Source organism: Longitalea arenae (assembly GCF_016924755.1).
In the GTDB taxonomy this organism is placed as follows: domain Bacteria; phylum Bacteroidota; class Bacteroidia; order Chitinophagales; family Chitinophagaceae; genus Niastella; species Niastella arenae.
Genome location: NZ_JAFFJX010000027.1, coordinates 1 through 53,463 on the forward strand (window position 1 = coordinate 1; position 53,463 = coordinate 53,463).

Genomic DNA, 53,463 nt, shown 5'->3' on the forward strand with positions numbered 1-53,463 from the left:
CACAATGCGGGAGAGTAGGTAGTTGCCATATTTATTAAAAAGCCTTTCAGATTTGTGTCTGAGAGGCTTTTTGCTTTTATACACCTGCTGAATCTACAGGCCGCTGAATGCGGTACGCTAGCCGAACGCCTGCTCCTACAAAAAAACAAGTCTACTCTATCCCACCCAGCAGTATAATCCCCTGCAACCTGAAACCTGTAACCGGTACCGCTGTAAGCCGGTAACTGGTAACTGGCCAACCGGCAACCGGCAACTGGTAACTGGCAATCAGCGAACTAGGTATAAGCTAAACACCTTAGTTTTACCGCAAATTTTTGCAATATGAAAAGGCGGACCTTTATACAGCAATCAACATTAGCCGGTGCCGGGTTACTACTGCACAACATGCGCGGCTTCGCAGCGCCCAGCCAGGACTTCCCCGTGGTTAGAACCCCGGCCGATAAAAGAAACTTCACCAGCCAGGCAGTAGAAAAAGCCATCCAGGAATTCCGGTCAAAAGTGAAGAACCCCGAATTAGGCTGGTTATTTGAAAATTGCTTTCCCAATACACTCGATACCACCGTACACCATACCACGCAAAACGGCCGGCCCGATACCTACGTCATCACCGGCGATATAGATGCCATGTGGCTGCGCGACAGCAGCGCCCAGGTATGGCCTTACCTCGCCTTCATTGGGCAGGATAAACCCCTGCAGCAATTGATCGCCGGGGTCATTAACAAACAAACCGCCTTCATCCTGAAAGATCCCTATGCCAATGCATTCTATAATGATCCCCAGCAAAAAAGCGAATGGGAGAAAGACCATACCGACATGAAACCCGGGGTGCATGAACGCAAATGGGAGATCGATTCGCTTTGTTATCCCATCCGGCTGGCTTACCGCTACTGGAAGCTCAGCGGCGATACCAGTCCTTTCGATACCCAATGGCAGCAGGCTATAAAAAATATCCATACCGTTTTCCGCGATCAGCAGCGTAAGAATGGCAATGGCCCATACAAATTCCAGCGCACCACACCGCATGCAACAGATACATTACCCATGGGCGGTTATGGCTACCCGGTAAAGCCGGTTGGACTGATCTGCTCCGCCTTCCGCCCCAGCGATGATGCAACCGTATACTCTTTCCTTATACCTTCTAATTTCTTTGCGGTGACCAGCCTTCGCCAGGCCGCAGAAATGTTAACTACTATTGCCAAAGACACGGCTACCGCCGCTCAGTTAACTGCGCTGGCTACGGAAGTGGAAAAAGCATTACAACAATATGCCATCGTTGATCATAAAAAGTTCGGCAAGGTATACGCCTATGAGGTAAATGGCTTCGGTAGTTATAACCTGATGGATGACGCCAATGTGCCGAGTCTGCTCGCCCTGCCTTACCTGGGAGCCATGAAGAATACAGATCCCATTTATCAGAATACCCGCAAACTGGTTCTGTCAGCTGATAATCCTTTCTTCTTTGCCGGTTCAGCGGGTGAAGGTATTGGCGGACCCCATGTTGGTCAGGATATGATCTGGCCAATGGCGATCACCATGCGCGGACTCACCAGCTCCAGCGATGCAGAGATCAAAAGCTGTATTCAATTACTACAAAAGACACATGGCGGCACCGGCTTCATGCATGAAGCCTTCCATAAAGATGATCCCAAAAACTTCACCCGCAAATGGTTCGCCTGGGCGAATACCCTTTTCGGTGAGTTTATCTGGAAAACCTATAAAGAGAAACCCCAATTGCTAATAGGTTAATTAGCCAATGGGCTAATATGCTAATGAAACCTGCCGGCCCAGCCGGCAGGTTTCACTGTTTAATACTATCCATGCATTCCTAATTAAGGAGCTATCTCGTTAATTAGCACATCAGCAGATTATTGCATTACTAATGCGTGCACTCATGAAATGCATCACCTGCCGGATAACTAAAGGAATTGATCAATTTCCAGCGGGCTTTGTACATGCCGTAACTGGTATTCCTGAAAACAATAGCGCCATTCAGATCGGTGATCACATCGGTGCGCCAGGTTTCTCCACCCATGCCATTGGCCGCATCGATGATCGTGGCATAACCACTGGGACCACTACTGATCGATTTTACCTTCGCAATATTGGCGCCGGCGGAATTTTTTATAAGTGTAAAGGCGCCGGTAGTAATATTGAATTTATAAACATGATTGCTGTTAGATAACCAAAGTTCATTGGTACTGCCATACACCGGGAACAGATCATGCGCATTGCCCTGCGGCATGGTATAGGTCTTTTTCAGGGTGAGCGCCGGACTGCCGCAACTGTTATTATAACTGAACGCTTTTATTTTGTCTTTACCCGCAGCCCATAACAATTTGTTCACGCGGTCCCACACCACATTGTGCACATCGGCAAAGACCACTTTACCGCCTTGTTTGCTTTCGTCATTGATATAAGAATCCACGGTGAAGATCAGCAGGTAACCGCCGGTGGAAGATGCTGTTACAATATTACCGTTCGGCAGCAGTTCTGCAGAATGCGGATTACCGCCCGCATAATCGAACCAGATGGCTTTTTTAGAAGATACATTGATCAGTGCTACGCCACCACCAGATGCGGTGGCCAGGATATAATTTCCACCGTACACCAGTTTGGCTTCGCTGAGGTTGGTGAACCAGCCCTGGGCGCCGGAACGGATCATGGCATAGGCCGCGGTCGGTTTCCATTCCCAGGTAACTTTATTGCCATTGGCCACATCTACCATTACTATGCGGCCATTCTTCTGATCGCAAATGATCATTTCTTTAGGCGTGGCTTCTGTGGTTACAGCTTCTGTGTTGTAGGGTTCACTGGTATCATCAGTGGCAGCCGGCTGCGACACTTCCCGCGTACAGCCTAATGCAAGGAACAGCGAGATAAAGAGCGATAAGGAGATCGTTTTTCTCATGGATGGTTTATTTAGTATTTAATAAGGTTACAGATCGCATACTATCTAAAATAGCAGAACAGGAAGCGAAAATTCATGCCAAAGATATACACATGTGGAATGTCGTTATACCTGGCGGATTTATGCAGTAGTGAATATTCTAATAACAGTGATTTTACGCATGCCACGGTTCAAAACCGCGGCCCGCTTCACCCGCAGAAAACCGTATGCTTTATTTTATCTCAAACCGATACTTGCCTGCCACCAGGCTGGCGATATACGTGTTGTTTGTATGTTTTTGCAGCGCTTTATTCCTGAACAACTTTTTATTGGCAGGTATGGTCAACTGCAAACTGGCGGTGCTATTAGGTGGAACCACAACATGGTATTCGATGGTTTTACCAACTCTTTTCCACGAGGAAATAATAGCGCCATAGGGCGATTGATGCATGGCCTCGCATTCATTCAATCCGTTCACAAAATGCGGTTGCAGCAGGATGTTCTTAAAGCCGGGCTGTTCCGCATCGGGTTTTATACCGCCCAATGCTTTGTATAACCAGGCGCCCACTTCGCCAAACATGATATGGTTCATCGAAATATCATTGGCTGCCTTTATGTTCCAGTTCTCATACAAGGTTGTGGCGCCATTAACGATCCACCAGCCCCAGGAGGGATACTTTTCCCGCGATGCCAGTTGATAGGCCAGATCAGCATAGCCGTTCTCAGTTAATGCATTCAATATGCTCTTGGTGCCCAGAAGGCCTACATCGAGGTGAGTGCTATCGGCCTGAACCCGTTTGGCCAGGTTGGCCGCTACTTTCGGTACCAATGAGTCAGGTACAATGCCCCAGTAAAGCGGAAAGCTCAGTTCCGTTTGCACGCCGTTGCCATAGATGCCGGTGCTGCTATTGAGGTATTTGTCGTTGATGGCGTTTTTGATCTTTGTGGCCAACGCACTGTAGCGCGTGGCATCATCGGTGCGCCCGAACAGGGCTGCTGCTTTGGCTAATATAGTGGCGTCAACATAATAGTAAATGGAAGAAGTGAGCTCTACCGGTGATTTGGACTTTACCGGTACCCAGTCACCCAGTCCCCAGCTGGTTAAGCCGCCAGGATAAAGCTGGTCAATATGATCTACATAGCGTTGGATATTATCATAACAGCGCGACAATAAGGTGGTGTCGCCATAGAAAAGATAAATATCCCAGGGAATGATCGCAATAGTGCTGGTCCAGTCGGGACCATTGGCCCATTCATAGCCCCAGCCGCTGGTAGGGATAATGGCTGGCAATACGCCATTGTTTTGTTGTTCATCCTTGTGATCGTTCAGCCATTTTTCATAAATGGTGATGCCGTCAAAATTATACAGCCCTGTTTCAATGGCAATATGCGCGTCGCCCGTCCAGCCGTTCTTTTCGCGTTGCGGACAATCGGTCGGATACCCGAACAGGTTGGAGAGATAGGAATTATTGGTGGCCCACCAGAGTTTATTAATCGTAGGGTTGGAGGTCTTGAATTGTCCGGCCGCGGGCACATCGCTGTGCATAAAATAAGCGCTTAGATTTTCCTTGCTCAGGCTAACCGGTGCACTGCTGGTCACTTCGATGTATTGGAACCCTTTGTAATTGAAGCGCGGCATAAAACTTTCTTCGCCCTGGCCGCTGGTGATGAAGATATCCGTACCAAAGGGATCTGCATTTCCTATAGGCCGGTAGTGTACGTCCAGGTTAGACAGATCGACATGGCCATTGGCCAGCAGGCGTTCACCATGCTTTAATCGCAATACGGTGCCTGCCGCCGCTTTCACAGTAATGCGGCTTACGCCGGAAATATTTCTACCCAGGTCAAACACATAATTGGTATCATTGAACACCTGTACCGATTTCGCAGGGACCGTATCTACCAGGCGTATCGGCTGCATGATCTGTGCCGTGATATTGGTGGAGGGCGCAGCACGGTAGATCACTTCTTTCCATTGGGAGTCATCAAAGGAGGGTAAATGCCAACCGCTTTGTTCAAGGCGGGCGTCATAATGTTCACCGGTATAAATACTGTTGAAGATGACCGGGCTCAGGGCCGTCTTCCAGTCCTTACCCGTACTGATGGTTTCTACACGGCCATCTTCGTACGTAATGCGAAGATCCATACAAAATGTTGGTCGGTTGCGCCAGGGCGCTTCGTGAAAGAACCATACGGCGGTGGACTGGTGATTGTACCAGCCATTGCCCAGCAAAACGCCAATGGCGTTTTTGCCGTTTTGCAGCTGAGCGGTAATATCATGCGTTACATACAAAGTGCGCCGGTCGAACCGCGTATACATGGGATCGAGGTGGTGATCACCGATCCTCTTGCCATTGAGATATAATTCATACAATCCACCTGCGGCAATATAAGCGCGGGCCGAGCGGATCTTTTTTCCGAGCGTAAATGTCTTTCTGAAGTATGGGGCAGGTTTCAGATTGATGTCGCGGCTGTCGCTGATCCAGGCGCCCTGCCAGTTCTTTGCCTGCATCATACCTGTTTCAAAGTGATGCACCGCCGCCAGGGGAGAAGGGTTTTTGTCTTTATCCCATACCTGTACGGTATAATAATATTTTGTAAAAGGCTGTAATGGCTGGCCCTGGTAGGTGACCAGTTGCGCCGCCGATGCAACCTGGCCGCTTTGCCAGCAATTGCCTTTGCCCTGGCTCACCGCCAGCGAGTCGGTGCCTACGATCAATTGATAAGCGGTTTGTACAGCACCGCTGCGGTCATCCTGCAATTGCCAGCTGATCCTTGGGTGCATGGCATCTATACCCAAAGGGTTCCTGATGTATTCGCATTGAAGTTGTACCGGTGCGTTCATGGTTTGGGCAAGGGAGGAAGAAGCTGTCAGCACTAACAGGAAACTGAGCCGAATGGCCATACACATCATGGTTGGTTATTTGTTCGGGAATTTACGCATTCTTATGTTTCGACAAGGCATAATCGCTTGGGGTAACGCCAAATTGTTTATGAAAGTTGCGGGCGAAATTGCTTTGCGAGCTGAAGCCCGTCATGGCGGCGATCTCATACATCTTGTAATCACCCGAAGCCAGCAGCTCCGCCGCCTTCTTTAACCGTGTCAGATTGATCAGCTCGATCGGCGTAAGGTCAGAGATGGCCTTTATCTTCCGGTACAGCGTCACCCGGCTCATATTCATGTACCGCGCCAGCTGCTCCACATCCAGCTCCACTTCTTCAATGTGTTCAATGATGATGTCGTGCAGCGAAGCCAGGAAATGCTCATCGGCTTTCGTATGCGCCATACTATTGATATGCACCAGCGGCGAGTTCGCGAAATATTCCCGCAGGTTATTGCGGTTGTTCAGCAGGCTGGCCATCTGCGCCAGCAAATGTTCCTTGGAAAAAGGCTTTTCAATATACGCGTCTGCCCCCAGTTCCAGCCCCTGGACCTTCGCCTGGATGGTATTCTTGGCCGTGAGCAGAATAACCGGGATATGGGAATATTCTACATTCGATTTGATCCGCGCACACAATTCAAATCCATCCATATCGGGCATCATCACATCACTGATGATGAGCTGCACGGCATTTGATTCCAGCGCCTGCAGCGCTTCCCGTCCATCCAGTGTTTTCAGCACGGCGTATTTGCCTTGCAGGATCCTTTCGAGGAAATCGAGGATCTCTTCTTCGTCATCTACAAGTAAGATCAGTGGCAACATAGACATAAGGTTATTTCTTTTTTATGGTTGGTTGTAATGGTAAACTAAGCACAAAACTGTTCATTCCACTTTCTTTTACATATAATTTCCCCTGGTGTAACTGGGTCAGCGAACGGGCAAGCGTTAAGCCGATACCGGTGCCTTTTTGTTTGGGATTCTCCCTGATGCGATAGAAGGGTTCAAAGATCCGTTCCCGCATCGAAGCCGGGATCAGGGTTCCGTCATTCGAGATCTCCAGCGTGAAATGTTCATCCTCCTTCTGCACCGGGAATAATTGTACGGTGATCTGCGAGTCGGCATATTTTACCGCATTGCTGAACAGGTTGCTGACGATCTTGTTCAGTGCATCCTCATCTACCATGGCAACCACAGCAGCATCTGGTAATTGCAGGCTGTAATGCAGGTTCCGCTTTTTAGCCAGGGGTTGAAAGCTGGTGTATACGTCCTGCACCAGGGCGGAGACATTCACTTTGGTAAAATCAAGGCTGAAGCCTTTGGCTTCCGTTTGGCGGAAATCGAGGATCTGCGTGATCAGGGTCATGAGCCGGTTGGTATTGCGCTCCATCATGGTCACATCTTCCCGGATGGCAGGCAGCTCATCCAGTTTTTCGATCAGGTTCTCTACGGGGCCTTTTATCAGGGTGAGCGGCGTTCTTATCTCATGCGCCACATTGGTAAAGAATTCAAACTTCGCCTCATAGATCTCTTTTTCCTTTTTTTCCTGCGACCGCTTATGATAGTTCTGAATAAGCGCATACACAAACGCGATGGCAACGGCGGTATACAGCAGTCGGGCCCACCAGGTATTCCAGAAGGGTGGGCTAATGATGATCTGCAGTTCCTGTTCCCGGCTCCAGCGGCCATTGATGGCAGCTGTTAGCCGGAAGCGGTATTGCCCCGGCGCCAGGTTGGTGAAATACACCTTGCGGTTGGTGGGCAGGCAGGTCCAGCTTTTATCGAGCCCTTCCATCATGTATTTGTATTCCGTGATCTCCGGACTGGTATAACTCAACGCAGCAAAATCAATACTGAATGAGGACTGGTCATAGGGCAGGGTGATCTTTTTGGTGTACAGGATGGATTGCTGCAAAGGCGATTGGTTCCTGTTGATCAGCAATTCTTTATTATGCACCTGGAAGCCGGTTATATAAACGGGCGGAACAAACTGGCTGGCAACAAAGTCGCGGGGGCGAAATGAGATCATGCCTTTGATGGAACCGAAATATAATTTTCCGCTGGCGTCTTTATATCCGCTGTTATAATTGAACTGATCATACAACAAACCGTTGGCCTTGGTGTACACGGTCATTTGCTGCGTGGCGGGGTTTAGCCGCACGAGACCTTTGGAAGTGGTGATCCATAACATGAGATCATTGTCTTCTACCACCTTGAATACAAAATTGCTGGGCATACCCTGCTGCGTCGTATACCGCGTAATGCGTTTGCGATCGGCATCCAGTTTACAAAGCCCGCCGCCTTCCGTAGCGATCCAGATATTATGGTGGCTGTCTTCTTCCACGGCATTGATATCATTAATAGATAAACTATTGGTATCCGCCGGATTGTTCTGCAGCCGGCCCCGGTGCCGCGTGAGCGGATCATAGTATAAGAGGCCCTGGGTATGCGTGCCGATCAGGATGACGCCCGCATGATCTTCTTTGAGGCAACTGATGAATTCACCATGCGGGGTTTCATGCAGCCATTCAAAATCGGCTGTTGCAGGGCGATAGCGATAGAGGCCGGCGCCGCTGCCTACATACACTTCGCCGCGGCGGGTCTCCAGCATGGTCACAATGAAATTATTCCGGAAGGTCCAGTCCTTTATGTCGCTGCCATAGTGTTTGAGCACCTTGCCGCTACGCCGGTCCAGGATGTCGAGCCCATGATCCAATGTGCCGATCCAGACCTGGTTGCCACGGATCAGCAGTCCATGAATATTGTGATAGGCGATGCCGCTGCGGGTACCCGTAGGTTTAAAATGCGTAAAGGCGCCGGTACGCAGGTTCAGCTTGTTGAGCCCGGCATCTTCAGTGCCGATCCACAGATTGCCATCCGGGTCTTCGCAGATCTCGCGCACCGCATTGCCGCTGATGGTTTGGGCACTCTGGCCGGGATAATATTTGGTGATGGGCGTATATGGTTTGGGATAATAGTTCACGCCGCCAAAAAAAGTACCCGCCCACACGCCTCCTTCCTGGTCTTTGCACAAGGTATAAACCGCATTATCCGACAAAGAATAAGGATCTGAGAATTGTTTTTTCAGGTTGGTGAAACTGCGGGTTTGCGTATTATAAATAAAGATCCCTGATTCCGTGGCAAACCAGTACTCAGTGTCGGAATACCGGGTAATATCGCGCACATACACCGTTGTCTTATCAGCGCTGTAGATGAGCAGGTCCTCGTAGGTATTTGTCGGAATATTATAGCGCTTGATGCCCTGGCAGGTGGTGCCAATAAAGATCGCGTCTTTTCCGGCGGGATAAATCTTTTTAATAAAGCAGGTAGGCATCTTGGGGGAATGGGCAAATACATCGTGCCCCCGGAAGGATTGGGTGAGTGAATCAAAGCGGTGCAGGCGGCCATCCGTACCACCAAACCACATTTCACCCGTACCACTCATACAAAGCGCCGTGGCATGTATGGTTTTATCGGGCGGAAATGTTTTCAGGGTCCGCATAGTAAAATTATACCGGCAGATCATCGTATAGGAGCGGAACCAGAGCTGGCCCTGGCGGTCCATCTGCACATCGTTTATCTCCGGCAGCGAGTCGAGGAAACGCACTAAACGTTCTTTAGCATAATCGAAACGGTACAATCCATTCTGCGTGCCTACCCAAAGATTATCTTTATCATCGGCAAACAAACAATAGATGAAATCTTTTTTCAGCAGGTTATTATCCTCGTTGTCTGACTTGAACAATTTGAACCGGTAGCCGTCGAAGCGGTTCAGTCCTTCTTTTGTTCCGAACCAGAGAAATCCTTTTTTATCCTGGATACTGCAATACACCGTGTTATTCGATAACCCGTTCTCCACCTGGTAATGTTTGAAATAATAAGGCTGGCCACTGGCTCTGTGAACAGCAAGCCATAGGATGCACAATGGCAGCCATCGCAATTGTCGTAATAAGCAGTTCATCTGGTTTTATATTATCGGTGCCCCGTTGAGCAGACCTGTCAGGTTCGATACATCACTCTCATTTTTCAAAACCCGGTGACGAACCTTACAGGTCATGCCCTGGTAATTTAAGCAAGAAAGATCACGAAAAAACAAAATGTAACAAATTGAACAAATTCTGAAACGCAGGGAATAAGCAGAGTGCGCGATAAGATTTTATTTCATTGTGTGATTCAACATTGCTGTTAACCAATAATTGATTGCTACATGAAAAAATCTACCAAACACTTTCTGCGTGGCAGGGTTCGTATTGTACCAGGTGCCTGCCGCTCCATCAGCTTCCTTATTTCGCTGCTATTGATCTGTATTATTTCCATGCCGGCATGGGCGCAGCCGAAAGCCGGTTTCGAGGTGTCGGGACTGGTAAAAGACAGCACGGGCTCGCCGGTGGCCAATGCAACGGTGCTTGAAAGAGGCACCAAGAATGCAGTTACCACCAATATCGATGGCGCATTTCACATCAAAGTAGCCAGCGAGTCGGCGGTGCTCGTCATTTCTTCTGTAGGTTTTGCCAACCAGGAAATGCCGGTTAACAGCCAGAGCTCTTTTACCATTATCTTACAAAAGTTGCGGCATGACCTCGGTGAAGTGATCGTCGTGGGTTATGGCACTACCAAGCGGGCATCGGTGATCGGCGCCATTGCGGCGGTGACCGATAAAGATATCGGTATGGTGCACGGAGGCTCCACTGTTAGCACCAGTCTAGCAGGTAAGATCCCGGGTGTGTCGTTCCGGATGACCGATGGCCGGCCTGGGGCCAGCGCCAATATCCAGGTGCGCAATATGGGTGATGCCCTGTTCGTCATTGACGGTATTCAACAGGATGCCGGTCAGTTCAATAACCTGGCGCCGAACGATATTGAAAGCATTACAGTGCTGAAAGATGCATCTGCAGCGGTCTATGGCGTGCGCGCCGCCAACGGCGTAATTGTCGTTACCACCAAACGCGGCAAACTGGGCACCAAAAATACCGTGAACGTAGATGCTTATTCCGGTTACCAGAACTGGACCCGCTTTGCCGACGTGCTCACCAACTCATATGATTATATGCGCTACCGCGCCGAAGCAGAGATCAACCGCAATGGCAGCACCACTATAACTCCCGAAGAGCTGGAGAAATACAGAATAGGCACGGAAAGGGGCTACCAGAGTTTTGACTGGAAAAGCTTTATCATTAAAAAGAATGCGCCCCAGCATTCGGTAAATGTGAATGTAACCGGCGGGTCCGACAAGATCAATTATTATTTATCGGGCACACACCTCTACCAAAATTCTGTGCTGGGCCGCGAATTCAAATTCAAGCGTACCAATATTCAGGCGAATGTAAGCGCCAAAATTGCTGACCGCCTGAAAGTGGGGGTGAATATCAACGGCCGTATTGAGACCCGCGACAATCCCGGCGTGCCATACGGCGATGATTACTGGCTGGCCCGATTTGCGATTCTGCGTAATACGCCGCTTGAAAGGCCCTATGCCAATGATAATCCCGCTTATCTCAACGATATCAAACACAACGAGACCAACTGGGCATACCTGAATACAAAACATGCCGGTAAATACCATAACGACTGGCGGGTGCTGCAAACCAATTTCAATGCAGAGTACCAGGTGCCTTTTGTAGAAGGCCTGACCCTGGGTGGCGTTTACTCTTATTACCTGGCAGATTATCTGCTGAATAATCACGAATACACCTACAATACCTATACGTACAACCCGGCCGACGATACGTATAAAGCAACAGGCGGCAGCACCAATCCCTGGCGCGAACGGGAGCAGCGTAAGGTCATCAATATTACCCAACAACTAAAGATAAACTACAACCGCACCTTCGGCCTGCATACCGTTGGCGCCATCTTTGTGAACGAACGTATCAAGAACCAGCGGCTGCGCAACTGGATCCATTCCGTGCCCAGCACCAATGTGCTTTCCCTTATCTATTTCAATACGGCCGACAGATACGAAGACAGCGAAGACAATGAAGCCCGGATCGGTTATATTGGCCGCCTTACTTATAACTACGATAACAAATATTTCCTGGAACTGTCGGCCCGGCGCGATGCATCTTATTTGTTCGCGCCCGATAAACGGGTAGGCTATTTCCCCTCGGTATTTGCCGGCTGGCGGATCATGGAAGAACCCTTTATGCAAAAATGGCTGGGGGCTAACAATCCATTAACTGATTTTAAGATCCGCGGTTCCTATGGCGTATTGGGTGATGACGGCACGCAGCTGGATCTGCCCGCTTTCGCGTATGTGGAAGGTTATAACTACAACGAGGGTATCGCCATTTTAAGCGGCGTGCCGATTGTGGGATCGAGAGACCGTGGAGTGCCCATTACCAATATCTCCTGGTTAAAGAGCCGCATGACCGATATAGGATTCGACTTCAGCCTCTGGAATGGAAAACTCACCGGTACCTTCGATTATTTCTATCGCAAGCGTACAGGCTTACGCGGCCGCAAGACCGATGTATTGGTGCCTTTGGAAATTGGCTATACTCTGCCTGATGAGAATATCAACAGCGATGCGCAGTATGGCCAGGAAGGCTCGCTTACCTATAACGGCCACGTCAGAAAACTCCGTTTCGTGGTCAGCGGTAACCTGTCCTATTCCCGATCCAAATTCCTTTCCTCTTACAACCCGGTGTTCTTTAACAGCTGGGACCAATACCGGAATTCCAATGAACGTCGCTTTACGCGCATCAACTGGGGCTATGATGTGATCGGCCAGTTCACCTCGCAGGAACAGATCAATAACTATCCCGTGAATATCGATGGCCAGGGCAATCGTACTTTGTTACCGGGCGATCTTATTTATAAAGACATAAATGGGGATCTGAAGATCGACATGTACGACGAAAGGCCGATCGGTTATGGCGCCGGTGAACGCACTCCTCCCAATATCAACTATGGCATCAGCCTTACGCTCATGTATGAGAATTTTGATTTCAGGGCCGACTTCTCCGGTGCTGCCGGCTACACCTGGTTTCAGAACTGGGAAACGCGCTGGGCATTTCAGAACGACGGCAACCTGAACACCATGTTCCTCGATCGCTGGCGCCGCGAAAATCCATTCGATCCGAAGAGTCAATGGATCCCTGGTAGATATCCTGCATTGCGCTTTAACGACCGGGATCATAGCAACAATACCCGCACGTCTACTTTCTGGGCGCATAACGTAAAATATCTGCGGGCACGTACGCTGGAACTTGGTTACTCGCTGCCCAAAAAGATCCTCAGCAAAGTAAAGATGGAAAAAGCGCGGTTCTATATTAATGCCTATAACCTCTTCTCCATCGACAACGTGAGGGAATTTGGCATCGACCCGGAGATCAATGACGATAATGGACTGCAATTCCCGCAAAGCAAATTCCTGAACGCCGGTTTAAACCTTACTTTTTAACTGTTGCTGAACTCAACTATTATGAAAAAGATATTTCCCATCATATTGGCTGGCATACTATTGAACGCAGCCGCTTGCAAAAAAGACAGTGCTTTCCTCGATGTACAACCCACTTCCATCCTTACCAATCAACAGGCATTCTCTGATCCGGCACAGGTATTGTCGATCCTCGCCGACCTGTATAACCGCCAGCAGGATTTTTCGGGGCTCGACAATGGCTGGGCGTCATTTGCGGATTTTAGCGAAAGCTTTCCCTCTGAGAATGGCAGCGCCAGTATTGTGCAACGCAATGAATGGGGTTTTAAAGAATGGGAAACCTGGGATTATGGTTATATCCGTGATCTGAACTTATTTATTGAACGGGCTACCGAAGCCAACACGCTGGCCGAAACAGACAAAAAACGTTTCCTGGCGGAAGCCCGCTTCCTGCGCGCCAACTATTATTTTGAAATGGTAAAACGTATGGGTGGTGTGCCCCTGATCTTACAGTCACTCAGATATGATTTCAGTGGAGATCCCACGTATTTACAATATCCGCGGGCCAAAGAATCGGAGATCTATGATTTTGTGATCAGTGAGGCGGAAGCCATCAAAAATGACCTGCCGGTGAACCCCAATGAAAAAAGCCGTGCTACGAAAGGGGCGGCCCTCGCTATGGAAAGCCGGGCAGCCTTGTATGCCGGATCCATTGCCCGCTACGGCGTTAATACGCCGCAGGTCAGCCTGCCCGGACTGGAAGTAAGCATTCCGGCCTCCATGGCGAATGGCTATTATACAAAAGCGTTGAATGCTGCCAAAGAAATTATCAGCGGCAGCGCCGGCGCCTATGCATTGTATAAGAATAAACCAGACCTCGGCGAGAACTTTGCTTCTATTTTTCTCGATAAAGGCAATAATCCCGAAAGCATTTGGGTAGAAGATTATAAACTACGGAGCGGCCGGGTGAATGGTTTTACCGTGTCTACCCAGCCACGGTATGGAGCGGAAGAAGAAGAGGGCGGCCGCATCAATCCTTCGCTGAACCTGGTGCAATCATTTGAAAAGCTGGACAATAGTTTTGCGCCCATCCCCCATACAGATGGTTCAGGCAACCCGGTATACTATAATAATCTGTCCGACATTTTTGCCGGCCGTGATGCCCGGCTGTACGGAACAGTTATATTACCCGGTTCTTCATTCAAAGGAAGGCCGGTTGACATCTGGGCCGGTTACCAGCTGGCCGATGGCAGCATTGTTACCGGCGATGACCGCGGCGCACAAAAGACCCTGCCCGGCCAATCGGGGCCTGTACAGGTTGTCGGTTTCGACGGCCCGGTAAGCGCCAAAGAGTTCACGGCACAAACCGGATTTTATTTACGCAAGTATGTTGATCCCACGCCCGGCGCAGGATCGCGCGGCACCAACAGCGAGATCCCCTTCATCCGCTATCGTTATGCCGAAGTAATGCTGAATGCCGCAGAAGCAGCTTTTGAATTAGGGCAGGCCGATGAAGCGGCCGGGTATATGAACCAGGTACGCGCCCGTGCAGGCCTCACCATTCCGCTAACGGCTACGGACATCAGCTTCGACCGCATCGTGCATGAGCGCCGCGTAGAGCTGGCATTTGAAGGCCATATTCTGTTCGATAAGAAACGCTGGCGGATAGCACATCTCGTGTGGGATGGCAATAAAATGACGGCGGCCGATCTGCTCAGTAATATCGGCTCGGCCACGAAACGCAGTACGCAGCCCTTTGGCTTATGGCCATACCGTCTGCATAATCCCGGCAATGCCAATCACGGTAAATGGAGCTTCCGGATCGTTTTGCCGGTGACCGTTACCGGGGCGAACCGCTTCCGCCTGGGTAATTATTATTCATTCATCGATGATAACATCAGGGCGAATAATCCGAAGATCGTGCGCCAGCCCAATCAATAGGCCACAGCAAATGCGCCCATTTGAAAAAGTGCAAATGAAAATCAAATCAAAAACCGGCATTATGAAATTACAGACACAATATATAATCATGCTCGCAACCATCGCGACCATGATGTCTTGCAGAAAAGACAATTACGACGAACCCGGTGTATTGCTCCAGGGGCATATCGTGTATAAGGGAGAGCCCATCCAGGTGGAATACAACCAGGTGCCTTTTGAATTGTATCAACACGGCTTTGGTAAAACGGGACCCATTAACGCGGTATTCGCCCAGGACGGTTCCTATTCCGTATTGTTATTCAGTGGTGAATATAGATTCATCATTCCGAATGGACAGGGCCCTTTTAAATGGAAGCAAACCGCTGCCGGCGCACCTGACACCACCATCGTTGCCCTTAATGGCAGCCAGGAACTGGATATAGAAGTAATGCCCTATTACATGATCCGCAATCCCCGGTTCAGCAAAACGGGCGGCAATATTGCAGGCTCGTTTACCATCGAGAAGATCATTACCGATGCATCAGCCAGGGATATTGAAAGCGTTAGCCTCTATCTCAATAAAACACAATTTGTTTCAGGGGCCGATAATGTGGCCTTAAAAACTATGAACGGAAGCGATATTACCGATCCCAATAACGTAAATTTAAGCGTAGCCGTGCCCACCTTAAACCCCGCCCAGTCCTATGTATTTGCCCGGATCGGCCTGAAAATAGCGGGTGTCGAAGACAGGATCTTTTCACCGGTGATGAAGATAGACCTGTAAAATCCGCACTGCATCGCGAATGATCAGTTGGATGTCACGCTGCTGACAGGTGATCATAAAGCAGAGGACCTGTCAGGTCCACCCAACAACCTGCTTATCAAAACAGCTGCCCCGGACCTTACAGGTCCTGCGCAGTTTGCATTTCCTTATAAAATAAACATAACAGAATATGATGAGACCTTCTTTATTTCTTGTAGCAGTGACGGTAATTGTGAGCAGTGTAACACAGGCCCAATGGAAGCCAGCCGGTGACCGCATCATGACCAGCTGGGCTGCCAAAATAGATCCGCAGCAACCCCTGCCCGAATATCCGCGGCCCCAAATGGTGCGCAACACCTGGCTCAACCTGAACGGACAATGGCAATACAGCGCCCTGCCTGCTTCGGAACAAAACATTCCCACCGCGTATGCAGGCAAAATACTCGTGCCTTTTGCTATTGAAAGCGCGTTGAGCGGTGTTGGCAAAACAGTGGGTAAGGACAGTGCCCTCTGGTACCAGCGCACGGTATCCGTGCCGGCCGCTTTTAAAAACAAACGCGTGCTCCTGCATTTCGGCGCGGTAGACTGGTTATGCGATGTATATGTAAATGGAAAGAAAGTAGGGACCCATCAGGGAGGTTATGATCCCTTCTCAATGGATATAACAACAGCTCTTACCAAATCGGGTAACCAGCAGATCGCTGTGCGTGTGTGGGACCCTACGGATGAAGGCCCGCAGCCCCGCGGCAAACAGGTGAACAAACCCAATGGCATCTGGTATACACCTGTCACTGGTATCTGGCAAACGGTGTGGCTGGAAGCTGTTCCGCAAACCTATATCAGCAATATCAAACAAACGCCGGATATCGACAAAAGCGTCGTACGCGTAATGGCCGAGGTAGCGCATGCCCAACCCGGCGACCAGGTGGTGATCACCGCGTTAAAAGGAAGCGAGAAGATCGCCGAACAAACGGTAGCGCCCGGAACCGAAGTGACATTGTCAATTCCCAATGCAGAATTATGGTCGCCCAAAAAACCTTTCCTCTATGACCTGAAAGTATCGCTGCAGCAGAAAAATAAAAAGACCGATGAAGTAAGCAGTTATTTCGCCATGCGCAAGATCTCCGTGGGAACCGATAACAAGGGCATCCAGCGGATGTTGCTGAACAATGAATTCGTATTCCAGTACGGTCCGCTCGACCAGGGCTGGTGGCCCGATGGATTGTATACTGCGCCTACCGATGAAGCACTGAAATTTGACATCGAACAAACCAAAGCGATGGGCTTTAATATGATCCGTAAACACGTGAAAGTAGAGCCTGCCCGTTGGTACAATTACTGCGATCGCTTAGGCATCCTGGTATGGCAGGATATGCCCAGCGGCGACCTCGGCAATCGCTGGGAATCCCGGCCCGGGGTCTATGGGCGCGCTTCTGATAAAGACCGCACCCCGGAATCAGAGACGATCTTCCGCAATGAATGGCGGGCCATCATGGAAAAACTCCATCATTTCCCGAGCATCGTAGTATGGGTGCCTTTCAATGAAGGGTGGGGACAATTCAAAACAAAAGAGATCGTGGAGTTCACCCAACAGCTCGATCCTTCGCGGCTGGTGAACAGCGCCAGCGGCGGCAATTTTGAACCGGTTGGCCATATGATCGATCTGCATAATTATCCCGAGCCGCTGATGCCCGATCCCGCTTTATTTGGCGCCAGGCAGGTGCTGGTATTGGGTGAGTTTGGCGGATTGGGTTTGCCCATTGAAGACCATACCTGGCAGCAAAAGAACAACTGGGGTTACCAGAGTTTCAAGAGTAAGGAAGAATTGTTGAAACGCTATGAAGAATTTATCGGCCGCATCCCGGAGTTCATTAAGGCCGGACTGTCGGCCGCCGTGTATACCCAAACCACCGATGTGGAAGTAGAGACCAATGGTCTTATGACCTATGACCGCAAGATCATCAAGATGCCGGTGGAACGCCTGAACCAGATCCATAGCAAGTTGTATGAGCCGAATGAGGTGGTGATCCGAAAATAGCTGATCAGTTGACCGTGTCATGGTTGCAACCGTGGCACGGTTTCCTATAAAAGATGTTACCAGTTACCGGTGACTGGTGACTGGTAACTGGTAACTGGTAACCGGTAACTGGTAACTGGTACCCGGTAACCGGCAACTGGTACCCGGTACCCGGCGACTGCTAACCTTAACATGAAACCTGTAACCTGTAACGTGAAACAACTAGTATTAACAATCCTCATCATAAGCAGTACTGTATTGGTGACTGCTCAACAACAGCACAGGGGTCTTACAAACAGTTATTACGTAAGCAACAGATCACCGCTGCGCCCATCGTCCTTCATCCGGCTGCCGGTGAACAGCTTCAAACCCAAAGGCTGGCTGCTGCATTTTCTGAAGCTGCAACGGGATGGGTTAACCGGGCATCTGGGGGAGATCAGCGCCTGGTTGACCAAGACCGATAACGCCTGGCTGGCAAAAGACGGCCAGGGCAAATGGGGCTGGGAAGAATTGCCCTATTGGTTAAAAGGCTATGCGCATCTTGGCTACCTGCTGCAGGATCAGCAAATGATCAATGAAAGTAATTTCTGGATCAATGCCGTGCTCAATAACCAGCGGCCGGATGGCGATTTCGGTCCGGTCGTATTACGCAACGGCAAACGCGACCTCTGGACCAATATGCCCATGTTATGGTGTTTGCAGTCCTATTATGAGTATTCCAACGATGCACGGGTTCTGACCTTTATGAGCAAGTATTTTAAATGGGAGCTTGCCCTGCCCGATGATCAGTTCCTGGAAGATTACTGGGAGAACAGCCGCGGCGGCGATAATTTGTACAGTGTGTATTGGTTGTACAATCGCACCGGCGAACCCTGGCTGTTGGAGCTGGCCACGAAAATTGACCGCAATACCGCCAACTGGCGACAAAAGGACAATTTGCCGAACTGGCACAATGTAAACATCGTGCAGTGTTACCGCGAGCCCGCCACTTATTATATGCAATCGAATAATCCTGCCGATCTTGAAGCAACTTATAACGTTTTCAAACTGGTGCGTGAGCTGTACGGACAGGTACCTGGTGGTTTATTCGGCGCCGATGAAAATGCGCGTAAGGGCTATGACGATCCGCGCCAGGCGGTGGAGACCTGCGGGATGGTAGAGCAAATGACCAGTGATCAGTTATTGTTGCAGTTTACCGGTGATGCCATGTGGGCGGACAATTGTGAAGATGTGGCTTTTAATACTTTTCCGGCGGCATTCATGCCTGATTACCGCAGCCTGCGCTATTTGACTGCGCCCAATATGATCGTGAGCGACAGCATGAACCATGCGCCGGGAATTGCCAATGAAGGCCCTTTCCTGATGATGAACCCGTTCAGCAGCCGCTGTTGCCAGCACAATCATTCCGCCGGCTGGGCCTATTATGCAGCCAATAGCTGGATGGCCACCCCCGATAACGGACTGGCAGCCCAGTTATATATAGCAGGAGATGTGACGGCCAAAGTGGGTGACGGAACAAACCTGACATTAACGACAGAAACGCATTATCCCTTTGAAGAAGCTATTGCTATTACGGTAAAAACGCCCAAGGCTGTGTCTTTTCCGCTTTACCTGCGGATTCCCGCCTGGTGTACCAATGCAGCGATAAGTATCAACGGCAAACCGGCAGCAGTAAAAACGACACCCGGCACTTATGTTTCGCTGTCCCGTAACTGGAAGAATGGCGATAAGATCGTACTGACACTGCCCATGCAGTTGCAACTGCGCACATGGGTGAAAAATAAGAACAGTGTAAGCATCAATTACGGGCCGCTGACTTTTTCATTATTAATAAAAGAAGACTACAAAAAGCAGGACAGTAAAGCGACGGCGCTTTATGATTCGCGCTGGCAGGAGCATGCCGATGTAACCGCCTGGCCATCGTACGAGATCTTTGCTGCATCGCCCTGGAATTATGGCTTGCAGTTAAATGCCGATAACCTCAATAAATCATTTACGATAAAGAAGCGGCCATGGCCCAAAGATGACAATCCATTTACCAATGCAACAGCGCCGATCCAACTGATCGCGAGCGGCAAAACCATTCCCGGCTGGACGGTAGATCAATATGGCTTGTGCGGGGTATTGCCACAGAGTCCGGTCACCGGCACAGGCCCTTTGCAGCAACTGACCTTAGTGCCGATGGGCGGGGCGAGGTTGCGGATCAGTGCGTTTCCTGTATTGAAAAGATTGTGAAGTAGACCTGTAAGGTGCGCTTTTTGATGGCTGTTTAACCGGCAGATGCATGTTACGGTGACCGGTATCCGGTAACCGGCGACGATTCCAGATCAATCTTAAAAGCAACAGCAAACCTCGAAGTATTGACATTTGGATAAGTAATGGTCAATCCCTCCGGCACCTGCTCCCATTGCAACTGCTCTTTACTACCCAAAAGGCTAACCGAACGGATCTTTCTCTCCAGTAACTTAGCTGCTGATCCAAACGATTTGATGGTGATCACTTCACCCGGTTGCGGAACGGTAAGGCAATACGCATAGATGGCGCCGTTTTTGCCCTGGGTAAACCGGAAATCCTTTGTGCTGAAGGTAAAGTCCGCATGCTGTTTTCCCAGCTTTCCACCCGGAAGGGTCTTCAGTTTCGATTCCTTCGTTTTGCTGTTTATGACCTGTTCGCCTTCACCCAGTATTTTCCAGGCTTTACTGCCATAGATACCCTCACCATTTATTTTCATCCAGGCGCCGATGGCTTTCAGCATAGCGGCGCTGCCCTCATCCATCGCGCCTTCCGGCGTGAGCGAAACGCAAAGCGTTAAATTGCCATCGCGTGATACGTGTTCCAGCAGGGCACGCACCACCATGCCGGCGTCATAATAAAAGCCAGGTTGATAGAACCAGTCACCCACGGCCATATCGGCCATCCAGGGCTGATCGGTCTTTATCGTTGGCGAATACCTGCCTTCGAACGTAGTACCGGCCCCGCGATTGGTGGGCAGGAACTTTACGATGCTGAGTTTATCGAAAGGTTTATGCTTATTGGCCATGGCCTTGTTATAGAAATGCGCTACCACGCGGGGGCCGGCATCACATTTAATACCAGAGCCGCTTTTATAACCGCTGAAAGGCTGGGTGCTGTTGCCATCGGTATAAATAAAATCCGGATCATATTGATCGATCACATCCTCGATGCGCATCGCCCATTGGGTGGCATACCATTTCGCGTAATCGAGATGGTTACCAAAAATGCCCTGGTAGCCATGGGCGATCAGGTGCAGCTTATAGGGTTTGCCGGTAGAATCAACCGGTTTATAGCCCAGGGGGATCGTATACAATAATTTCGGATCGAGGCCCTGCCACCATTTGCCTTTACCATCGGCCAGGGTCAGGTTGCCATCGTAAGGCACACCCGCTTTGGGTCCGGCGCTATCGCTGCCAAAAGCGGTTTGATACCACCACCAGGTATATTCGTGATGGAAGGCAACGCCGAAGCGCATATTATGTTTGTTCAATTCCTTTTTCCAGCGGGCCAGGAAATCTTTTTTAGGCCCTACTTGAACGGAGTTCCAGGGATGATAGCGGGAATTCCACAAGTCGTAATTGTCGTGGTGAACACCTACCACCAGGGCATAGCGAAAACCCGCATCATAGTAGGCCTGCACCAGTTTGGCCGGATCCCATTGCGAAGGGTTCCATTGGTGCAGCACATCTTTGTAACCGAATTCACTCGGATGGCCAAAGCTTTTCACATGATTCTTATACGCATCGAGGTCCTGTTCATATAAACGGCGGGCATACCAGTCGCCGCTTTTACCGGCGGCCTGCGGGCCCCAATGAATGAACACGCCGAATTTGGCATCCCGCCACCAGGCCGGTTCACCCGGATAATTTTTATCAATGGATTGCCAGTTGGGTTCAAAAGGACCGGGAGCCATGGGGAAATCCATTTTTACTTCGGGAAACGTAGAGGGATCGCTTATAAAACCCAATTGTTTGGTCTCTTTTACCGGCATGGGCGGTAAGGTATAAGCAGGGGATCTTTTTTGCGCAGAACAACTATTCGTCAAAAGAAGCAGGGGCAGGAAGAACAAATTGGCAGAAATCCTTCGCATACGATCAAAATATTCACTCATCGCTATGGCGCTTTTATCGTTATTATTAGCGGCTGGAAATTACGCCTTGAAGGGCTAGGGGTTATCCTGTACCGTCCTGAATTCATCGAAGGCAAAAGCCAAGCGCCAGGTAGGTTACCTACAACTTGCTATAATATTTCTAAATCGGGCTATTATCATGATTAATAAAGATAATTTCAGTGACTCAATTAATTGGTTTGAGCATTTGTCGGATAGATTGACAGGTTCCCTGCCGTAGACTCATTTAAGAAGTCAGAATAAACAAATCTTACTAAATCTACTAACCTATTAGGCACAAGCTTGTTTTTAACTAATTCAATACTTTTCCTAATCGCACTATATGGTTTATCGTTTTTACTGCCATTCCAAAGGTCTTCTAATGTGTCTTCACATATAAAAATGTTTTCTGAAGGAACAATTATAGAGATTCTAGAGTTGGCTTTAAAAGGATGAATAGCTGGTAAATCAGCTAATTCCCTATCAGTCTTGCCAAGACGATCAAGGTCGTGTACAACTTTAAATGCAATTCCGAATTTAGATAACAACCTGCCAACTGCTGGAATCGTCCACTTTCCTCCGCAGGATACAATAGTACAATCTAGAGAGCTTACTACATTTACTCCGCAATACTCAAGTAAGGATGGGCAATGTTTAAATATAGCCATTTCTGTGTCACCTTCAACTAAAATCACCTTACTGGCAAAAAAGGCTTCACAAACAGTGGGATGAAAGTCCAAGGCTGCACGTAGTGCGTCTCTTTCAATTTTTCCTACCTCCGAGCTGTCGAACGGATTTTCTGTAAGTTGTTTTAACGAAATATTGCCAATTGTTGTACGAGAAAGGATTACTAAGGACTTGGGTACATCTGCGACATTAATAAAAACCGGCGAATGACTTGTACATATTACCTGCCAGTTCTCAGATATAGAAATTATGTTGAAAATTTCTTTTAACTTCCTTAGCATTTGGGGATGAAGGTAGAGTTCTGGTTCTTCGTACAAAATAATTGTAGTCCTTGAATTTTCATCGTTTATCGCCGCTTCATTTTCTCCCACCATTTCCAATAATGAAAAAATGAGGGTTCGTTGAAGACCATGTCCTTGTAAACCAATAGGTGTATCATGTACTCCATCAACTATTCTAAGTCCTACACTAGAGCTTATAACTGTATCAATTTCTGGATTATCAAACTTTACATTTGCCTTTGCGTCTATTAACCTACTTAATCTTTCTGAAAGTTTATTATTGATATCGTTAATCCCTTTAAATCCATCTTCGCTATGTATTCTATCACTTAATGCGGATATAGCTTTAATTATGTTTTCATACTCTTTTTCGCCTTGTATTTGCGGAAGTATTAATCTTCTCATCAATTCTCCAAAAGCAGACTTGCCTGTTTTGGAATACTTCGACTCGTCTGAAGCATCCTTTACTGCTGGAATAATTATTATTTTAGGCAGAGCTTGCTGAAGCGAATTATTAAAGGGTATTGATTCTCCAGACCAAGTTGCATTACCTTTTACAATCTTATCTGGATACTTATCTCTAATTATCTGTTTAACTTTTTCCTTATTGGCCTTGGTTTTAAATTGAGTAGCAGTTTTAATGTTCATTTCTTGGGCAATTGCCTTCAATTCTGTACCTAGTTCATTCCATTCGTCTTGCCAACCATTTATTTGTTCTTCCTCCTTAAATGCGAAATATTCAATTGTGATTTTCTTTTTTTCATCTTCTTCAGTAGAGATTGTTGCAACATATTTTAACCTAAGTTCGTTGTTATAGACCAAAGCACTAATAGCAGGCGAGCTTCTTTCCCATTCTTTCAATTCATGAAATGTTCCTTCAATTTCTATAATCGTTTCAGTTCTTAAATAAAATTCTTCCATGTCTGGCTTAACTCCCGTGCATAACAATTCTATTCCTCTTAATACTGATGATTTTCCGCAATTATTTTTTCCGATAATTGTAGTTAAATTGTAAGTATCAAATTCAATGTTTTGTAGTCCTCGAAGATTTCGAATTGAAATTTTTTTAAGCTTCATAAATATAACGTAATGAATAATATGTAGGAAAGCCCCTTTTATATCATTTTCCGATACCCTAAGGAGATGTACAATGCTGGTAGGTTGGGATATGATTCTGAAATCCGGGGTGTAAATTATATAATAACTAACAACTTAAATACTGGTTGCACATGATATAAATCAAGTTTTGCTTGAATTATTCAACATATGGGTTTGAATGATGGCAACCGATTCAGGTTTAGTCGCTGCAAAAGTCTTCGAACAGTTATTGGTGTATTATTATTTCTGTCTTAGTTATTTCTATAAGAGAGTTTGAAATAAGTGAATCGGTAATGTAAGTAAGGTGGGTTTGAAAAATGAGAAGCAGGTTGGTGTTTGTAATATTGCCGGTTTTTATAAGTAATAATTTGGCAGGAATATTTCTAACCAGGAAAGATTCCAAAAAATCGGCATCTTTTGAAATTACGATCTTATCCTCTTTTATGGAAAGATCATTTATAAAATTGTCGTTCGTTTTATTTTTTTCCGAAAGCTCCTGGTATGAATAGAGTCATGCCCTTTTGAGCACAAAAAGTCAGACAAAGATTTGGGAAGTTGTGCCTCAACTATAAATTTCACGAGGTTATTCTATATATGCTTTTAACTTGTGTCAATCTTGCAGCATATTCAATACAGGCAAGAAAATCTTCTCTTTCTAAATCCGGGTAATCTGTTAGTAATTCTTCAATGCTCATTCCTGATGCCAACAACTCAAGCATCGAATCTACCGGATACCGCAAGCCACGAATTACAGGCTTACCGTGGCAAATTTGGGGTCAATGGTGATTCTATCAGTAAGATATTCAGGCATTTAATAATTTTATACTGAAAATTAAGGACTATTTTCCATTTTTTATTCAGCTAATGTTTTCGGTTGCTAACTGACAAAATAGCTCAATAACAGGCTAATAGGTCAAGCTTCAACGATAAACGCCAGCATTAATTTGCCTGCCAAAGGATCAGCTGTGAGAGCGTTTCCCATTAAAGCGTTTGTATTCAGCGCCGGCGTTCAGGCGCCTATCCGCCTTTGGCGGATCAAGCGTTTTGCCTTTTCACACAATATTATCTTTGTCAAATTGTTATAATAGTATAGGTAAAATACCCTGCATGAAAAAATTTTTACGCCCCCTGCGTTTGGCCGCCTGCCTCCTCGTACTGGTTAGTGCCGGCACAACAACAGCTTCCGCAAAAATCATTGTTGTGAAATTCATCGGCGGCTTTCAGAAAGCCGTGAACGAAGCAAACCCCGGCGACACAGTCCTGGTGACGAATGGTCAGTACACGACCGGAACAGATATTGTGATCAGCCGCGCCGGAACGGCAGACAAGCCGATTCTCGTAATGGCTGAAACGGTTGGACAAGTGGAGATGACCGGGCTCGGCGGCATCAGTCTGGCGAGTGGCGCCAAATACGTCATCATCAGCGGATTCAAATTCACTCATTCCGCATCCCGTGCCCGCTCCTTACCCGGCAGCAGCTTTTGCCGCTGGACACGCAATATCTTCGAGAATGAAGGCGCCGGTGAGGATCTGTCCATTGCCGGCAGCGATCATGAAATAGATCACAATACTTTTCAGAATAAAAAAAGCATGGGCCGTTACCTGGCCATTCGCGGCGAGGGCAAACAGATTGCCGAGCGTTTATGGATCCATCACAATTATTTTTACAATTTCGAATTCCAGGGTGGGCCCAATGGCGCGGAGGCTTTTCAGTTTGGACTGAGTGGATTCAGCATGTCGAAAAGCAATAGTATCGTAGAATACAACCTCTTTGAAGAATGCCATGGTGAAAATGAGCTGATCTCCGTAAAGGCTTCTGCAGTGACCCTGCGTTACAATACCATCCGCAATTGCAAGGCGCAGTTCACCCTGCGGCATGGTAACTTCTGCCAGGTATATGGAAATTATTTTCACAACACGCCCGGACTGCGCATATTCGGTGACGATCACCTGGTGCACAGCAACTATTTTGAGGTGTGCCCGATCGGTATCAATATTGGAAACGGCGATGGGGAAGTAGCGGATGGCGCAGCTTTGACCTGTCACGACCGGCCCGACCGCGTAATGATCGCATTCAATACGATCATCAGCGCCAAAGCGCCGATCGCATTGCCTGCCCGCAACAACGGACTGGGCGCCACGGCCATCACGGTGGCGTATAATATCATCAGAGGCGGTGGACCGGCAGCAAGCATTGCCGGACCCTATACCAACCCGGTTTGGGAAGGAAATATCGTCTTCAATGCAGAGAGCAAAGGCGATATGCCGGATGGTACATTTACAATGAACGACCCGAAGCTGGGGCGTGGACAAAGCGCTACCATTCACTTATTGCCTGGCAGTGCGGCCATCGATGCCCTGCCTGCGCCCAAGGGCAAAAAAGCGGTGAACAAGTATGCTGCCATCGCGACTGACATGGATGGCCAGCCGAGAACCCTGCCGCTCGATGCAGGTGCCGATGAAGTGAGTAAGGCGCCGGTAACGGCAAAGATCCTGGATCCAAAAGATGTTGGGGTAGGGGCTCCTTAATGGCGTGTTGGCAAGTTGATAGCGTTGACAGTGTTGATAGATGTGGTAAGTTGATAAAGTTGCGGGTTGACAGCGTAGATAGAGGAACAAGCTGACAATGACAAGTTGATAGCATTGACAGCATCGATAACCATAAAATAATAAAGTCCGGAAGCGCATACCATGTATGACTTCCGGACTTTTTGTTTAAGCCTTTTGTGAACGCCAGGCTTTAGGACTTGTTTCGTTTTTTAGTGCTTCGTTAGCAACAAGCGTGTTAAAAACGGGAATAAGCGTGCAGTGAATTTGATAGGAACTGCGCAAAGGAGGAGAAAAAAATATTTTGCAGTCTACTATAATTATAGTAGATTTGAATTAAACATAGTAGTTAATGGAAGAGATCACCAAAGCCCAGGAAGAGATCCTGGCCGTTCTATGGGAAATAAATGAAGGCGCCGTAGCTGATGTGGTGGAGCGCTTGCCGAAGCCCAAACCGGCGTACACGACGGTGGCTACCGTAATAAAGGTGCTGGAGAAAAAAGGGTATGTATCGCACCGGAAATTCGGGAATATCCATGTGTATTATCCGCTCGTGAGCAAAAAGGCCTATGCAAAGCATATTTTGAAAGATGCGTATAAAGGTCTTTTCAATAATTCCCTTAACCAGCTGGTCTCTTTTTTTGTAAAAGAAAAAGATGTGTCTGTTACTGAGCTGGAAGAATTGAAAAAACTGATTGACCAGGAGATCAAAAAGCAAAAGTCCTGAACATGCAAACATTTATTCAATATATCCTGCTGTCCACCGCTTGTTTAAGCGTCGCATGGTTATTATATAAAGCATTGGTGGAGAAAGGAACGATTGTCAAGACCCGGCGGATCTACTTGATCATCGCTATCGTTCTAAGTTTAGCGGCGCCTGTAAGTCCGCTCACCATAAACACGCCCGTCTTTTACAGCGAATGGGATAACAGCAGTATAACGGAAGTCGGTAATAATTCAACAGGAGAAGCGACCGGCATGCAGGCCGCAGATACGAAGGTCTTACCAACAAATAAGCAGTCGCGAACCGAATGGGATGCCAAGGGCATACTCTTTAGCATTTACCTGGCGGTAACGGCTTTTTTTATGATCCGCATTGGCAGGGAACTGTATATTATAATGGCCTGTTACAGGCGGTCGACGAAGCAGCGGTTTGGACAATTACAAATAGTATGGAACGACCGGTTCAAAGCATCCTTTTCTTTTTTCCACCTGGTGTTCCTGAATAAAAAATACCTGCAGGAAAATGAGTTTGATAAAGTGGTGGCGCATGAAAAAGTACATGTTTTACAATATCACTCCATCGATCTTTTGCTTGTGCAATTGCTGACGGCGCTGATGTGGTTCAATCCATTTGTGTGGAAGATGCGGAATGCGCTGCAACTGGTGCATGAATACCTGGCGGATGAAGGGGTTTTGCAGAGTGGGATCGACATTGTGGAATACCAGCAGTCGCTGCTTGACCATATCGCCGAATCACAGGTTTTTACTATATCATCTACCTATAAACATTCATTAATTAAAAAACGCTTTCTTATGATGTCAGCAAATAAAGCAGCAGCAGTTACGAAGTACCGCGTCTTGTATTTGATCCCGGCCACGGCCATCATGTTATTGGGGGTGGCCTGTGTGAACGGACAGGCGGTGTCTGAAGCGCCGAAAGTAGTGACCGCAGTAGCGCTTACCAAGGCAAACGTGGTGTATATCGGTATCGAGAACCCGGTGAACATTTCTGTGTCTGGTTACCGGCCCAACGATATTGAAGTAGCAATCGATAATGGAACAATCAGCGGCGACAGCGGCGAATATATTATCAAACCTGCCCGGCCGGGTAAGGCGCAGATAACGGTGAAAGCAAAGGGAAGGGTGGTGCAGGAAACTGCATTCAAAGCGAAATTTTTGCCGGCGCCGGTGGTAGCGCTAACGCCGGCTACGGGCGCCGCGACATTGATCAAAGGCGGACACATCACCAAAGAAGCCTTGCTCACAGCAGGCGGCATTATAGCAACCGTTGAAAATGCAGATATTGATATTCCCATCAAAGTAGCGTCATTTACGCTAAGTCTGCTTACAAACGGCAATACCGAAAGCAAGTCGGCCGCTGCGCAAACAAGCAGTTTTTCCGCAGAGCAGGTAAAACTGATCCAGTCGCTGCAGGATGGCCAGCGGATCATTATAGATGATATCGCTGCTACGGGACCCGATGGCAAAGCGCGCAAAGTACCTGCTTCGATGGTGTTTACGATTGGGAAGTAAGCCTTTGTTTGTCAATTATAATAGAGAAGGGGCTGCTTTCGTGCAGCCCCTTGGTTTTGACCTTTTATGTCGCATAAAACAATAAAGTAGATCTGTCATCTGCTGTAGCGAAGTGTTTACAATTTTTACCTTAAGTGATATATAAAGCCCCCGTATAAGTGCTGTCAGAGATCAGTTTGCCGTCAGCCGATCTAAATGCGATCCATGTTTGAACGTGCTGACCATGAAATTTAGCTACAGGAAGGGCGGCAATACAGGTTCGCCGGTCTGCCCCGTTCACACTAAAGATGCATTGATTCAAAGCTTCACAATATACTACCAGTACCGCTTTATCATTTTCCCGGGCATTGCCATGGTAGTTGTTGTTTTCCCAGCTAAATATTACATTTTGTGATGCTGTAGTTGCTTTTTCAGAGCGAACCGGTTCTAACTTACCATGGCATACAGGTATCAGGCTATAATTAATATAAAAATCAGGGAAGCTGCCATATATGGCGTTTTTGACGGTGTGCGACATTACAAAGTTTGAGTAGGTCAATTTCTTATTCGCCACTGCGCTTAATGAGAGCAGCGCTGAAAGGCTGCCGACGAATTTTTGCGCCAGCCCAAACTTTTGCTGATGTGCCATTTGTGCAATGGAAGCGGGTTTGTTTTTACGAACCGGAGCGCTGCGTAAGCAATATTTCCCTTTATAATAGTAACCAACTACATTACCTAGTTTACCTGTAAAATGAAATACATTTATTTGGCGTGCCATAAAATAAGTTTTAGGATGTTTAATGAATAATTTTTGTTTAGTCTTTTTTAAAATGCCACCCCGGGGCCCTCGGGGTAACATTTTAAATGGTGTGTTGGCGTTTTTTGCCTTCCCGATACGCATCGGGATCAGTAGCCGGTGATTGGCCGGCATGTAATTGTTTCATAGGTGCCGGGGATCTGCGCTGTTTACGTCACCGTTACCTCCCCGGTGTAAATACTGGGGGCGAGTAACTTGCCATTGGCTGACATAAAGCTGATCCAGGTATGCACGACTTTGCCGCTAAATTCCGACACATCGAGTGTGGCTGTTCCTGCTTCGCGGGTTGAATTGATGAGAAAATTGCACTCATTCAATTCGGGGCAATAAGCGGCCAGGATAGCCTGGTCATTCGCTTTTGCGAGCCTGACACCGGCGTTGCTGGTCCAGGTGAACTTGATAATGCCCGTAGCATCCGGCGCTACAGCAGGTGTCTTCGCTTTAGGCAATCTGCCCTTGCTAACCGGCACTTTGCTGTAGTCGATCTTGAAATCGGGATAATTGCCAGTGATTGCCTCTTTGAGGATGAGTGACTGGGCATAGTTGGTGCCAGTCATTCTGATGGCCTGATCCCTGAAGCCAAGCTCGAACAGATCATGCATACTTTGTGTAAAGGAAGTGGCTATTTTAAATTTAGCCTGTTGTTCTTCCTGTTCGGGTGATAGGTTTTTGCTGCGCTTTGTTCCTATGCTGCGTATGTAGGTAACGCCACGCCATTTGCTGCCTATTACCTTTCCGACTTTTCCTGAAATGTCATCCAGGATTCCTTTTTGTAACCTTGCCATTGTTTTAAATTTTAATGATGAATAAATGATTGTTTATGCACTCGGCGCATGGTCATAACCGGTACTCGATCATTGCCTTGTGCGATACAAATGTAGAAGCGATTTTCATTCGATGTATCACTGATGGATACACGAGTTCCGCATTGGGCGCATTTTAGCCGTTGCGGGTCATAATGCGCCGAAATATGTACAAAATGGCCGTTTTGGGTCATTTTGGGATGCAGGAACGTTGGTAATCAGTGTGATGTGGGGTGATTTAAAAGCCCGTTGCAGAAGACGATGTGAAAAGAATTTCTTATGGCAATAAAGCGCTTTCCCAATGAAAGCAGTTTAATTTCTTCGGGATTTCTTCGGGACTCTCCAATGAGAATACCGGGTTTTCCTTGGGATATCCCGAAGAAGACCCGAAGCCGCCCTGGAGCAGGGTGGGCGTTGAGTGGGAGAAAAGACAGTTTTATATTTGAAGGCTCAAATTGTAGAACCTTTGGTGTTGAAATGTTTTTGAAAATACAGAACACTTCTTGATGTTTCCCTCTCCACGCTACTGTTTAATACGTCAATCATTTCCTTGTGATCAAACTTAATTCCAAGTATAATTCCAAAAAACAGGGCGGTGATCCTGTCAAAATCGTTTGCGGGCTTATTGTACCGGTCTTCAATCGCTTTTTCTAATTGGGGAATTGCAGATATGAGTGATTTCGGTGTTGTTGGCCGTAGAATATTTGATAAAACCCAGGAGTTAAATCGCCGCACATTGGGTTGTTCTGAGTTAACCCATAACTTAGCCAAAAGATGAATAAGTTTGTTATTTTGCTTTCGTGGGAAGAGATTGGCTTTAATAGACCACAAAAGGCACCAACAAATTGAGAGATTATATTGTGGATCATCCTGTTTAACCAGCTCCATCATACTGTCAAATATCTCATGAATTATTTCACTACGGCGAAGCGTATTCTCTTTTTTGTCATAGGTATATTTGAAAGCAAAACTCATCATCCCTAAAATGGCCATGCACCTTTTTTCTTTCTGACCATCCTTTAGATCGGATAAGATTTTGACCATCAACATTTCATGATTTTCCGCATGCTTGAGCTCAATCATGTAAATATCTGAAATTAATGAACCTACCTTAGTGGCATGTGCGTCCTCATAATTGTCGAAGAAACATTCATTTACTTTCCTTTTAAAAGTCGTCGCAAACTTGTTTCTTAAAATTATTTCCACATTGTGCCTTTGTCGTGATAAATAGCATTTCGCATACCATTCTATGGCAGTGGCCAAAGTTTCCGGATTAATTTGAATTTCATTGGCCAGGCAGCTTCCCAGTAATGCTGTCAGCAATTGCCGTCTTAATAGTCTGCCTGTACGATTTAATGCATTGGCTTTCGATTCCGCTATCAAAAAATCGATCAGCTCTTTGCATTCCCTTTCCTGCAATACCGCCATTAAAGGGATAACCTCTTTCCAGCTTTGCCGGTAAATATGTGGTTTAATAATATCAATAACATTTTTTGAATAATCCTTTTGAGGGATAAACTTTTTCACAATTGCTTTTGCTGTCAAATACTCCTGGAAGCTTAAGTGTAAAAATTCATACACAGGTGTAGTGTTGCCAGAATCGAGGCGTTTATGCCCGGCCATAATCAATAAACTGCTGCGGGATTCCACCCTCTTAATAAATTCGGAAGGATTTATTTTGGTATAACCCAAAATTTCAGGCAGTTGCGTCCTTGCCTCAATAAGGCAATTGCTGAGTTCATCTGCAGTAATGGATTGTTTCCCCTCTGTGGTCATCCAATAGGCGACAAAAGCGAGTTGAGGTTCTGTTTCATCAATGTCTAAAATACCATGGCCTTCCACGTTCCAGGTAACCAATAGTAGCTTGATCATTTCCTGGTATAAGACGCTTCTTTTTGTAGGAAGGTAGCCTGCCCATCTTTTTACGAAAAGCAGGGTCGTGAGCAAAAGCGGATTCTCGGCAAGCGCTTTTATCCGGGCATCATTTAGGATTATTTCGTTCAGCTTATTGGCCTCCCTGATTGTGTTTTCTGATTCATCGATGATGGCTTTGTGCCATTTTAAACTTAATTCTTTTATTTCTTCGCCATTCAGATTCGAGACGGTATAATTTTGGCAATAGGAAGCGAGCGAACCGGCAATAGCCCGGAAGCCGGATTCTCGGGAAGTAACAATAATGTTTAAAGATGGATATGTAGCAATAAAGGTCCTAAGCTGATTTGCAAAGGCGATCCTGTTTCTATCCTCGGAAATTTCATCTAACCCATCAACCAGAAATAAGGCAGTGCCATTTTGTAAAGCTTGAGATACTAATTTTGAGAAACCATCACTACAGGCAGGGATTTCTGCCCTTGCAGGAATACTGTTAATGATGTCTGTAATACTTTGAGTTACTTTTTCACCCAAATCTCTGCATCGTAAGAAAATGGGGAACCAATTTTTTTCCGGCAGCGCATCATTTATCTTATCTCTTCTATCTGGAAAAGCATACGCAATGGCAATACGCTTTATTAATGTTGATTTGCCGCCGCCGGGTTTTGCGAGAATAGCAAGTCTAGATTCATTACTCAATATGTTTCCAATTCCCTTCCTCTCTACGAATTCATCGTCGTCTTCTTCATCGTTTGAAACCATTTGAATTGGGGATTTGATGAAATGCAAGGGAATGAAAATGTTTTCCAGTTTAACTTTTACTGAACCTGCCTCTTTATCGGTTGGCAATCCTTCAAATTGAATTTCACCCAGTTCATTTTCAAGATATTTGAAGTATTTCTTCCTGGCGTCTGCAATGTGTTGTTTCAGCAATTCAGTAGAAACATCTTTATTAATGATCCTTAATCCATCGAATATCTTATTAGTGGTTTTGTCTCTTGATAAAATACCATCCGCCAAACTCTTTATTAGTGGTTTTCCCTCCGCATGAATCAGGGCAAAATGGGATGTTTCCTGGCCGTTTGAATCCGAATAATAAAGTGTCCAGATCCATCCGTTATCACAGGCCAGCAAGTCATAATAGTTTTGCAACGCTAAGCCTTTGCTTAAATCAGCAAGAGAAGCAACAGCTTTTTCAATGGGGACCAATATTCTGCCACTGATAAGTTCTTCAACCAGCTTGTCTGGCTTAATTAGGATGACCCTTTTGTTCTCACAATCGTTTTCCTGTTCAATGGCCGTTTCTTTAAAACCGGACAGGGAAATAAAATACCCATTGACATCGTTTTTCCTGTTCAGTTTATTTTTCTTTAGCTTCTTTTTTTCTGCATCTAGAACACCTATAAATTTGTTGATATCTGCGCCGCCAATGGCTTCTGCCTGTGCTTTGCATTCAGCAATCGCCATTTTGTTTTCGGTCCTATGTGCTGCTGTAAGGTCAATCTCCCTTCCGGATTTGTTAATGTTAAACCTTGGTTGGTCATACCCTAAAACATGGAATAGATCAGCCATTAACCGGCCGAATAGATCGCCTTTTTTGTTTTGATTATCCTCGAGAATTTCAATCTTTCTTAGTTTCATGCTACTAATTATGGCTGCTGATTGTATTTTATTTGACCTGAATTGAGAGCTTAACTGGTGTGACTAAATACGTATCCGACCGCTAATGCAGTAGTATCGGGGAGCTCTATATTTTGGTTGGGAGGATGGCAAGATACAAAAGTTCTCTGTATGGCGTACAAATACGGCTGTTTTGGAAACGTACGAAGCCAAAATTACCCGATCAGGTGAGTGTATTGTTACAGGTAAGGAATGATATCTTCTTTTGGAATGTTTTTGTGTCTGCAATATTCATCAACGGTGACAAGGTGCTCTCTTTTTTTGCCCATATCTTTTTTCATGATATTGAAGATCTTGCGGGCGTTGCGTGGTGTTGTGCCCAGAAATCTTTGCAGCACGCTGGTATCTATAATGCCTTTATGCCTGGGTGCCGGCTTGCTGGCCCTGGGTTCACCAAATGGGTATTCTAACTTGTACAACCTGGCTGCTTCTTTTTTGCGTGCACCGCGCAGCTTCTTTTTTTTCTCCTGTACCCTTTTATCTTTTTTCTTCAGCCATATTTTAAATGGCATGAACTCCATGACATGGCCCTTCGGCATGTTTTCTTTTCCGAAATACAGTCCGTCAGGCAACTTTGCTTTCACCCGTTCTTTAGCCGGCGCCGGTTTCTTTTTTTTGCGAAGATATTTTTTGAGCTGTTTTTTGCAATCAGCAGTAGTTAATGGAATAAGCTTTCCGCTTCCAGGCGCTGACGACGTTACAGCGGCGGTTGATGGCATTCTCATTGGCAAAGCAGTTTAGGTAGTAAATGAATGAGGCTGGGTTTTCATGCAATGATCTTGCTCCGTTGGGCTAACAACTGCGCGCGCCGGCGGCGTTTTTGTCGCATCCGGTGAATAGAGATCTTGCGGCCTTTCTTTTTCTTGCCTGAGCGCATCAGGACTTTCTTTTTGTTAAAGCTTTTCAGCATATGAATAGATTATGGTGATGGCAGTAAGAACTGGGTTAGTGTTTACTTATTCTTCCGATGCCTTTCCCGCATTTCATAATACTCATACATCATGCAGCTGTAGAAATAATGCTGTACCCGCCACTGATTTACTTTCAGGTAGGTGGCTACATCTTTTACGGTGATAAAAGGGTATTTTGACTTGCTGCGCATGGCATTGATCTCCGTCATCACTTTTCGCGCTTCCTCATCGTTCAGGGCCAGGATGCCGGCGATATCCTGCTGGGTGACACTCAAGCGCGGGCGATAGGGCTTATGCGGGTAGAAATATTTCATCAGATCCGGGATGGGTCTTGCAAAAACGCCCCGGGAGATCAGGGGAGTAATGGCGCGCTTCGATGAGAGATATTGTTTTAACGTAGGACAGTGTAATGGTCGTCTTTGCCTTTTCATATGGCTTCATTTAATAGGTCTTTTTCCAATGCTTTTACATTGGGAAAAAGGCGATGAGGTGGTAGAGCAAACGATAACCTACTAATCAAGCAAAAAAACGAATGCGGATTCTATAGGGCGGGTATAACGGAAACAAGACAGTGTTGCAAGCTACAATAATTTTATTGGGAAGACAATGAAGGACATGAAACTTTCCTTCCCGTAATGGGACTTCCATTATTTTTTGATTTCAGTCATTTTTTAGCGAGTGATTAGTAAAACCGCTAAGGCATCCTTAGCTGAAAGATATAAGGCCATAGTTTCCCGGTAATATACATATGACCAGTAGCCGAATCCCAGGCAATGCCGTTGGGTTCACCGCAATCCTGTTTGGCGAGTGCTGCTTTAAAGGCCAGCGGACTGATATCGAGTTTACCGGTCACCTGTCCATCCGCGGGGTTGATCTTGACAATGTTATTCGTGAGCCAGATATTAGCGTAAATATGCCCTTTAATATATTCCAGTTCGTTCAGACTGTCGCGTTTGGCGCCATTCTCTTTTATGGGAAGCGTTTTCACCGGTTGCAGGGTGGCAGGATCCAGGTAGGTTAAGGTATCAGTGCCGTCGCTCATGATGAGATGACGGCCGTCGGTGGTGAGGCCCCAGCCCTCTTTGTTTTTATACGTGAATGAGTCGAGTAACTTGAAGGAGTTGGCATCGTAGATAAATCCGCGCTGGGTTTTATAGGTAAGTTGGTAGAGCCTGTTATTAAAAAAGCTGATGCCTTCCCCAAAGAGTTTTTTATTGGTAAAGACCGTCTTTTTCTCAAAGCGGCCGGTCTTGAGATCGTTGATACCGATCAATGATTTTCTGAAAGTATCCGGCGATCCGGTGCTTTCGAAGAGTTGTCCGTTATGAACCAGCAGGCCTTCTGTATAGAGCGAAGTGTCGTGAAAGAAATAGTTTGTCTGCTCGTAGGAGATGGTAGGCGTAACGGGGGCATCATCTTCCCCGGTGTCTTTACAGTTGGCGAGGAGGGCGATCAGGGTGAGGAGGTATAGGATCTGTTTCATTGGTGGACAGGAAAAGTTGGGTTGTGGTATATAGGAGTGAAAGTATGAAAATAGTTGATTATGGTCAAATAGTATATAGATACGCTTTAGGGTAATGGCATCTGACTAGTTTTGCGGGGCCGTATTAGTTACCTTATGAGCAATATTACCCATAGATATGACATTACAGAAACTGCAGATCTGCAATCAACTAATTTTTTATTCTTTAGTGAAGGAAAAAGCGGGAAGGAAGATGTATTGAAAATTGTTCAGTTTGCTTATGTTAGGGATTTCAGTAACAAACCAATATTTAACCTTGGGTTTGGCGATTTTGATATGGATACAGGGGAGATAAACGATGAGTCGATGACTGACAACGGCGATGTTTACAAAATTTTCAATACGGTATTAAGTACAATTCCACTTTTCTTTAGCCGAAATCCGCAGGCCGCTATTTTGGTTCGAGGTAGTGACGGACGCGCAGAGTTTGAATATAAATGCAAGCAAAATTGTCCGAGGCGGTGCACCGCTTCATGCCATAATTTTAATCGTAGGATGAAGCTTTACTGCAATTATGTGTCTAGGAAACATAGTATTTTTCAGGCTGATTATCAGTTTCTTGGTGGAATCGTTAATAGTGAGCATTGGCTTGATCTTACAGAGTTCAATCCAGGCACGCTTTACGATGGCATAATAGTATCAAAAAAAATGTGTAAATTTGAGTTATGAAGCACAAAAAAAATAAAACACCTGATCTGGTAAAAGTCTCGAAGGCGAGTCTTATATCCATGGTGGCTTCACAGATAAAAGGGAAAATCCTGTTTCCCAAAAAAATGGAAGAGGCGAAGAAAATGCTTGATCATGCCCGGCTTGTGAAGAAATAAGTACAGTTTGAACTATAAATTGAAGGCGCTCCATTGGGGCGCCTTTTGTGTTTTGATTTGAATTGTTAATGAATATTAATTAACATCGAATATTGATTGAACTTCTTTTATAGAAAAACTAATTGCATCTTGCCTCCTAAATATAAAATTCTCGTCGGCATTTTTAATATTCATGGATTTAAACCATTCTGTCCACCATTTTTTTAATCCCTTAAAATCAATTCCCTGGCCACTTTTTCTTTCGTTAACTTCAAGTAGATAAACTTCTAAATCGGGAAATGTGAGGTCTATGGTTTGTCGGGGATATTGAAAAGACGAACTATTTCCTTTGAGGGAATACTCAATTAAGGCGTCATGGGCTGGTGAAATGGAAGTCTTGCCACCATCTTTTCGGGATAGCTCGAGGTAGCCGTCTGTTATGATAATTAGGATATTTCTATAATCATCTGTAAGAGTGGATTTTTTAATCCGGCTTGGTAACTTCTCTGAAAAGTAATATGCATAATTGGCACCCGTTGTTCTTTTCTTGGCTAAATCGTAAAGCTGTTTAATATTACATTCAAATTTATTTCGAGCTGATCCAAAATATAAGCGATTGCTTTTATTTTTGAAGTCTGATAGATCAAAAAGTAAACTATCTGCTATAGTTTTGAACTGGCCTTGCCCTTGCTCGGGATCTGCAATATCTACCAAGAGCCTATCTTTGGAGTTCATTTTGTACCGTAATTCTTTTCGAATACTGCCCATATGCTGTTTAATAATGCAGTATCATTTTTGGTTTGCTCAGGATTATTTTTGTCATCATTAATACGATTTGATAAGTCTGGGACGAGGATAATATTAAGATTATGAGTTTTAGCAGGAAGCCAGTTTTTTATTTCTTTTATTTCAGATTGTTTTAAATTAAAAGTGCCCAACTTATCTCGTACAGCTTGGTTGTAATCTTCATCTTCCGCAAGTTCAAGGTGATATTTTTCCCATACTGTCCTGACATCACTTGGAGTAACGCATCTTTCGATTTCTTTAGATGCCTTGGTGGATGTTGAAGGGCGAAGCAGCGCGTATATGAATAAGGAAAAGATAACAAAAGCGACGATCAGATAGAGGAGGGGCTTCATAAATGCTTTCATATATTATTTTTCTTCGTCTAGTTCTAAAATTTTTTTGTTTAACCATTCGTCTTTAAACACGGTCGTTTTTGTCACTAATGTTTCAGCGTCTTCCCTTCGCATTAAGTTTATCCAGGCCACCCAACCACCAATGAATTCACCAATCAAAGCTTTTAATTTGGTTACGTTGATCGTTACTTTTCCAATTTCATAATCATGAATGTTCTTTTTCCTTTTCAAAATATTGTTTTCGCAACTTTTGATCTCCGCAATAGTTTGTTGCATATCTGTCTTTAGTTCAGTGATCTTTCTTTTAAGTTTTCGTATTCTGGAGTCAGGTTGAATTTCCTTTTGCTTTATTAAGGTATAGTTCAGTAGAAACCCCCACATAACATAGCATACAAAACCAGAGGCCAAGACAAGATAAAAGTTAATGTCTTTAAATACATGTGAAAATTGCCAAGCAACATCTGTTTCACCCGCATTGTATTCATTAGTGTATATATGTTTGGAAATTTGATAACCAATGATAGCGTCAAAACATAGTGTGAAAACTAATAATATGGCGATCATGCCATATTTTCGCCTTTCAAGGGCATCATTGATCAAAAAGCCCAGCCCCAAGAAAATTATAGGGAACAGCACAGTCAAGACAACTACAAACCCGCCCTTATTAAAAGCATCTGATAATGCAGCGAATATTCCTGAGAAGCCTGATTTTCCTGATTTCACTCCATTTAATGCTGCATAGCCGCTTGCTGCATAAAATGCCCATAGATAAAAAGTTAAAAAAAGTGTTATAAAAGCCGCTATTATAAATTGAAGTATTTCAGTACTGCCTTTATTGTTCTCGATATCATCTATCTGCTTTTCACAGAGTTCTATCTCATCGCTAAGCGATGTTTCTTTGCCTTGAAGGCTGTGAATTCTATTCTCAAAATCGGCTATTTCATTATTAAGAATTTCCATTTTTTTGTGTACACCATCCTTATCCAGTTTGGCCTCTTCTACAATTTTGTTATAAATTATAGGTAGTGCTTCTTTAAGTTGCTCAGGATTTCCCTGTGCCTTTTCAGCCGCTTTTAAGCCAAATTGTTCGTAGGTCATTTTCCTATCCTGCTCGGTAAGAATGACGTTAGTTACTGTAATATTTTCCGTCATAATTATTTAGTATTGCTTTAGAGATTGTTCAGTTTTGGCTAATTTGTCTTTTTGTGGTCGGATTACCTTTTTAATTTTTTATAAATGTTGACCAATCATATGCTATTGTTAGGATGGTTGAAAAAAGGCTACATAGTCTAGGCACCATGTTTGTCTTCGAAACGAAATTTTTTCAATCGGGTTGTAAATGATTGCAGCCGCGATAGAAGAAATAAATAGCCCTGTTTGCATTTGTTCATACGAATTGCAACCAAAGTAAATAAATGTGGTCATTACCAGCCATCGCAGAAGAGAATAACAGCTATCCTCTTGCCTTATAGTTGCTGCACCTATAAGCGCTATTAAGACAACTCGTTTTATTGAACTTTGTATAATAATTGAAAATTTGTTTCCCTTCATGGCAGTGCATTGTTGTAGTGATAAATCCTTAAGCAAGTTAGATTGTCTAGTTAAGTGATTAAGAACCTTGAGAAGTGGAAATTAAAGGTTATTTGCAGTTGAATTGGTAAGAGTGTCATTGGTTCGAGGCTTTTTCTACAAGAAAGTTAAAATAAACAGTTTTATCTTTTGCTTAGTATACTCACGCCGTTGCCAAACAAAAATATTAAAATAAATAATTAATAGTTTAAGTTTTTAGTAAGTGCTTCTTTGTACTAACCATAACCGATACTGAGCACACGAATTGATGTAGATCAATTGTGCTTACCAAGGTACTCGTCATTTGTTCCGGTATGTTAAAGTGGCGGAAACCGCACATTTCGACTTCAGATATTTCCTGTTGGGAGCGGTAGCGACGATAACTGTTGGTAAGCTTTGCCGCTGGTTTTCGATAAAGCTGACGTGTTCAGTTAAATCATCTCTCTTAAGTATACTTTTCATGTAATCCTTTAGTCATTTCTAAGTGTTATCTGTTTTAATAGTAGAACATTGCCGTTACTACATCCGAAACAACTTCTATTTATTAGCCACTTTTGCCTAGAGAAACCTGCAAAAGCTGGCTAAGTTTTGCATTTTTACCAACAATCATTATTTTGAGTGCTGGTATGAATGGTGACACGCTCGCCTGATATGTAATCAATTACCTTATCACCTTGTCCACAGTTCCCAATAAATTTAGATTCGAGTAATATCTTCACCCGGAACGAAATTACGCTTGCCAGCCATACCATTGGCAGGTGCGGTTTCGTGCAGGGTGAAGCCCGACAAATAAGGCTCTAAGCATCCCGCCATTGGGGTGCCGGTAAGTTGTACGACCATTGAGATTCCCGAACCAACTACAACTTACTTTCAGTGGCAACATTCGAGACCAGGGGTCAGGATCGTTGACGGAGCCGTTTTGTGAGTACCCACCAGAAACAGTGTATAGAATAAGTGTAATAACAGCTAAGAGCACAAACCGGCGTTCCCGATGAATCAACTCTCTGATGAGCTCCTTATTGAATTTAGCCAGGGCAGTCCACATGCGTTTAAAGCTATTTTTGATAGTTTCAGGATGCGTATTTTTTATTTCGTAAAGAATCTTATCGATGACCGACTCGCTGCAGAAGAAATTACCTCGGATACTTTTGTAAAATTGCACCGCTTGCATGACAGGTTCAGCACCTATAATAATATACAGGCATTCCTGTTTATTACCGCAAGGAACGCATCGCTCGACTATATAAAACACCGGCAACGGGAGCGGGAGCACCGGACCGACCTGCAGCACCATGAAGAAATAGAACAGCATGAAGCGGAAATTCCACTCTTCGCCAAAACAGACATCGAAGCTGATGTATTGCAGTTCATCTATAGCGAGATTGAAAAGCTTCCCCAGCGCAGCCGGCTTATTTTTAAACTGTTTTATATCGACGGACTGAATGTTCATGAAATAGCCGAACGGATGGGGATCAGTGTACAAACCGTGGCCAATCAAAAGACAACGGCGCTTAAAACGCTGCGAATGAAAGTATTGGACAGGCCCGGTTTACTACTTTGGCTGCTGTTCCTGCTTGGGGAAAAGCGGTATTAGAAAAAACAAAATATCGCTATGTAAAATTTTTATTAATTCTTCTTAGTATAACCGGTATAGTTCGTCGTTTTAAATACATAGACTGGCACCAAATGGACACCGCCCGGCTGAATGCAGCGCATATGCCGGAATTGTCAGGGCAACAGTTTATTCTAATCAATACCATTTAACCCAATGCCTGTAAACAATCATATAGCACAGCTGATCATAAAACACCTGCAGGATAATATCACTGTCGAAGAAGAGCTGGACCTGCAGCGATGGATAGCGTCGGATCCACAGCATCGCGAACTATTCGATCGATTTACGCAGCATGAAGTATTGCAGCGGGAGATGGCAGCATTCAGCGAAAGCAATAACCGGATCCAGGATCAGGTATATGCCCAGCTGCCCGAAGTGCAGGAGGCTATCGGGAACACTTCAACGGCAGCGCCCAAAAGAAACTGGATGCGATGGGCATCCATAGCAGCAGCTGTGTTGATTCTCGGAGTTCTTGGGTTGTGGTATATGTTACCGAAACGAACGGCGTCGACAACAGTACCGGAACAACAGGCCCCTGTAGCGAACATAATACCGGCCGGTGGAAACAAAGCTACCCTGACCTTGGCCGATGGAACTGTAATAGACCTTGACAAGGCTGGGAATGGCGAGATTGCCAAACAGGGTAAAACCTCGGTCAATAAAAAGGAAGACGGACAGCTCGAATATAGATCGGCAAAAGGCAATGGACAGCATGCGATCGCTTACAACCTTTTAAGCACACCGCGGGGCGGACAATACCAGCTCTTGTTGCCCGATGGAAGTAAGGTTTGGTTGAACGCTGCGTCCTCTATCAGGTATCCGACCGCCTTTGCCGGCAATGAACGCAGGGTAGAAGTAACCGGCGAAACGTATTTCGAGATTGTAAAAAATGCCAGCAAACCATTTAAAGTAACGATCGTTCCCGCCAGCGGGGCAGCCGATGGCACCAACGCCGGCCGTGGGGGAGAAGTAGAAGTTTTAGGCACTCATTTTAATATCAATGCGTATGGAGATGAGCAGCCGATCGTAACCACCTTACTGGAAGGAAAAATAAAAGTCACGCCGGTGGAACTGGTGAGTAAACCGGCGGCAAGTACGAGTCCTTCCACAACGCATAGAACGTATAAAACGCTTTCACCAGGGGAAGAAGCCAGGATCAACGACAAAGCCGACGTAGTTGTACGGAAGAATGTAGACACAGAATCAGCCGTTGCCTGGATGAAAGGATTCTTTGATTTTCACCAGGCCAATATAAAGACTGTGATGAAACAGATCAGTCGATGGTATAATGTAGACGTACAATATACCGCTGCTGTACCAGCACAGACCTTTGAAGGTTCGTTAGACCGGAATATACCGCTGAATGAATTACTGGCTTTGTTGCAGCAGATGGGAACTACAAAATTTCAGATTGAAGGACGGACCATTATGGTAAAATAGCCTTTGATAAACTACTACTGAATCTTATCTATTATATACCGCGCTCTCGATAGATACCAGGTTATTTCTTGCATTAATCAACCATAGATCATTAAACCCACATCTCTTTCATTCATAAACCTGATTCCAGGTTAACCGGCTTATGCAGTTCATGGTAGCAGGTATAGTGCACTACATGGAGGCAAGCCAGGGCTGGACTTGTAGACTTTACAGAAATAACCGGATTCTGGTTACGACAGAACCCGGTTGTTATGAAGGTTAACTGTTGAATGTGCGAAACATTTTTATTAACCAACAACTGACCAAAGGTATGAAATTAACTGCTAAACCGGCTTCAGGGTCTTTGTCAGCCCATAAGAAGGATGGGGGTTTTGGGGCCAAACTCTTGCGCGTTATGAAGTTGACCACTATCATAATATTGACTGTCTGTTTACACAGCAGTGCAAATGGACTGGCACAGCAAACGGTAACATTTTCCGGCAAGGAAGTGAGCCTGGAGAATATATTCAATGCGATCAAGAAGCAAACCAGTTACCGTTTTTTCTTCAATACCAACATGCTGCAGCAGGCAACGAGGGTTTCTATCGAAGTAAAGAATGCCCCCATCGACCAGGTGATGACCCTGGCGCTGAAAGATCAACCGCTTACCTATACTATAAAGGGCAGAACGATATTTATTATGAAGAAGCCGGAGGAGATCAAGAGCAGTACGAATATGGCGCCGCAGACGGGAGATCCGATTACGGTGAGTGGAAAAGTTACGGATGACAAAGGACAACCGTTGGTTGGAGCGAATGTAAAAGTGAAGGGCTCGAATAATGGCGTTGTTACCGATAACCAGGGCCGGTTTAGTTTATCCGATGTTGATCCCAATGCAACATTGGAAATTTCATTTGTAGGCCATGAGACGCAGTTATTGGCGGTGAAGGGGAAGAGTATGTTTAGTGTGACGTTGGGGCAGAAGCTATCTGTATTGGATGAGACTGTGGTTATAGCTTACGGGACGACGACGAAGCGATTTAATACAGGGAATGTGAGTAGTGTGAAGGCGAGTGATATTGAGAAGCAACCCATAACAAATGCATTACTTTCTTTACAAGGACGCGTTCCTGGAATGGAAGTAACCCAAAGCACAGGATTGCCTGGAAGTGGTGTGAAAGTTCATATACGAGGGCTAAATAGTATACAGAATGGTAATGATCCGTTGTATGTAGTTGACGGAGTGCCATATGTATCTCAGAATATGTTTAATCTTGGGGCAATCTTAGGAACGTCAGGAACAAGTATAACAGGAAGCCCTTTTAGTTATATAAATCCTTCGGATATCGAGTCAATTGAAGTTTTAAAAGATGCTGATGCTACTGCAATTTACGGTTCTCGCGGTGCTAGTGGTGTCGTTTTAATAACAACAAAAAAAGGAAAGACTGGAAAGACATCTGTTAGTTTAAACGTTCAAAATGGCTTCGGAAAGGTGGCGAGAAGACTAAACGTACTTAACACCCGGCAATACTTAGACATGCGGTATGAAGCATTTGAGAATGATGGCTCCGCCCCGCAGCAGTGGGACTACGATTTAACACTGTGGGATACAACTAGAAATACTGACTGGCAAAAAGAATTAATTGGTGGGAGTGCTAATTATTTTGATGTTCAGGCTTCGGTTTCTGGAGGAAATGTAAATACTCAATTTTTTGTAGGTGGAGGGTACCATAAAGAAACCACCGTATTTCCTGGTAGCCTTTCCAATCAGAAAGGATCCATTCATTTTAGTCTTAATAATTTATCCACAAATCAGAAGTTCAGATTAATGCTCGTAGGGAACTATTTGATTGATAATAATCGTTTGATGACCCTTGATTTAACATCTGACGCTATTCAGTTAGCTCCAAATGCACCAGAGCTTTTTAATTCTGATGGTTCATTGAACTGGGCTTTGGATGAAAATGGTACTTCTTCATGGGTAAATCCGTTGAGATGGACAAAAAGGAAATATAATAGTAAAACCATAAATTTGATTAATAATATAGTACTTAGCTATTATATAACTCCGCAATTAGAAATTAAGAATAACCTTGGTTTCTTCAATATTCAAACAGATGAGTTCACAACTGATCCATTTACCTCAGCAGATCCCAGTTTACCTTCATTTACACGATCAGCACGTTTCGTAGACAATAACATACAATCCTGGCTTATAGAGCCACAATTAAACTACAAGATTGCTTTCCAAAAAGCTAACGTTAATATTCTTATTGGATCAACATTTCAACAGAATAAAAGTACCAGCCAGACCTTGAATGCAAGCGGTTTTAACAATGATTTAGTTATCCAAGATATAAAATCAGCACCAAGTATTAGTGTTGGAGGTACAACCGATAATCTCTATAAGTATGCGGCTTTATTTGCGCGAGTCGGGTTAAATCTACATGACAAATATTTATTAAATCTCACAGCACGTCGTGATGGTACCAGCCGATTTGGACCCGATAACAGGTTTCATAGTTTTGGCTCTGTTGGTTTGGGCTGGATTTTTAGTGAAGAGAAGTTCATTATAAACACTTTTCCATTCTTAAGTTTCGGCAAACTACGTGGTAGTTACGGATCAACAGGTAGTGATCAAGTAGGAGATTATACCTATTTGGATTTGTATAATACTATAGGTGTTGGTATTCCTTATCAAGGCATAACTGGATTCCAAATTAATAATCTTTTTACACCAGACTTAGCTTGGGAGGAAACTAAGAAGTTAGAAGGTGCAATCGAATTTGGTTTTTTTAAGGATCGGGTTTTATTAACCGCCAGCTATTTTAGAAATGAATCTTCTAATCAATTAACTAACTATACACTGTCCAGTGTTACAGGTTTTACATCGATAACTAGAAATCTAAATGCAAAGGTTCAAAATAGCGGTTGGGAATTTTCACTAAATACTACAAATGTCAACAATAATCACTTCAAGTGGCGGACATCTATTAATCTAACTTCCATTAAAAATAAGTTAGTTTCAGTAGCTCCAGGAATGAACCAGAATTACCAAAGGTTAGTAGGAAATTCTTTGACGTCTACTTTTGTTTATCGTTCGCTAGGTGTAGATAAATCCTCTGGACAATATATATTTGATGATGGCTATGGAGCACCAACATTTAGCCCAGATACCTCATATTCTATATCAACGTACGCTGTTAATATTTTTCCAAAGTTTTATGGAGGTATCCAAAATAGTATTCAATATAAAGGCATTCAATTAGAGTTTTTGTTTCAATTTGTTAAGCAAATTGGTCGTAACTATTTTATTGGTAATTACCCTGGACAATATTACGGAGGAGGAAACAATCAGCCCAATACTGTTTTGGAAAGATGGCGAAAGCCAGGTGATGTAGCAAAAATTCAAAAATTTAATCAAGATTTCTCTATATATGGCACCTATAGTTACGCTGAGCAAAGCGATTTAGTTTATTCGGATGCATCATACATAAGACTAAAGAATGTATCTCTCTCATGGACATTTCCCGAAAAAAATATCAAAAGAATAGGGATAAATAATTGCCAATTATTCGTCCTTGGTCAAAATATTCTAACTGTAACCGATTATATAGGATTAGATCCGGAGACAATGAGTTCAAATTCTCTACCTCCATTGAGAACCATTACAATGGGCATTAAAGTTACTTTATAAAAAATATAAGAAATGAAAAAAGGTAATAAATTGAATGTTTCCAAAATTAATCTCTTTGAGAGAATTAATATAGGAATAGGGAAACACAATGGTTGGTACTTTGTCTGCTTTTTACTTATGATTTATATCCAACAAACATCGTGTAAGAAATTTTTAGAAATTAAACCTCCAATTACGTCAACAACTAGTGATAACGTTTATGATAATGATGCTACAGCTGCAGCGACTTTAATTGGAATTTTTACTAAGTTAAGCCAAACGAGTGGTGAGAGCTTAATTTCAGTCAGAAGTGGGTTGTCGTCAGATGAACTAGAACTCCATGGGGGATCAACCAATGCAAATAAAAACTTAGTAAAATTTTACCTTAATGCTTTGACACCAGAAGCAAATCAGACATACTGGGAAACATTTTTTAAGTATTTACACACAGTCAACACTGCCATAGAAGGACTTTCGAATTCTAACTCTTTGACACCTAATATAAAAGAACATTTGTTAGGCGAGGCAAAGTTTATGAGAGCCTTATTTTATTTTTATCTTGTAAATTATTATGGTGATGTCCCATTGGCTTTATCAAGTGATTACCGGATAAATAATACTCTTGAAAGAACTCCAATCAGTCATGTTTATTTTCAGATCATTAACGATTTGGAAGACGCTAAAAAACTGTTAAGTGATGAATATTTAGACCTCTCTAACTTTAAATCTACAACTGAACGTGTTAGGCCAACAAAGTGGGCCGCAATAGCTTTGTTATCTAGAGTCTATTTATATATATCTGATTGGGCTAATGCTGAATTGCAAGCAACAGAAATTATTAATTCCACAAAATTTGAGTTATTACCTTTAAATGATGTTTTTTTAAAAAACAGCAAAGAAGCTATACTGCAATTGCAACCTGTTAACACGGGCTATAATACGGTGGAAGGTAGGATCTTTATTTTGCCAACTACTGGACCTACGTCATCAAATAGTAATTATCCCGTTTATTTGAGTTCAAACTTACTTAATGCATTTGAATCAAGCGATAACCGTAGAAACAGTTGGGTAAATAAGGTTACGGTTAGTTCGAAAGATTATTATTACCCATATAAATATAAGATTGGAGTCTTTAATTCTTCCATTACCTCTGTTTCTCATGTCAAAGAATATTCAACTATTCTACGGTTAGGAGAACAATATTTAATTCGTGCTGAAGCTCGGGCACAATTAAATAGGCATAGCGATGCTTTGGAAGATTTGAACAAAATTCGGACAAGAGCTGGCTTAGACCCACAATTACTAAGTGATAAAGAAACCTTGTTGGCAGCGATTTTTCAGGAGCGTCAAGTTGAGTTATTTACTGAATGGGGGCATCGTTGGTTAGATATGAAACGTACAAATCGTGTTGATTCGATAATGAGTAAGGTTACTTCGGATAAGGGCGGTGAATGGAGTATAAACTGGAGTTTATATCCGCTGCCACTATATGACATCCAGCAAAATGAAAGACTTATTCAGAATCCTGGATACTAATAGTGGAAAACGTCGACGTTGTGTATGTCAGGTTCATGTTATATTAAATGACATCCTTAATAGGATATAGTTATTATGTAGCTCTAAGCAAATCAATAAGGTGAATCTTGGCTTAATATTAAGTCTCCTATACAGTTAGTCGCTACCTGGTAAGGAGATTTATCTCGTCGAAGAGGTCAAGATGAATCGTCTCAGGAGCGATAGCTACATAATTAGTTAAGGAAACCGCACTAAAGGTGCCTATTACACATCCTGAACGGCACATTTGTACTTAAGAATCGCAATGTAACTCAATTTGTGGCTTATTTAGTTTATCATTTAATTATCAACAATACATTAAAATGAGGCAATTGTTTTGGTTCATGTTTTTATGGATGCCAGTTAAATCTTACTCACAATCTGGATCTAAAATCAATTCGATTCAATGGGTAAATAATCTATCATGGGATCAAATTAAAACAAAGGCTAAGGCTGAGAATAAATTTATCTTTGTTGATTGTTTTGCTACCTGGTGCTTGCCTTGTAAGAAAATGGATAGCGAGGTTCTTGCGTTGGATACCGTAGGTATGGTTCTTAATTCAAGATATATTTCGATTAAAGTGCAGATGGATACTTCGAAAAATGATAACGTCATTACAAAGAAATGGTATAGTGACGCAAGTAAAATTATGAACGAATTTAAAATAAACGCTTTCCCTACGTTTCTTTTTTTTGATCCAAACGGCGTTCTTGTGCATAGAGGCATTGGTGTACATAATAGGGATGGTTTTTTGTCTTTAGCGACTGATGCTCTAAATCCTGAGACTCAATATTATAGTTTACTGAAAAGGTATAGGGAAGGTGACACGAACAATTTAAATCTTAAGTGGTTAGCGCGCTCTGCAAAGTTGTTTGAGGAAAATGAAATGGCAAATGATATTGCTACTTCATTTTTAGAGGTTATAGAAATGGATGACATGAATGATATAGATAATGTCAAATTTGTTAGGGAGTTTAGACATCTTTCTGAATCTCAAAAGCGATTAAGGGATTATGTTGAAAATATAGTAGACATCGATCGTCTTAACGAACTTAATATCTCACTAATGGCCGACCACATGAATGGCACAAACGGCAAAACATTTCAATTGTTTTACAACAACGCTGATACCATTAATGAAATTATGAAAACTGATGGTTACGCTCAAAGGGTTATAGATAATTTGATTACTCAACAAGAGGTAAAACCAATATTGGATCAGTATAATTTTTACAGCTTAACACCTAATTGGGATAGTATTCGATTTCTAATATCCAAACGTTACAATGACAAATATGCTAACAGGATAACATCCTCTTCTAAAGTTTCATGGTATTTAAAAAGGCAAGATTGGAGTGATTATACTAGAAGCTTAGTAGAATATTTTGATACGTATGGAAATAAGGATAACCCTATAATGAATAATAATAGCGCTTGGGCGATATTTGAAAGGAGTAAAAATAAAGGCGAACTATTGGCTGCTTTAAGATGGATAGAGGAATTACTAAATAATAAAAGATTTTCTAATTGGGGACCTGCTTTAGATACCTATGCAAACCTTTTATACAAACTGGGAAGAACAAAGGAAGCGATTAAATGGCAAGAACTTGCCGTAAAGTATAGTCCGTTAGACACCGATAACATGATGAGATTGCAAAAAATGAAGAAAGGTGAGCCAACTTGGATAAGTTCAAAGTAAGGAATATCGCTCGATCGATTGAATTACAGGACATGGAAAGAGTTTATAGAGTTATTCTGGAAGCGACTTGACCATTGCAAATGTGGGATCAAAGGGTATGAACCATTCCATGAAGCGTTCTCAGCAACCCTCTGATTACTATGCCATTTAAGACAAATAATCCTTACATGCCTAGTTTTAATGCTTCAATTCTACGGATAGAATTACTAGGAATTATTAATGCGTTTTAAAGTCAATCTTGCGTTTAATTAATTAGTCATTTAAGTTACTTCATCAAGTTAGAATGTTTTAAAGCTTAATTCTACTTTGTTAATTAAAGTACGCACTGTGTAATTGTGCGACCAAAATAATTCGTAAATTAATATACGGCATAGCTATTTGCATTAAAAGAATTCAACTTTATATATGAAAATAATATATGCGTTTACAATATTATTTGCGCTTTCAAATAAAATTAGTTCTCAAACTGTTTTTGTTGACAATAATATTAAACGTCCGATTACTACTGATGTATACAAAAAATGGCCCTCTGTCAGCAATCCTTTAATTAGTGATAACGGTAAGTATGTTGCCTATACAATTAGTAGTCCAAGTGGTATTGATACGTTAGTGATTAAATCTACAAAAAATCACTGGGAGAAAAAGATTTTAGGTGGTTACAATGGAAAATTTACCACCGATAACAAAAGAATTGTATTTCTCAAAAGAAATGACACATTGTGCTTGTTTAAACTGGAGACGGGTAATATTGAGTACATAAACAATGTCAACAATTTTAAACTAGTTGGGGAGGGAAAAGAACAAAACTTAATTTATTTAAAAAAGGACACCGCTCGGCATCTTGTTATTAAAAATGTAACAACCGACAAAAAAAAATGTATTGAGGGAGTGAATAACTTTTCGATAAGCGTTAATGGTAGCAATTTAGTTTTTGTTACAAATAAAAAAATGAACGATAAATTTAGTCAAGTCATATGTTGGTTAAATTTAATAAATGAAAAAACAGATACCATTTGGTCTTCAGAAAGTGAATTTAATTTTAAGTTTAGTGATTTTCAATTTGACATTAGATCTGAACAGATTGCCTTTATCGCACAAATCAAGGATGATATTAACCAAGAGAATGAGTTGTGGTATTACAGACATGGAATGAATTATGCCCAATTAGGTATTAAAAATAAAAACCTTAATTTTTCAGGCAACTTCCAAATAGCTTTTAAGGTACCTACGTTTAGCAATGATGGAAAGAGGATATTTTTCACATTAAAAGAAGAAAAAAAGACAGAAGATTCTGGAGGCGAAGTAGATCTAGACATTTGGAGTTATTCAGATAAACGTATTTCAAAACATCAAGATGAAATGCCAGGATATAGCAATAAACAGACTTTTGCAGCAGTTTACAACATATCCAATCGTAATATTTATAAATTAGAGAACCGATTTGAAACAATTGTAAGCTCATTGGAAAAGTCAAATAGTGAATTTGTGTTAATTGAAAAAAGGCAAGGTAGTGAAACTGAATCAAATTGGAACCCGATATCGTATTCGTCTATATTTTTACAGTCAACAATAGATGGCACAAAGAAGTTGATACAAAATGAGATTAAACAGTCATGGGCGTATTATAAATTATCTCCATTCGGCAAATTTATTGTCTATTATGATACAAAAGCTAAACATTTCTTTAGTTTTGATATAAAAAGCGGAATTCGAAGAAATATTACTAAGGATGTTGTTACTTCTTTTAGTGATGAGGATTATGACCTTCCTGGTGAACCGCCACCTATTGGGATTGCAGCTTGGTTAGAAAACGATGCTGCGGTTTTAATTTATGATAATTATGATATTTGGAAAGTCCATCTTTCTGCAAATAGCCCGCCTGTATGTATAACGAATGAATACGGTAGAAAAAATCGAATTAAGTTCAGACTTGGAATAAATGAAGGTCTGATAGTTTCTGAAGATAAAGGAATAATTCTTTTAGCATTTAATAATATTAACAAGGATAATGGGTTTTACAGACTTAATTCTATAAAAGGTGTAAATCCTGAAAAATTATCAATGGGTCCTTATGTATATTCTTGGAGAGATATTTCGATATTTAATCCTATCAAAGCCAAAAAAGCTAACGTTTATATTATTAATCGGATGTCTGTAAGTAGTTCTCCAAATTTTTACCTAACCAATGATTTCAAACATTTTAAACCAGTTTCTAATGTTTATCCTGAAAATGCGTATAATTGGTTTAATTCTCATCTGGTAAAATGGCGCAGTTTCATCGGTGATTCTTTAGAAGGAATACTTTACACACCTTTCAACTTTGATTCAACAAAGAAATATCCAATCATATTTTCTTTTTATGAAAGAATGTCACACGAATTAAATAAGTATATTAAACCTGAGGAAAGTACAGGTCCTATCAACATTGCTTATTTCGTTAGTAACGAATACTTAGTGTTTGCACCTGATATTCATTTTAAAGTCGGTAAACTGGGAGAAAGTATTTACAATGCAGTAGTTTCTGCTGCCAAATACTTAGGTGCAAAACCTTGGGTCGATTCATCAAAAATGGGAATTCATGGGCATAGTTTTGGTGGGTTCGCAGTCAATTATTTAATCACGCAAACGAATATTTTTTCGGCAGGTGCATCTGCAGCAGGATTATCCGATTTAATCAGTTTTTATGGGACTACTGTGTATTGGGGAAGTGCACAATATCTTTTTGAAACCGGTCAAACTCGACTCGGGTATACGTTGTGGGATAATCCAAGTTTATATATAGATAATTCGCCAGTATTAAAAGCAGACAAAGTTTCAACCCCGTTACTAATGATGAATAACAAATTAGATCCTATGGTTTCTTTCTCCCAAGGAGTCGAGTACTTCTTAGCGTTGAGAAGATTAAGAAAGAAAGTTTGGTTGCTAAAATATAATCAGGGATTTCATGAAGTAAATGGTAAAGATGCTGAAGACTACAATTTACGGTTAATTGAATTTTTCAATCATTTTTTAAAAATGTCACCAATTCCAAAGTGGATGGAGGAAAAAAATAATGAAGAATGAGCTTCAAACATTTATTAAGGAGTTATACTTTTGTTTTACGTGATCTATTCGGTTTTAGTAATGGTATTAGATTAAAGGTTTGCATGTAAGACTGTGATTTATTAACGCAGGTTTAAAGTTTCAGGATATTGAATGAAGCCGGTTCGTGTATGTTTTCGGCGCTGTGAACAAAATTGTAGAAGAGGCTGTAAAATAATCTTTTGACGGGTCCGACCGTTGAATACCGTTGACAACTTCAGTTTCCTTAACTTCATAGACCTCCGGAAGAAGCCTTCACAGTTAATGGTACTTATTTTAAGTCCTTAAAATAATCAGGCTGGAACGTATATTGCCCATGTGTCATTGGGCATTTGTTGAATACAATTGGCGATCTTTTTTATGAAGGAATCCCGTACAGAAAAGTTTTTACAGCATAATACTTTCCCCGGAGTTTAAAACAAAACTCCCATATGACTAAGAAGGAATTGACTCTTAAAATCGTCCATCCCCATGCTGCTGGTATCGA

General features: G+C 43.7%; 35 protein-coding genes and 1 pseudogene. 17 read left to right on the top strand and 19 right to left on the bottom strand.

The genetic code is table 11. The features are described 5' to 3' along the window. The first annotated feature begins 321 nt into the window (after positions 1-321). The gene (locus JT717_RS27135; protein ID WP_205514445.1) at positions 322-1,746 is read left to right on the top strand and encodes a glycoside hydrolase family 125 protein; all 1,425 of its coding nucleotides are present in this window, start codon (positions 322-324) and stop codon (positions 1,744-1,746) included. Positions 1,747-1,876: 130 nt separating this feature from the next. Here the strand turns inward: JT717_RS27135 and JT717_RS27140 are convergent, their stop codons facing one another. From JT717_RS27140 to JT717_RS27155, 4 genes are all read right to left on the bottom strand, one after another. Further along, entirely contained in the window at positions 1,877-2,908 is a 1,032-nt protein-coding gene (locus tag JT717_RS27140; RefSeq protein WP_205514446.1) for a DUF6528 family protein, read from the bottom strand. 211 nt (positions 2,909-3,119) lie between these two features. Then, entirely contained in the window at positions 3,120-5,792 is a 2,673-nt protein-coding gene (locus tag JT717_RS27145) for an alpha-L-rhamnosidase (RefSeq protein WP_205514447.1), read from the bottom strand. Positions 5,793-5,823: 31 nt separating this feature from the next. Then, positions 5,824-6,591, bottom strand: a complete 768-nt coding sequence (locus tag JT717_RS27150; protein ID WP_205514448.1) for a response regulator transcription factor — start codon at positions 6,589-6,591, stop codon at positions 5,824-5,826. Positions 6,592-6,601: 10 nt separating this feature from the next. Then, positions 6,602-9,727, bottom strand: coding sequence for a ligand-binding sensor domain-containing protein (locus tag JT717_RS27155; RefSeq protein WP_205514449.1), 3,126 nt, complete (start codon positions 9,725-9,727; stop codon positions 6,602-6,604). 246 nt (positions 9,728-9,973) lie between these two features. On the opposite strand from JT717_RS27155, the gene JT717_RS27160 reads away from it, so the two are divergent. The 5 genes from JT717_RS27160 (at position 9,974) to JT717_RS27180 (ending at position 20,079) form a co-directional block, all read left to right on the top strand. Then, positions 9,974-13,168, top strand: coding sequence for a SusC/RagA family TonB-linked outer membrane protein (locus JT717_RS27160; protein WP_240348451.1), 3,195 nt, complete (start codon positions 9,974-9,976; stop codon positions 13,166-13,168). A 21-nt stretch (positions 13,169-13,189) separates the two neighbouring features. Further along, positions 13,190-15,085 carry a RagB/SusD family nutrient uptake outer membrane protein gene (locus tag JT717_RS27165; RefSeq protein ID WP_205514450.1) on the top strand — a complete coding sequence of 632 codons (1,896 nt, stop codon included), beginning with the start codon at positions 13,190-13,192 and terminating at the stop codon, positions 15,083-15,085. Between the two features lie 61 nt (positions 15,086-15,146). After that, entirely contained in the window at positions 15,147-15,848 is a 702-nt protein-coding gene (locus tag JT717_RS27170; protein WP_205514451.1) for a DUF3823 domain-containing protein, read from the top strand. A 169-nt stretch (positions 15,849-16,017) separates the two neighbouring features. Beyond that, on the top strand, positions 16,018-17,865 hold the full coding sequence (locus tag JT717_RS27175; RefSeq protein WP_240348452.1) for a glycoside hydrolase family 2 protein: 1,848 nt from the start codon (positions 16,018-16,020) through the stop codon (positions 17,863-17,865). 192 nt (positions 17,866-18,057) lie between these two features. Next, positions 18,058-20,079 carry a beta-L-arabinofuranosidase domain-containing protein gene (locus tag JT717_RS27180; RefSeq protein ID WP_205514452.1) on the top strand — a complete coding sequence of 674 codons (2,022 nt, stop codon included), beginning with the start codon at positions 18,058-18,060 and terminating at the stop codon, positions 20,077-20,079. Positions 20,080-20,131: 52 nt separating this feature from the next. Here JT717_RS27180 and JT717_RS27185 read toward each other — a convergent pair whose 3' ends face one another. From JT717_RS27185 to JT717_RS28950, 4 genes and pseudogenes are all read right to left on the bottom strand, one after another. Continuing rightward, a complete protein-coding gene (locus JT717_RS27185) occupies positions 20,132-21,949 on the bottom strand; it encodes an alpha-L-fucosidase (RefSeq protein ID WP_205514453.1) in 1,818 nt (605 codons plus the stop codon). Positions 21,950-22,158: 209 nt separating this feature from the next. Beyond that, positions 22,159-24,012: an AAA family ATPase gene (locus JT717_RS27190; RefSeq protein WP_205514454.1), complete on the bottom strand. Its 1,854-nt coding sequence runs from the start codon at positions 24,010-24,012 to the stop codon at positions 22,159-22,161. A gap of 247 nt (positions 24,013-24,259) precedes the next feature. Next, positions 24,260-24,508 (bottom strand): annotated as a pseudogene (locus JT717_RS28945) (DUF5615 family PIN-like protein); the annotation flags it as partial. Between the two features lie 100 nt (positions 24,509-24,608). After that, on the bottom strand, positions 24,609-24,803 hold the full coding sequence (locus JT717_RS28950) for a DUF433 domain-containing protein (protein ID WP_439650921.1): 195 nt from the start codon (positions 24,801-24,803) through the stop codon (positions 24,609-24,611). A 337-nt stretch (positions 24,804-25,140) separates the two neighbouring features. Here JT717_RS28950 and JT717_RS27205 point away from each other — a divergent pair, with 337 nt between their 5' ends. The 3 genes from JT717_RS27205 to JT717_RS27215 all read left to right on the top strand — a co-directional run bounded on the left by JT717_RS27205 (position 25,141) and on the right by JT717_RS27215 (position 28,836). Next, complete coding sequence (locus JT717_RS27205) at positions 25,141-26,562, top strand: polysaccharide lyase 6 family protein (protein WP_205514456.1); 1,422 nt, start codon at positions 25,141-25,143, stop codon at positions 26,560-26,562. Between the two features lie 370 nt (positions 26,563-26,932). Continuing rightward, complete coding sequence (locus tag JT717_RS27210; protein WP_205514457.1) at positions 26,933-27,307, top strand: BlaI/MecI/CopY family transcriptional regulator; 375 nt, start codon at positions 26,933-26,935, stop codon at positions 27,305-27,307. 2 nt (positions 27,308-27,309) lie between these two features. Continuing rightward, positions 27,310-28,836, top strand: coding sequence for a GldM family protein (locus JT717_RS27215; RefSeq protein ID WP_205514458.1), 1,527 nt, complete (start codon positions 27,310-27,312; stop codon positions 28,834-28,836). Between the two features lie 130 nt (positions 28,837-28,966). Here the strand turns inward: JT717_RS27215 and JT717_RS27220 are convergent, their stop codons facing one another. The 7 genes from JT717_RS27220 to JT717_RS27250 form a co-directional block, all read right to left on the bottom strand. Further along, positions 28,967-29,593 carry a DUF6266 family protein gene (locus JT717_RS27220; protein WP_205514459.1) on the bottom strand — a complete coding sequence of 209 codons (627 nt, stop codon included), beginning with the start codon at positions 29,591-29,593 and terminating at the stop codon, positions 28,967-28,969. Between the two features lie 188 nt (positions 29,594-29,781). Beyond that, positions 29,782-30,417, bottom strand: coding sequence for a DUF6266 family protein (locus JT717_RS27225; RefSeq protein ID WP_205514460.1), 636 nt, complete (start codon positions 30,415-30,417; stop codon positions 29,782-29,784). 468 nt (positions 30,418-30,885) lie between these two features. Then, positions 30,886-33,948 carry an NACHT domain-containing protein gene (locus tag JT717_RS27230; RefSeq protein ID WP_205514461.1) on the bottom strand — a complete coding sequence of 1,021 codons (3,063 nt, stop codon included), beginning with the start codon at positions 33,946-33,948 and terminating at the stop codon, positions 30,886-30,888. A 218-nt stretch (positions 33,949-34,166) separates the two neighbouring features. Continuing rightward, the gene (locus JT717_RS27235; RefSeq protein ID WP_205514462.1) at positions 34,167-34,712 is read right to left on the bottom strand and encodes a hypothetical protein; all 546 of its coding nucleotides are present in this window, start codon (positions 34,710-34,712) and stop codon (positions 34,167-34,169) included. A 41-nt stretch (positions 34,713-34,753) separates the two neighbouring features. Next, complete coding sequence (locus JT717_RS27240) at positions 34,754-34,897, bottom strand: hypothetical protein (RefSeq protein WP_205514463.1); 144 nt, start codon at positions 34,895-34,897, stop codon at positions 34,754-34,756. Between the two features lie 42 nt (positions 34,898-34,939). Continuing rightward, complete coding sequence (locus JT717_RS27245) at positions 34,940-35,329, bottom strand: hypothetical protein (protein WP_205514464.1); 390 nt, start codon at positions 35,327-35,329, stop codon at positions 34,940-34,942. Between the two features lie 263 nt (positions 35,330-35,592). Continuing rightward, on the bottom strand, positions 35,593-36,381 hold the full coding sequence (locus JT717_RS27250; RefSeq protein WP_205514465.1) for a glutaminyl-peptide cyclotransferase: 789 nt from the start codon (positions 36,379-36,381) through the stop codon (positions 35,593-35,595). Positions 36,382-36,516: 135 nt separating this feature from the next. Between JT717_RS27250 and JT717_RS27255 the strand changes: the two genes are divergently transcribed. Further along, positions 36,517-37,089 carry a DUF6934 family protein gene (locus tag JT717_RS27255; RefSeq protein ID WP_205514466.1) on the top strand — a complete coding sequence of 191 codons (573 nt, stop codon included), beginning with the start codon at positions 36,517-36,519 and terminating at the stop codon, positions 37,087-37,089. Then, the gene (locus JT717_RS27260) at positions 37,086-37,244 is read left to right on the top strand and encodes a hypothetical protein (RefSeq protein WP_205514467.1); all 159 of its coding nucleotides are present in this window, start codon (positions 37,086-37,088) and stop codon (positions 37,242-37,244) included. The genes JT717_RS27255 and JT717_RS27260 overlap by 4 nt, the downstream gene beginning before the upstream one ends. Before the next feature lie 75 nt (positions 37,245-37,319). On the opposite strand, the gene JT717_RS27265 is transcribed toward JT717_RS27260, so the two are convergent. From JT717_RS27265 to JT717_RS28955, 4 genes are all read right to left on the bottom strand, one after another. Continuing rightward, positions 37,320-37,958, bottom strand: coding sequence for a hypothetical protein (locus JT717_RS27265; protein ID WP_205514468.1), 639 nt, complete (start codon positions 37,956-37,958; stop codon positions 37,320-37,322). Next, positions 37,955-38,374: a hypothetical protein gene (locus tag JT717_RS27270; RefSeq protein ID WP_205514469.1), complete on the bottom strand. Its 420-nt coding sequence runs from the start codon at positions 38,372-38,374 to the stop codon at positions 37,955-37,957. The genes JT717_RS27265 and JT717_RS27270 overlap by 4 nt, the downstream gene beginning before the upstream one ends. Positions 38,375-38,377: 3 nt before the next feature. Then, on the bottom strand, positions 38,378-39,514 hold the full coding sequence (locus tag JT717_RS27275; RefSeq protein WP_205514470.1) for a hypothetical protein: 1,137 nt from the start codon (positions 39,512-39,514) through the stop codon (positions 38,378-38,380). A gap of 108 nt (positions 39,515-39,622) precedes the next feature. Then, positions 39,623-39,913: a DUF6804 family protein gene (locus JT717_RS28955; RefSeq protein ID WP_369411770.1), complete on the bottom strand. Its 291-nt coding sequence runs from the start codon at positions 39,911-39,913 to the stop codon at positions 39,623-39,625. A 1,009-nt stretch (positions 39,914-40,922) separates the two neighbouring features. Between JT717_RS28955 and JT717_RS27280 the strand changes: the two genes are divergently transcribed. The 6 genes from JT717_RS27280 to JT717_RS27305 all read left to right on the top strand — a co-directional run bounded on the left by JT717_RS27280 (position 40,923) and on the right by JT717_RS27305 (position 52,958). Further along, positions 40,923-41,525 (top strand): sigma-70 family RNA polymerase sigma factor, encoded by a 603-nt coding sequence (locus JT717_RS27280; RefSeq protein ID WP_205514471.1) that lies wholly within the window; start codon positions 40,923-40,925, stop codon positions 41,523-41,525. 174 nt (positions 41,526-41,699) lie between these two features. Then, positions 41,700-42,986 (top strand): FecR family protein, encoded by a 1,287-nt coding sequence (locus JT717_RS27285; RefSeq protein ID WP_205514472.1) that lies wholly within the window; start codon positions 41,700-41,702, stop codon positions 42,984-42,986. Between the two features lie 271 nt (positions 42,987-43,257). Next, entirely contained in the window at positions 43,258-46,662 is a 3,405-nt protein-coding gene (locus JT717_RS27290) for a SusC/RagA family TonB-linked outer membrane protein (protein ID WP_205514473.1), read from the top strand. A 12-nt stretch (positions 46,663-46,674) separates the two neighbouring features. After that, positions 46,675-48,177 (top strand): RagB/SusD family nutrient uptake outer membrane protein, encoded by a 1,503-nt coding sequence (locus JT717_RS27295; protein ID WP_205514474.1) that lies wholly within the window; start codon positions 46,675-46,677, stop codon positions 48,175-48,177. 362 nt (positions 48,178-48,539) lie between these two features. Further along, positions 48,540-49,895: a thioredoxin fold domain-containing protein gene (locus tag JT717_RS27300; protein ID WP_205514475.1), complete on the top strand. Its 1,356-nt coding sequence runs from the start codon at positions 48,540-48,542 to the stop codon at positions 49,893-49,895. 405 nt (positions 49,896-50,300) lie between these two features. Beyond that, complete coding sequence (locus JT717_RS27305) at positions 50,301-52,958, top strand: alpha/beta hydrolase family protein (RefSeq protein WP_205514476.1); 2,658 nt, start codon at positions 50,301-50,303, stop codon at positions 52,956-52,958. Positions 52,959-53,463 lie beyond the last annotated feature (505 nt).

Coding starts and splice junctions, on each gene's coding strand:
- JT717_RS27135 (WP_205514445.1), top strand. CDS start 322: ATGAAAAGGCGGACCTTTATACAGCAATCAACATTAGCCGGTGCCGGG.
- JT717_RS27140 (WP_205514446.1), bottom strand. CDS start 2,908: ATGAGAAAAACGATCTCCTTATCGCTCTTTATCTCGCTGTTCCTTGCA.
- JT717_RS27145 (WP_205514447.1), bottom strand. CDS start 5,792: ATGGCCATTCGGCTCAGTTTCCTGTTAGTGCTGACAGCTTCTTCCTCC.
- JT717_RS27150 (WP_205514448.1), bottom strand. CDS start 6,591: ATGTTGCCACTGATCTTACTTGTAGATGACGAAGAAGAGATCCTCGAT.
- JT717_RS27155 (WP_205514449.1), bottom strand. CDS start 9,727: ATGAACTGCTTATTACGACAATTGCGATGGCTGCCATTGTGCATCCTA.
- JT717_RS27160 (WP_240348451.1), top strand. CDS start 9,974: ATGAAAAAATCTACCAAACACTTTCTGCGTGGCAGGGTTCGTATTGTA.
- JT717_RS27165 (WP_205514450.1), top strand. CDS start 13,190: ATGAAAAAGATATTTCCCATCATATTGGCTGGCATACTATTGAACGCA.
- JT717_RS27170 (WP_205514451.1), top strand. CDS start 15,147: ATGAAATTACAGACACAATATATAATCATGCTCGCAACCATCGCGACC.
- JT717_RS27175 (WP_240348452.1), top strand. CDS start 16,018: ATGATGAGACCTTCTTTATTTCTTGTAGCAGTGACGGTAATTGTGAGC.
- JT717_RS27185 (WP_205514453.1), bottom strand. CDS start 21,949: ATGCGAAGGATTTCTGCCAATTTGTTCTTCCTGCCCCTGCTTCTTTTG.
- JT717_RS27190 (WP_205514454.1), bottom strand. CDS start 24,012: ATGAAGCTTAAAAAAATTTCAATTCGAAATCTTCGAGGACTACAAAAC.
- JT717_RS27205 (WP_205514456.1), top strand. CDS start 25,141: ATGAAAAAATTTTTACGCCCCCTGCGTTTGGCCGCCTGCCTCCTCGTA.
- JT717_RS27210 (WP_205514457.1), top strand. CDS start 26,933: ATGGAAGAGATCACCAAAGCCCAGGAAGAGATCCTGGCCGTTCTATGG.
- JT717_RS27215 (WP_205514458.1), top strand. CDS start 27,310: ATGCAAACATTTATTCAATATATCCTGCTGTCCACCGCTTGTTTAAGC.
- JT717_RS27220 (WP_205514459.1), bottom strand. CDS start 29,593: ATGGCACGCCAAATAAATGTATTTCATTTTACAGGTAAACTAGGTAAT.
- JT717_RS27225 (WP_205514460.1), bottom strand. CDS start 30,417: ATGGCAAGGTTACAAAAAGGAATCCTGGATGACATTTCAGGAAAAGTC.
- JT717_RS27230 (WP_205514461.1), bottom strand. CDS start 33,948: ATGAAACTAAGAAAGATTGAAATTCTCGAGGATAATCAAAACAAAAAA.
- JT717_RS27235 (WP_205514462.1), bottom strand. CDS start 34,712: ATGAGAATGCCATCAACCGCCGCTGTAACGTCGTCAGCGCCTGGAAGC.
- JT717_RS27240 (WP_205514463.1), bottom strand. CDS start 34,897: ATGCTGAAAAGCTTTAACAAAAAGAAAGTCCTGATGCGCTCAGGCAAG.
- JT717_RS27245 (WP_205514464.1), bottom strand. CDS start 35,329: ATGAAAAGGCAAAGACGACCATTACACTGTCCTACGTTAAAACAATAT.
- JT717_RS27250 (WP_205514465.1), bottom strand. CDS start 36,381: ATGAAACAGATCCTATACCTCCTCACCCTGATCGCCCTCCTCGCCAAC.
- JT717_RS27255 (WP_205514466.1), top strand. CDS start 36,517: ATGAGCAATATTACCCATAGATATGACATTACAGAAACTGCAGATCTG.
- JT717_RS27260 (WP_205514467.1), top strand. CDS start 37,086: ATGAAGCACAAAAAAAATAAAACACCTGATCTGGTAAAAGTCTCGAAG.
- JT717_RS27265 (WP_205514468.1), bottom strand. CDS start 37,958: ATGAACTCCAAAGATAGGCTCTTGGTAGATATTGCAGATCCCGAGCAA.
- JT717_RS27270 (WP_205514469.1), bottom strand. CDS start 38,374: ATGAAAGCATTTATGAAGCCCCTCCTCTATCTGATCGTCGCTTTTGTT.
- JT717_RS27275 (WP_205514470.1), bottom strand. CDS start 39,514: ATGACGGAAAATATTACAGTAACTAACGTCATTCTTACCGAGCAGGAT.
- JT717_RS28955 (WP_369411770.1), bottom strand. CDS start 39,913: ATGAAGGGAAACAAATTTTCAATTATTATACAAAGTTCAATAAAACGA.
- JT717_RS27280 (WP_205514471.1), top strand. CDS start 40,923: ATGAATCAACTCTCTGATGAGCTCCTTATTGAATTTAGCCAGGGCAGT.
- JT717_RS27285 (WP_205514472.1), top strand. CDS start 41,700: ATGCCTGTAAACAATCATATAGCACAGCTGATCATAAAACACCTGCAG.
- JT717_RS27295 (WP_205514474.1), top strand. CDS start 46,675: ATGAAAAAAGGTAATAAATTGAATGTTTCCAAAATTAATCTCTTTGAG.
- JT717_RS27300 (WP_205514475.1), top strand. CDS start 48,540: ATGTTTTTATGGATGCCAGTTAAATCTTACTCACAATCTGGATCTAAA.
- JT717_RS27305 (WP_205514476.1), top strand. CDS start 50,301: ATGAAAATAATATATGCGTTTACAATATTATTTGCGCTTTCAAATAAA.